Below are 55,155 nucleotides of genomic sequence, written 5' to 3' on the forward strand. Positions count from 1 at the left end.
CGTGGCGATCGGCAAGCCGAGCCGGACCATCTCACGCATCAACTGCCGTGACAGGGCAAGGCCCTCGGCCATGTCGTCACTGCCGTCCAGCGCGGGATCGTACGCCAGGCCTTTCCAGCCGACGGTAGTGCGCGGCTTCTCGACGTAGGCGCGCATCACCAGCAGCATCTGGTCGCTGACCTCGGCGGCGAGATGCGCCAGGCGTTCGGCGTACTCCACAGCGGCGTGGGGATCGTGGATCGAGCACGGGCCGACAACGACCAGCAGGCGCGAATCTTCACCGTTGAGAATGGCGCGAATCGACTGGCGGTGGGCGGCGACCTGGGCGGTCAGGGCAGCGTCCAGCGGCAGCTGATGTTTCAGCTGGAGGGGCGTGGGCAAGCGTGCCGGGGCAGGGCGGCTGTCATTCAGAGTGACGACGCCGGAGGGCAAGTCGATGAGGGTGTTGCTGACGACGGGCGAATTCATGTGCTGGCTTCCTGGTCGGCGGGTTTGCCCGCGCGGACCTACTGGGGTGTTCGACAATTGGCCGGGTTGGCTGTGAGCAGGGCGATGCCACCTGTCAGTGACCGATCGGAGGCGGCAGGCTGTCCCGAACGGAGGTTGCTAAATCGCCAGGCGAAGTCGGTGTCGTGGCGGTAATAGTGGTGGTGGTTCATGTGCAGCTCCTTGAATCAATCAGTCAGAAATGTGTGGCCCAGAAAAACAAAACCCCCGGTCGGGAAGCCGACCGGGGGTGAGAGTTATCTCTGGTGGGCGTCCCGAAGTTCAGGGCGCCGTTTGGGTATCAGGCGCGCCAGTGGCTAAACCAATACCCATAAAAATAAGAAACAGGAGCGGTAGACGCCGTCGCATTCCAGGCAGCCGCACGCTCAGCCTGACGTGAACCGTCGGCGGCGCTGAACGACTGTAAGGAAAGGGAAGGCAACATGGTCTGACTCCGTGGAATGCCGCCGAGCTTACTTCAGACCGATCGGGTTCTTCAATTGGAAATTACAATCGGGCTGATTGGGGACAACTTGCTTTTAAGCAACCCACAACACGGCAAAAAAAATGAATCAGTCCTCGGGTGCTTCCGACGATACGGCGGTCGGTATCACGCCGATCTTCATCCCCAGTAACACCGCGACTCTGTGGGACTCGCCCCGGCGTCCCTTCTTTCGCCCGGACAACACTTGATAGGTCGTCGCCGGGTCCACGTTGTGCTCCCTGGCAAACTCTTGAACCGATTTGCCTTGCTGTTCCAGCCAAGCCTTGGCTTGTGCGGCGGTACGGATTCCGGGCATAGTTCAAAACCGTTCAAGTTCGTTCAAATTATTTCGATTCTATCACTCAAAAGAGTGATGTCAACAAGGCTATGCATCCAAATGAGTGGAATAGGTGCCCGAATTAGGGAAGAGCGCGAGCGCTTGGGGCTTTCACAACGCGCATTCGGTGAGATCGGTGGCGTGGAAGCCAACGCGCAGGGCAAGTACGAAAACGGTGAACGCACCCCCAAGGCCGATTATCTCGCCCGCGTCGCCCCTCGCGGTGTCGACGTGTTGTACGTGCTGACAGGTTCCCGCACTCCGGTGCCCATTGTCGGCCTGAGCGAAAACGAAGAATGGATGGTGGGGAGTTACCGCAGCCTGGGAAAGGAGGAACAGGATGCCATCTGCCGGTTAACCACGACCCTGGCGGAATATCAGAGTAGTTACGCCCCGGACAGGAAGTTATAAGGCAATCCGGGCGATGCAACGGTCGGGCGTTTGAAGATTTTTATCAAGTTTTGCGGTCGATGATGATAGCGTGTGAACCTCTTTGTAGATCATCTGGTACACATGCACTCGCAGTGCTCCAGAGCAGGTCGCTTACTTTCTTTTCGCTAACGTGGCGGGTCGTCGCCACGCATTGTTCGGTGAGGTGTCTGCTTGATTAGGGTGCTGGTTGTCGATGACCATGATCTGGTTCGGACAGGTATCACGCGCATGTTGGCCGACATCGAAGGCTTGCAGGTGGTGGGACAGGCCGAGTCCGGCGAAGAGTCGTTGCAGAAGGCCCGCGAGCTGAAACCCGACGTCGTGCTGATGGACGTCAAGATGCCTGGCATCGGCGGGCTGGAAGCCACGCGCAAACTCATCCGCAGCCATCCCGACATGAAGGTGGTGGCGGTCACGGTGTGCGAAGAAGACCCGTTCCCGACGCGCCTGCTGCAAGCGGGCGCGGCGGGATACATGACCAAAGGCGCCGGGCTGACCGAGATGGTTCAGGCCATTCGCCTGGTGTTCGCCGGGCAGCGCTACATCAGCCCGCAGATCGCCCAGCAACTGGCGCTCAAATCTTTCCAGCCCCAGACCAGCAATTCGCCGTTCGACCTGTTGTCCGAGCGGGAAATCCAGATTGCCCTTATGATTGTCGGCTGCCAGAAAGTGCAGACGATTTCCGACAAGCTTTGCCTGTCCCCCAAAACCGTGAATACCTACCGGTACCGCATATTCGAGAAGCTGTCGATTAGCAGTGACGTGGAGCTGGCCCTGCTGGCCGTCCGTCATGGCATGGTCGACGCCAGCGCATAAATGACCCAACCGTTTGATCCCAGTGCTTTTCTGTCCACCTGCAGTGGCCGCCCCGGCGTCTATCGGATGTTCGATATCGACGGCAAGCTGCTGTACGTCGGCAAGGCCAAGAATTTAAAGAAGCGCCTCTCCAGCTATTTCCGCAAGACCGGCCATGCACCGAAAACCGGTGCGCTGGTCGCGCGGATCGCTCAGGTTGAAACCACCATCACCGCCAATGAAACCGAGGCGCTGCTGCTGGAACAAACCCTGATCAAGGAGTCGCGTCCGCCGTACAACATCCTGTTGCGCGACGACAAGTCCTACCCGTATGTGCACCTGTCCGACGGCGAATTTCCCCGACTGAGCATTCATCGCGGCGCCAAGAAGGCCAAGGGCCGCTATTTCGGGCCTTACCCTAGCGCCGGCGCGATCCGCGAAAGCCTGAGCATTCTGCAGAAGACCTTCCACGTTCGTCAGTGCGAAGACAGCTTCTACAAAAACCGCACTCGGCCTTGCCTGCAGTATCAGATCAAGCGCTGCAAGGCGCCCTGTGTGAACCTGGTCGAGCCGCAGATCTACAACGAGGATGTGCGTCACTCGGTGATGTTCCTCGAGGGGCGCAGCAATGCCCTCACTGATGAGCTCAACGCGCTGATGGAAAAGTCGGCGATGAACCTCGATTTCGAGCACGCCGCCGAGCTGCGTGATCAGATCGGCCTGCTGCGCCGCGTGCAGGACCAGCAGAGCATGGACGGCGGCACTGGTGACGTCGACGTCGTGGCGGCGTTCGTCAATCCGGGCGGCGCGTGCGTGCACTTGATCAGCGTGCGTGGCGGGCGGGTATTGGGCAGCAAGAATTTCTTCCCCCAGGTCGGGATCGAGGAGGAGGTGGGCGAAGTCATGTCGGCCTTCCTGGCCCAATACTTTTTGGGCGGGGGCGAGCGCGAACTGCCGGGCGAGGTCATCGTCAACGTGGTCAGCGAGGATTTCCCCGCGTTGATCGACGCCATCGATGCTTCACGCGGCCGCGAAATCATCATCAGCCATCGGGTGCGTGGCACCCGCGCGCGCTGGCAGCAACTGGCCGTGACCAACGCCGAGCAGGCACTGATGGCGCGGCTTGCCAATCGTCAGCACGTCACAGCGCGCTTTGAAGCGTTGGCTCAGGTGCTCAACCTCGAGGAGTCGCCGCAGCGTCTGGAATGCTATGACATCAGCCATTCCAGTGGCGAAGCGACGGTGGCGTCGTGCGTGGTGTTCGGTCCCGAGGGCCCTATCAAGTCCGATTACCGCCGCTACAACATTGAAGGCATCACGGCGGGGGACGACTACGCCGCGATGCACCAGGCACTGACGCGTCGCTTCAGCCGCATCAAGGACGGCGAGGGCAAATTGCCGGACATCTTGCTGGTGGACGGGGGCAAGGGCCAGTTGAGCATGGCCCGCGACGTCATGAACGAACTGGCCATCCCCGACCTGATTCTGTTGGGTGTCGCCAAGGGCGCTACGCGCAAGGCCGGTTTCGAGACGTTGTACTTGAACGACGCGGCCCATGAGTTCACCCTCAAGGGCGACTCTCCGGCGCTGCACTTGATCCAGCAGATCCGCGACGAAGCCCACCGGTTCGCCATCACCGGGCACCGTGCACGACGCGGTAAAACCCGTCGAACGTCAACCCTGGAAGGGGTGGCAGGCGTGGGCCCGACCCGGCGCCGCGACCTGCTCAAGCACTTCGGCGGCCTTCAGGAATTGTCCCGTGCCAGCATCGAAGAAATCGCCAAGGCGCCGGGAATCAGCAAAAAGCTCGCAGAGTCGATTTATGCAAACCTGCACAGCGAGTAGAATGCTCGCTCACCTCGTAGCCAGTTGTGCCGATGAATATCCCTAATCTGATCACCGTATTACGTGTCCTGCTGATTCCGATCTTCATTCTGTTGTTCTATCTGCCGTACCACTGGAGCTACATGGCCGCCAGTTCGGTGTTCGCCCTGGCAGCCGCGACCGACTGGCTGGACGGATATCTGGCAAGACGCCTGGAGCAAAGCACACCGTTCGGGGCCTTTCTCGACCCGGTGGCTGACAAACTGATGGTGGCCGTTGCGCTGGTGTTGCTGGTGCAGGCCCACGCCAACCTCTGGCTGACCTTGCCGGCCGCCGTGATCATCGGTCGAGAGATCGTTATCTCGGCGCTGCGCGAGTGGATGGCGGAGCTGGGGGCACGAGCCCAAGTCGCCGTCTCGAACCTGGGCAAATGGAAAACCGCTGCGCAGATGCTCGCGCTGGTCATCCTGTTGGCCAACCCCCCTGCGTTTACCTTCTGGGTGGTGTTGGGTTACGTGCTGCTGATGATCGCGGCGGGCCTTACGCTGTGGTCGATGGTGCAATACCTTCGCGCCGCATGGCCGCATCTGCGCACGACCACCGATGAAAAATAAGTTTTTTTAAATCAAGGGGTTGACGGGGTCATTTGAGTGTATAGAATGGCGCCCACACAAAGCGGGAATAGCTCAGTTGGTAGAGCACGACCTTGCCAAGGTCGGGGTCGCGAGTTCGAGTCTCGTTTCCCGCTCCAGTTTGTATGCGTTTAGCGGTAGTGGTTGGATCGTTGAGCGTTTGAGGCCGAGTAGCAAAATGGTTATGCCGCGGATTGCAAATCCGCTTACGCCGGTTCGATTCCGACCTCGGCCTCCACTATTAAAGCCCGTAAGATCAACGTCTTACGGGCTTTTTTGTGGGCCGTGAAAAAGTAAACGTTCCGCAACTTTGGGCAGGCGTTCCGCAATTCCCTGCCTGCCGGGCGACCATTGGACAGTCGTGGAGCTCCTCGACGTCATCTCAATTTCCCCTAGATTGATCATTTTCATTCCAGCAATTCCGCCTTGCAAAGGACTGCGCCCTCGAAATTTAGAGCGTTTCGAGGTACATTCGTGCGCTTAAGCGGTATCGCGCCAAGTACCGCGATTGGATCTGAACGCACCAAGACGGACCTTTGATGAAAGCTATCCCAGATATACTGCCCGTACACGTCGACACGTCCCAACCACTGGGGCAGGCGGTCGTTGCTATGTTCAAAGGAGTCCAAGAGGAGCTAGAGGTAGAGGGCGCTGCTCCGGGCTCAGTCAAGCTCATTATCTTTGGCGGGGTAGCGGTTAACCTTTACACGAGTCATCGGGTCTCTGTAGATGTTGATGCTGAGGTGTATTATTTTGATAATGCTCTCCCCCTCAGCAAGGATGAGCTAATCGCAAGCTTGGGTGCGACTCCCGAGGAGTTTATAGACCCTTCGACAGGTCGCACGCTGGCTCTAAACTACGATCTAACATTCAATACCACTCTGGGGCCTCTACACGAGGACTATCTGGAGCGGGCGATACGACTTGGGGATTTTGGTGAGTCTTCGCCGATTCATGTGATGATCGCTTCACCGGTGGATTTGGCTATCTCTAAGCTAGCAAGAGCCACTGAACAGGACATCGAGGATATTGAAAAGCTTTTGCGAAGAGGCCTAATGTCCGCCGCGGATCTCAATCGACTAGCTTTACAGGCTATTGACGTGTACGTTGGCAACAAGGAACCCCCAAGCTCGATCCTTCGTAATATTATTGCGGACTACCTGGAGACGAACGATGACGACGAAGCGCGCTAATGCCACCGTCCTCTCGGATGATTTGGACCTGCTGACAAAGCAACCTCTTGATCAAGCTGATGATGCAGTCCTCGTTCGCGCTGCACGCGCTTTTTGGTACTCCTCGGATAATTTAGACTCAGCACTTGACTCATTTTTGCGTGTGAGGCGGAGCGCTGTCGAGGTGCGGAGAGCAGGGTATTTGTTGGAGCGCTTGACTCAATTTACGTGTGCTACGGAGGCCCGCGTCTTTGAAGCGAATCGGGCCCTCAAGCGTGTTGTGGCCCATAAGGCTGATCAGGTGACTGTGAAGGGGCGCGCAGATCGATTGGCTCTTTCATGGGGCTTGGATAAAGGTCTGGGTTTGAAGGTTCAGGCGCTAATGCAATTCCAAACTAGGCACTTCGAAGCTACTCAGCAACAATTGCACACTGCATAAAACTTAGTGCCAAAATCTGACCGTATCCAGCCAAACGTGAACGTGAAACCTAGCTTGAAATAGCTTCTAAGGTTAGAAATGTCTTGACAGACAATGCGCTACAGGGGAACAAAGTTTCTTTTTTGAGTTTAGTTTTACTCAGATGTAATCTTTGCATTAGGCATAATCAGTATTCACCAGAGGATTGGATTGCAAATCCGCTTAGGCCGATTCGATTCCGACCTCTGCCTCCACATTTAAAGCCCGTAAGATCAACGTCTTACGGGCTTTTTTGTGGGTGGTGTTTAGTGAAGCAGGGTAAGCGTCCGGCGAAGTCACCTACCCGATCCCCGCAATAAGGGCGATGTTCTCCACTTAAAAATACGTGGACACCATCGCCCTTACCGTCAGGATTGCCATGCGCCAACGAACCTCTTATCCCAAACCTTTTAAAGCCCAGATCGTCCAGGAATGCCTGCAACCCGGCGTGTCGATGGCCAGCGTAGCCCTGCGCCATGGCATCAACGCCAACCTGGTTCGAAAGTGGATACCTGCTTATCGTGATCGTCAGGCGCCGGCATTGCCCGCTTTCGTTCCGATGAAACTAGAGCCCGCAACTCGGCCCGGTCAGCAAATTCCTGTCTGCATCGAGATCCCTTTCGGGCATCAAAAACTTACCGTGAACTGGCCATCCTCAGACCCTGAAGGGTGCGCCCGTTTTATCCGTGAGTTTGTCCAGTGATCCGCGTCGACGCCATCTGGCTCGCCACAGAGCCCATGGATATGCGCGCCGGTAGGGGCCCAGGTGCTTGCCGGTGCGCGCCGGGTCAAAGTGGCCGCCTGCTGCAAGTGCCGCGACCTTTTTGCCGTCTTTCATGCCTGGGTCGCAACTGGCATTTTCGTGAGCATGAAAGCCATGAATGCCGGCGGGTAGAGATTTTAGCTCGGGGGTGAACACCAGCCCGTAAGCGGTCTCGCTGATGGTGACCTCGCCAACAGGCTGCGGGCTGCCATCAGCGCTCACCATGTTCATCGGAACATTGAGCGATGCCGCCTGAGCGCCCACCGTAAATGCTCCAATCAGGCCCAGCCATAAAGCGGATTTCATAGACACCTCATTTGGTTCGTCAAAAGAAAGGAGCAGCACAGCTGCGACAACGAGTCACCCTAAGCTGCGAGAAAGCATAGACAGGTATCGAGCCTGCGACGGTAAACAAACGTAACCAATTGAATCCGAAAGCTTTGAACTTGCCTCCAGGGCTGCGGGTGTATATATTCCCCACTCTTGTCAGCTGGCCTCGCGATACGACGCGCGAAGGTCGAGGTTGATATGTGCTACCGCCCTGATGGTGAAATTGGTAGACACACCGGACTTAAAATCCGTCGTCCGAAAGGATGTGCCGGTTCGACTCCGGCTCGGGGCACCATTTAAAATCAGGCGCTTACGGGGCATTCCGAAGCGCCTTTTTTCTCTCCAAATTTCCGCAATCGAGAATTCTTTCCGCAATTCACTTTGTGGAGGTGATTTTCTTGCCCCTCCGCTTCCTGATGTAGTGCTCCGTCATGGCGACGGTGGTGTGTCCCAGCTGGTCTTTGGCCTGCAGAATATCCCCGCTGCTTTCCGCCTTGTCGGTGCCTGCCTTGGCGCGCAGATCCCTCATCTGGAAGTCCGCTTTCGGCACGCCCGCGGCTTCCCTGGCATCGTCGAAACGTTTGCGGAGAATGGCGGTGGTCATCGCCGCACCTTCAACGGTGACGATCAATTTTGTCGACCCGATCTTTAGCGCAGTTTTGCGAGCAGATATGCGCGTCAACACCTCCTCCAGTTGTCCTGCCACCTCCATGCGCTGCATCGCCGCCGTTTTATTCTGTCGGATCGACAGGTAGCCACCGACGATGTCTCGCTCGTCCATCTTGAGCACGTCAGCCATCCGCTGCCCAGTTAGATAGGCCAGGTCCATCGTGTCGCGCAGCGGCGCGCAACCCTTCTCGTAGACGCTGGCAAAAACGTCGTCCTCGATGTAGACCCCCCGGCCAGTTTCCTTGTGACCCTTCACGCCGGCGCATGGGTTCGCCAAACTCGTGTAGCCGTACTCCCTTGCGAAGTTCCAGATGGCACTCATCAGGGCTTTCTCGCGATTCGCCCTGATCGGCGCCTTCTTACCTCGTTCGCGCAGGTACTGCTTTATGTGCTGAGGCTCGATTTCGTCGAGGGGGGCGGGCGGATCGTTAAAGAATGCTAGCAGCTGCTTCAGCTCAGCGAGATTGTCCTTCTGCGTCCGCGCCGCCTTCGTTGGGAGAATTTCGACAAGGTATCGGCTCGCCACGTAGGCGAAGGTCACAACTGACTTTACGTGCGCAGTCGCGGTCCGGTCTTTCTCAAGTTTTGCGTATTCCAAAATGGCTAGGCCGTAGTCTTTGCCCAGCGATATCTCCCTGCGTGGCGACCCGCCGAGATCGTAGTAGTAATAAGTCAACTTCCCGCGCTTTCTCTTCCTGAGCTTGGTGATGGCTCCCGGTTCGGTTGGACGTCTTCCCATCACCCAGCCTTACGCGGCTGCCAGCCGCTGTGTTGCTTCAGTTGCTCTTTGGCTCCAATAAGGGCCAAGGTTGTGACGCATGGCCACCCATTACGTTTAACGGTATGGCGGATGCCGTTACGTGCCAGCACCGCGATTTGCCCGGCCTTGGTGCGAGCGCCGGTCAGCTCACACACCTGCGCATGGGTCAGGAACTCGATTGTGCTCATGTGCTACCTCCTTCGGGGGGGCGATGCGGTGTTTGGTGGAAGGATCATTCGGTTCTGAATACTTCATTCTTCACGGCCTTCCAGTCGTCGATATTTGCTACTGGGTCTCTTCCGAACCAGCGCTCTGCTTCTGTCGCCAAGTTCTCGCGGGCCTCGGCCCATGCGCCGCCCAGGCGAAGCGCTTTCACACGGACTTGATCACCGAGGGATTTGCATTTACTCAGGCTGGTTGATGCACTTATGAACATGCAGGTGTCTCCCGCCCGCCGAACACCGGCGGGCATGTGGTAGGGGTATTAGGGCTGTTTGGAAGTTCGAGATTGTTGAGGGCCGGTGCTGTGCGCAGAGCCTGAAGAGCCGCCTCCATAGCGACACTAGCGCCGGAGTGTTGGCGAAAACGCTCCTTTATCGAGCGGAGTGGCTGAATCTGGATCGAGTCAGATATGGTTTGTCGTTTATACTCACTTTTTATCCGTCATCAGGCAATGCCATGGACAGCTTTGAGTTAAATGTTGGGACCGTAAAATACGAAGGTAAAGGAGTTTTGATCAACCAAGGCGGCGCTAACTTCCTTGGTACTGCAGAAAAGCCTATCGTCGTGCATGTGGACACTGATACTGATTGGCCAACTATCATCCCAGCCGGCGCGGGGGTCGTGGTAGCCATTTTGGTGGCCTGGATGACCGTCCGTGTCCAGAAAAATCAGATCCAAGGCAATATAAGCAACTTACGTCATCATTGGATGGCTGAATTAAGGGAGGCTGCTGCAGAGCTTATTCAGTGCACGACTTACATGGTGAACATGTCATCCGTGGATCGAAAGTTTAAATATAGCCCTGAGTATTATCAGTGTTGTGCCAGATCATCACAGCTAAGGGCCAAGGTGGAGTTGTTACTCAGTCGAGACGATGCCCGAGCCAAACAGGTGCGAGACGCCGGTAGTACAGCGCTTCGCGGAGCGATTTCTTGCAAGCATAAGCAGAATACCGGTCCACTTCTTGAAAAAATCAGCATTTACAAAAATCTTCTACGGCGCGAGCTAGAGATGGCCTGGACAGACACGAAAAGAGATCTTGGTATCGATCAAAAATTATTTTTTATACGTTTGTTTAAGAATAAAAAATCCGATGAGATACTGTGACAGGCTCAAAATGGCCACATCGCTTCAATGTGAGTGGCTGCAGCTAAGCAGCGCAAGCCTGCTCCCCAGCAAGGCGCCATGGATCGTTTGCACGCGCGAGGGCGGCCATCGGCGGCGGGCTGACCCTGTTGCCGCACATGTGGACCTGTTCCGTCTTCGTGAACGCCTCCCCGTCGGCACCATGCGTAATGATGTAATCCTGCGGAAAGCCCTGAGCCCGGTACAACTCGGCCGGTCGCAACATCCGCAGCCTGATGTCGACGATCACGTACGGCGTGCCCGTCACCATCACGGTGACCAGGCCGAGGCGATCCTTCGTGGTGTTCGTCGGCGCGGGCTGGTCGCAGCCGCTCATGTTCTCGGTGCCGTAGTAGCTGATCAGGAAAGCCGCGACGCGCAGTGCCCCTTCTGCATGCTCGGGCGATAGATCGAAGCTGACCAAGGAGCTCTTGCCTCCGCCGCCCGCCGTGATGGTCGGCGCCGGCTCGGCCAGGTGCTGGCCAACGCTTGCGCCGTACTGCCGCTCCATGAAGGCGGTAACGAGTCCGTGATGAGTCCCGCCGGCGCTGACCGTGTGAAGCGGATCGGCGGAATCCCGGGCGTCGCAGTTACCGCGCATGTGCAGGAGATGCGCCGTGGCGAGCATCTGGTATCGCCCGGTCGTAAGCGTCGGTACCGGTCCCTCGATGTCTGATGGGGCGTGGCCGGTCGTGTTGGTGACCAGCATCGCCGTCACCAGCTGTTGCTGGCTGCCAGTGTTCGTCACTGTGGTCACCGGGTCTTTGAGGCTTTTCGCGGCGGTGGTGTTGAAGCCGCCGTTCATCTGCGCCATGAACGCGGTGGCGATGCCCATGGCGTGCGCCGCGCCGGCAGGGCGCTGATAGTTGCCGCCGCTGGTGATGGTCGGCAGCGGCTCGTCCAACGCTTTGCCTTCGTCGTTAAACCTGAACTTCACCAGGTGCGCAGAGGCGAGCGCGTGCTTTACGCCTCCAGCGACGACGGTCCCCAGCGGTTGATCTAGTCCCGGCACGCGCGGTTGCTGGCCCTCGCGCTCCCCATAACCGGTTTGAACCAGCGTAGGACTGATCAATGTCAGTTCGCCGCGGTTGGCGCAGGTCACTGTCGGCAGCGGCTCAAGTGGATCGTTAATACGGTCACTGCCCTGATGCGTGGCTGGCGCGATGATGGGGGTCACCACCGAAAACGCGCCGCCTTTCGGGTAGGAAGTCACAGTGCGCAGCGGCTCGTTCAGTGACTGCACCGTCTAAGTCGACCAGTTCGCGATCGGCACAATAAACGGGGCAGGGTGGTCGATGACGAACTTCTTCATGCCCTTGGCGATTCGGCGTTTGGTGGCGTCGGCCAGCTCATCCTTGCGGCCGAAAATGCTCTTGCCCAAATCGCTGAAGTCGATGCACTCGGCGGCGGTGCGGTACTTCAACTGGCCCTTGCCGGGCTTCTTCGCGTGAGTCGGCTCCGGCCAGACGATCGGCAGTCCGTCGCACCGAGCAATCATGAACAGGCGTTCGCGGCTGGTAGGCGCGCCGAAGTCGCACGCCTTGATCACTCGCCACTCGACCACGTAACCGTGCTGCTCCAGCAGCTCCACGAAACGTTTCCAGGTGCTTCCTTTGCGCTTGGGGTCTGGAACGAGGAACTGCTGGCCCACCGGAACGATCTCGCCGGGAGCGGCAACCACCTTCACCAGTACTTGTTTGCCCTTTTTGTTCACGCCGGGCACCAGCTTGATGATGCGGCCGGTCGTTTTGTCGCGCTTCGCGATCAGCGCGCCCCATTGCAGGATCTGCTTCACGTTTTCCAGGCTGATGACTCAAGGCTTCTTCTTGCCTGCCCACTTCAAGCCGATCCACGACAAGTTGCGGATCTCGCGCTTGCGGGGCTGTCCGCCGGCGGCCTGGCTGTGGTGCGTACAGTCCGGCGACATGTGGAACCATCCGACCGCCTTTCCGCCGCACTCGTCGTCCGGATCACCGTCGAACACGTCGGTGGGGAAGTGCTTGGCGCCCGGGTGGTTGATGGTGTGCATGCTGATCGCTTTGGCGCTGTGGTTCTTCGCCACGCTGACCTTGCGACCAAGGCCCATTTCCAGCCCGGTACCGGCGCCGCCACCGCCGCAGAAGAAGTCCACGACGATCTCGTCGTCTTGTGGGTCGAAGCCAAGGCCGTACTGAGTTTTGAAATCGAAGGGGTGTTTCTTCTTATGTTCTGACATAGGGGGGATCTCGCCGGTATAGTTCATGGACGATTAGGGAGTTGGTATGAGTTGGGATTGTATTTCTGCGTGGATCGAGCATCACCCAGGGCTGGCGTCTTGGGTTCAGGCACTCGGATCAATTGCCGCGCTTGGCTTGGCCGTCTGGATACCGGCAAGCCAGCGAAGGTACGAGTTCCGGCGCAATGCCGCTCAGGAGCGCGATCGCTCTGTTGGATATGCAACGAGATTGTTTCTGATGATCAAGGAGTTAGAAACGGCCATCCTTGCGATCAATGATCGTTACCAACTTGGCACAAGTTCTGTAGACCTGCAGATCGCAGTGGTCTTGGAAAGGTTGCTGGACAGATTTCACGACGGTTTTAGAGACGACTTAGACGCTGAGCGGATCATCCTGACCATGGATTTCCGATCACTACTTACAGACTTGATAACTGTGCTCAGAGCAGACCTAGGATTTCCAGGTAAAGATCACCGGGATGGTCAAGTCTCGGAGTTCAAGCAACTCTTTGAGCCGATGCTCGACAACGCAGCTGCTCTTCTTGTAGCTGCAAAGGAAGCGCAGCAGACTACTCATTAAGGTCGAACTCGCCAACGCTTACCGCTCCACAGGAGGGAATAGGGTCATGAGCGAAGACAGGGAAACGGTTTTGCGGATGGCGCTGAATGCGGTGCTGGTTGCGGCGCAGGAATGCTGCGTTGATATCGACGATCTGACCGAACTGGCGATTCAGTCGATGTACGGTGAGCAGTTCTACAATCCGGAGGATGTGGCTGAGGCCTCAACCGCGATAGAGGTGGCGGCTGATGCGCTGCCAGTGATTCATTGATCAGGCTGGCGAATCAATTGGTCCTGGGCTATAAACGTCTGCCGGCAAGGAGCCGGGTGGAGATCCAATGAATCAGCTCGCAGTCACTTTGGTCGTCCTGCTGCTACCTGGGATAATCGCAGCAATAGTTTTCGACAAAATAACCTCCCACTCCAAATGGGATGCGTTCAAATTCGGGCTGTACTCGCTTGTTTTGGGGATCATCTGTTATTCGCTGGAGCAGATAATTTGCTGGGGGGCCGACATTGTCAGGATGATTTCCAAGCCATTGGAGTGGAGCATCCTAACGATTTGGAACAGCGCTCTAAAAACTGAAAGCAGTCTCAGTGCAATAGAGGTGTGCGTAGCGGTTCTGTTATCCCTACCTGTCGCGTTCTTTGCTTCCTATTTGATGAACCACAAGGTATTCAACAAGCTTGCGGGGCGCCTGGGGGTCTCTCAAAAATTCGGCGACGAAAACCTTTTCTCATACTTTATGAATGGAAAAGACGTCGCTTGGGTATACATACGAGACAAAGAGTCAGGACTGACCTACTCAGGCGATGTAGTATCGTTTGCGGAAAACGGCACATGTCATGAAGTCGTTCTGGCTGACGTTCGTGTCTACAGCTACGAAGAATCTGAGTTTCTTTATAGCGTTGAAAGCTTGTATTTGTGCAGACCCTTTGGCTCTATAGTGATCGAAGCGATAGCAAATGAGGATCTTGTAGATGAGTGAAAAATTCAGAGAAGGCCCTGTTCGCGGGGAAAATGGCGGGAAATCTGATCTTTTCAGAGATGGATCCTCTAAGGGTCCAAGCGTCACCGCTGGAAAGCGTCCCGCGCCGCCACCCCCACCAAAGCCCAAGCGCTGATAGATTTCTTGCTGATTCGAGCCTTAAGATTCACTCGGCTTATGGCTCCAGCTCGGAGGTCCCCGCTGCTTCAAGCTCACACGTCATGGCCTCTGTGATTTCGAAGCCTGACGTGTGAGGTTTAAGAATCCTCGCCGCTTCGTCATCCGTAGCGCGCAGCACTTACAACACCAACGTCTGATATAGCTCCTACTCATTGTCGAAGCCGTGCATCTTCAGGAGGTCAGGCAGCTTGGAGGCGACGCCTTGGGCTACCTCAATCGTTACTGTTGCGATTCCCAGCCGATCCTTCTTTTCCTTCTGTCTCAGCCGATACGCAGCAGCGTGCTTTGCGGCTGCTGCCTCTTCCATCTGGTGAATCTCCGACTTGGTGCGCTGGCAAGTGGCGCCAGGTTTGCCGCCTGCGGTGGATGGCGCACCTAAACAACTAGCATTGTCTCTGGCGAGGCAAATCCGGTTGTCTTCGATCATGCTTCGCGCTCACGCAAGGAAACCAAGATGCTCAGCAAGGAAAAGTTCATCGCCAAGTCATTTGCGGTCACTGCAGACGTGTCAGTCGAGACGAAATGGGCAGCCCATATTCCTTCGGTCGACGACCAATTTATCAGGTTCAAGAACGGTAAAAATGTCGACGCTAAGCGCCTTGAAAAAATGTGGCCAGGCCTACCGCAGAGTGAGCTTGACGCAAGTTCAGCGAATCCAACCATTATGGCTGCGACGAAGGGGCAGGGTTGCGTCAACGTCCCAATGCGGGAGATTGCAAGGAGACTTCGCGGCTAGAGCTGGCGTCGGTCTTCTCACCGGGCAGTTTCGCCAGGGAGCCGGTTCGAGACGCGGCGGGCGTCACCTATTCTCTCCCAAATCCAAGCCGATCTGACTCACTCGCTCCGCGCATGCCGGGTTCAGCCAGATGCGCTCGGTCCGGCTTGCCGTGCCGCGCCCTGCGGATATCCGCGCCGACGTGCTGTGGCAGCTCCAGTCAGGGAGCAGTTCGCTGTACAGCTCGCTTGGGTAACCGGACAGCACGACCATTCCTTCTAGCTCGAGCAAAACGCCAAGCAGCTCCCGGTGTTCTTTGTCGTCGATCTCATGCCGGTAATAACGTCCAGTAGATGCGCCCTTATACCTGGTGTCGTGCACATACGGCGGGTCGACGTAATGCAGTGTCGTCGCTGCGTCGTGTGCGGTGATGACCTCAATGGCAGGCCGGTTCTCGATCAAGACGCCGGACAGCCTCTGACCAACCGCCGCGAGCGAGTCGGGGTATTCGGCCCAGAGTGACTGGGCGGTACCGTACTGACGCTTCGTGTCTATTCGGAAGCCGGTGACGCCCTTCGTCGCGCCGGCTGAGCCAAAGCCCATCTGTGCGCGAATGATCGTGCGCCGCGCTCGTTCAATCGGATCAGTTGCCGGTTCCCACGAAAGCTCGAACTCGGCTCGCGAGTAGGGCGTCAGCACCAGTCGCTCGACAAGCGCCTTCCGCGTCGCCGGATCCTGAAGCATCCGGAACAGGTTCACGATGTCCCCATCCAGGTCGTTGTAAACCTCGGCGTAGGCTCGGGGTTTCTGCATGAGCACGCCGGCAGCGCCGCCGAATGATTCGACGTAGCAGGTGTGGGGCGGGAAGTGCTGCAGCACCCACGGTGCGAGTCTGAACTTGGCGCCGTGGTACCGGATGACTGGAGCGGAAATGGTCATGACAATCCTTGAAGCTGCTCCACGGTTACCTTTCTACACTGGCGCGCTTGAGTTGATCGGTCAGTAGAGTCGGCACGCCGTTAATGACCAGCGTGTCATTGTTCTTGTCGTACTTCACCTTCGTGCCCAGCAGGTGCGCTTCAAAGCTGATCGACAGGCCTTCCACGCGCCCGGTGAAGCGTTGGAATCGGTTGAGCGTTCGCTTATCGGCAGGGATCGCCGGGGACAACCCATAGTCCTTGTTGCGGATATGGTCGTAAAAAGACCTGGGTTGATCTTCATCCACCAGTCCGGACAGTTCCTCAAGGATGATTGGCTCGCCCAATTTGGTCTGACTCATCGCATAGTCCACTAGGGTGCGTGTCTTCTCGCGTGCCGCCTCCTCAGGCAGATCCTCGTTTTCCACAAAGTCGCTGAACGCCCTGAGCAAGGTACGGGTTTCGCCAGGAGCGTCGATGGCTTCCTGACAGCCAATGAAGTCACGGAAGCACTCCGTCGCTTTCCTGCCGTTTTTGCCTTTTATGAACGAGATGTACTGCCGAGACGCCGGATTGTTCTGCCATTCGGACAGGTTGATCCGCCCAGCCAAGTGGAGATGATCGACGTCGAGATATTTAGCTGTGATGGTCCGGAGATCTTCGCCAACTGCGATGCCTTCCGATTGCTGAATAACCGCAATGGAAAGGTACTCGGTCATGCCCTGCTGGTAGTGCACGAACAGGACGTGCCCTCCGATGGCGAGTTTTGATTCTTCCATCAAGTGCTGCAAATGCTCGACAGCGGTAAGGCTGAACTCATGGAAGCTGAGCTCGCCGGCAATGTACTTGCTCAGCCAGCCCCGCAGCGGGTGTGCGCCGGACTCTGCGTGGAACAAGCCCCAGGCCTTACCTTGCTTGGCGTTGTAGCTCTCGTTCAGACGCCATAACAGGTCTTCGTTTGCTTGAGAGTCGGGCAGCAGTTCGCTCGCGGTATGAAGCACGGCCGGGCTTCCGTCAGGATTTTTGTCGATCCTGTGTATGATGATTTTGCGGATTGGCATTTCAATTACCTCAGGCGTGTTGATGCCTCCGAGAATTCGATGGCGATTAGGTTGGAGGTGGGCTATATGTGTTGGCCGGCGTGTGGCCGTATCAAGGAGCGTTTAATGAACGTGAACGACTGTTGTGAGAATTCGATGGAGGCCTATGATCTTGATGGTGAGCTTGGGGCTTTCGAGCAGGGTTTTCCTCAGCCAAAATCCAGCGATTTACAGATATCAACATTTAAGTGCACTTCGTGCCGAACGGCATGGCGTCGCTCGGAGAGTGGCGCGACTGGAGGAGTTGTGTGGGAAAACTGCGGAGCTGCTTGAGCGTCCAAGCCGATCTGGGACGGTCGATGCTGCGCTTATCGAACGGAATCACTTGATAACTGGAAGTGAATGTTTATAAAGATGCGGCCAATGAATCGTGTGATTTTGTTTGTGGGTATAGGATTTATTTTTGCTGGGGGGCTAGCTAGCTATCTTGGTTCGGGAGTAACAGCGCAGGACGACCTAAAGCTAGTTGACATATTTTCGATAATCTCAGCCGTGGCCACTGCCGCAGCAGCATTTGCTGCATGGAAGGCAGCTAGTGCAGCGCAAAAACAGTCTTCCAGTACAGAAATTTCTGGAAGAAGACAACAGTATCGCATGCATTTTGAATCTTTCAACGAATGGCTTAACGCTCTAGAAACTGATTTGAAGATTAGTTTCTATCGTCGTCATGAACTATACGAGTCGATGTTTCCGAGCAATCGGAATCCTCGCCTTTCTTTCAGTGAAATAGGTCACGATGAAGTCAAATCCTGGTGGAACTCTTTCGCCCGATTAGCTGATAAAACTTGCGCGCCATCTGAGCAAAGCCGCCGAGACATAGTTGACTGGGTTGGCGGGTACACCGTTCTAAGAGAACGCTTAAGATACACGCAGCTTAACCCCGCTGCGGATCAAATACGCCTATCGGGCGACCGTCCGACAGGCGTCTGCCTGGAAAATTATCAAAAAATAATTCTAACAATGGGCAAGGTTATGGCATCTCTGTCCGACTTCGCATTTTTAGATGGGTGTCCCGGATACCGGGGAATGACCGACGAGTTCAGGTGTAGCTTCAGCGATTTTGTCACCCTGCTGCTGGAGCACCAGTGGCATGAACATCGATATTGCTAGACGCAGAGATACCAAATGCGAGCTCTAGATACCGGTGCCATTAGTGCATGAAGCAGGTCTAGCACTGACTCATACCACCCGCGTCCTCCGCTGAAGCCGGCCACGCTCCGCCGCCGACAACGCACGAGTCCTGCGCTTGAGCACTGTGTCAGGATCAATCCAGTCCCGCCGCTTCGGCGGGATCGGATTTCCGGTAAAGCATTCACCCTGCAAAATCTGACCACCCCGGCTTTCAAACTCCGCCACGGCCTCCGCCAGTTCCGCGGACCTGATACGATTCTGCGCATCAGGATTAAGGCTGAAGCTGATCATGCCGCCACCTGCTGCAGCTCGACGCCGTCCATGCTGAAATCATCGCCGTCAATGAGGACCAAGTCGTCCAGCGCCCCCCAGTTCACGGTCTGCACCGACAGCGGGGCGCGGCCTTCGTAGACCGCCTTCACCAGCGCTTCCAAGTCGGTGACCTTCGCCTCGAGTTTGGTCTGCTTCGGCGGCACTTTCGCCGATGGCGCGGCGTTGGTGACGCGCCGCGCGGGTGGCTCAACCGGGTTGGCAGCAGGAGTAGCCACTGGCGCTTTGCCGACAGCCTCCGCAGCTGCCGCGCGCTCGTTCGCTTCCCGCTCCAATCGCTGGACCTCTTGCTGACGAATCTGCTCGCGCTGCGCCTCAAGGCGAATTTCTTCGGCGCGCTGGTGCTCGCTGATCCGCACCTTGATCAGCGGCACCAGGTCCTCGTTCTCCTTCAGCACCAGTTGCTGCAGATCGTTGAACAAAAACACGTAGTCAGCAGCGAGCTCAGCGAAGCTGTTCAGGTTGGTGCGCATTTTGTCGCCGGTTTGGCTGGCTTCGATTTTCGCCCGGGCCAGTTCGCTGTCCGCAGCATCGCGAAGGCTGGCGATGGTCTTTTTGCCTTTGATGGCGCCGGCGAAGTCAGCAACGATCTTCGGCATCCGCGCCTTGCCGCCGAGGGTGCTGTTGATCTGGTCGATGTGGATCTGCAGCGACTTCGCGGCGGTCGTCACGATGTCTTCCCTGATCGCGACTTTGCGTGCCTTGACCAGTTTGTCGAGCTCCAGTCGCTTAGCGCGCGCCTCGCTGCTGATCTCGTCGATCGCGCGGAAGAGGGCGTCGATGCTCTCGGTCTGGCTCAGCGCGTGGTGGTTCGCCGCTGCCAGGCGACTTTCGACTTCGCCGCACCATTTCACTACACGTATGATTTGATCACATAAAAAACCCGGCCTCCAAGCCGGGTTTTTTGTTACTTAGTTTTGACCCCGTACTGCCCATCGAGCCACGTGTTCAGTTCATCTCTTTTGTGAGGCGCATGACCCGGGGCATCTTCGAGCTTCGCAGCTAGGAGGTCACGATTGGAGTCGCTTATGTCCTTACCCCTTGTTTTCAAGTAATGGTCGATAAAATACTCGACTTCCCAACTTTCAGTCAGCGATACGAAAATCCTGTCGATCTTTCCCCTGTACTTCTTGTTATCGCTACGGTTCCAAGCCATTTTTGGACTCCATTTGTATGTGGCGTGCATGCCACATGCAGTTCATAGCACAAGGTTTTTTTTGGATCCACTAAATTAAGCTTCCGGTAACAAGCAACAACTCTTCGGAGTAAATATGGACCCAGCCGACCTCGGCCCAGGCACGCTCACCTGGCTTGACGGCACCGGAACTGTCTTGCTTTGCGGATTCTCGTGGCTTCGCAAATCCCTATCTTGGGACGTCTTAGACGGAACGATGGATAACGCCGACATCGGCACTGTCCGACGCCTAGCTGAGATGCTCGATTCAGAACGCTCCGCCGCCTGGGCATGTTCGGTGCGCCAGCACACGCTCAGCTTGCCACCGAACTAAAAGGCTGCCAGGTCGAGAAACGCGCCCTGCTGGACGAGAAGCTGCATGGCGGGTTGAGCGACGTTCATAATAGTCCTTGTCTGCCCGTCTGCAGATGCGTTGTTCTCCCATGGCGACAGCGCTAAGCCCAAGCGGGTCGTTCATCGGCGGTCTAACGCCGCTGCTTTCCGCCTTGTCCGCACCTGCCTTCGCACGCGTGTCCCTTATCGGGAGCTCCGCTTTTCACAATACCGATCCTCCCTTCAGTTGAAACTCCCATCTCGCGGACCGATTAAAGACTGTTGGAATAAGTACAGAACGCTTCGCGTTTAGAATCGCATATCTAAAGTTGGTATGCGACGAAAGTCTAAATATTCGTTTAGATTAAAATACCTTACGCAAACAACTCGATTGAATCCGTTGTAAGTTGGATCCTATATATCTTTAAAAGTGGTGATTTATTGCTTGTAGTATTGTCGTTGCTCGCCGCATAGTGTCAATGCGCCACATTCTTGGACGTGCTGCACAATACTGAAAGTCAAAGGGGTTTCTGTATGTTAGCTTCCTTGTCGGTAAAGGCAAAGTTAGTACTGGGTTTTGGCGTGATGGTGCTAATTATTTTTCTGATTTCTGCGTTATCCGTTATTAGTTTAAATGAGTCGAACCTGCGCTTCTCAAACTATGTCGAAGGGTTGAATAAGCGCATGGGGCTGATGAATGATTTGCTGCTTTCCGCGCAGCAGCGCGCTATTTCAGCCCGCAACCTTGTGCTGGTCATTTCCGACACTGATCGACAGTCTGAAGCGGACATCTTGAATGCCGAACATCAGAAGGTGAAAAGTCTGCTCTCAGCATTGGTCGCTGGCGTCAGCGCGTTGCCAGCCTCCGCCGATAACGATAACGCCCGTAAGTTGGTTGCCGAGATTGAGGGGGTCGAGAAAGTCTATGGTCCTGTTGCCCTGGAGATTACCCGGCTGGCCATGAGTGGTGATCGCAGTACCGCAATTACTATGATGAACAATGAATGCCTGCCGCTTTTGAAAAAGCTGGTGGCCAGCGTCACTGATTACAAACGCTTTAATACAAAGATTGCACTGGCCAGCGTTGATGAATCGCAAGTCGAATATAGAAGCAATCAACGTTTCTTGATGTTTATATGCGCATTGGCCATTGCCGTAGGGGTCGCGCTAACCGTTCTTATCGTTCGGGGACTGTCACGCGCCCTGGGTGCAGAGCCCATCCTCTTGTCAACCATCGCTCAGCGCGTTGCAAGTGGTGACCTGCGCCCGATTCCCGGAGCAGAAACCTCAGTGGCCGGTAGCGTGCTCTCTTCCCTGAGTGAGATGCAGTCCCGTCTGAGCCTGCTTATAAGCCAGGTCAACACGTCATCGGCGGTGATCTCTGCTGCTGCAGTGGACCTTTCCGCTGCGACAGAGCAGACCCGCATCGGGGTAGGCAATCAGAGAGTCGAAATCGACCAGGTCGCCACCGCCATCCACGAAATGGTAGCCACGACCCTTGAAGTTGCGCGCAACTCGGAAGAAGCAGCCCATGCGGCACTCAGCGCTAATGCTCAGGCGCAAACCGGCGGCACTATGGCAAAAGACGCAATAGCCCAAATGAAACGTCTGGCTACGGAGGTGTCAAAGTCTTCCGCCGCCATGGCACAACTAAAAAAAGAGAGCTTAAATATAGGTGGGGTGTTGCAAGTCATAACGTCCGTTGCAGATCAAACTAACTTGTTGGCGCTGAATGCTGCTATCGAAGCGGCAAGGGCGGGCGATGCGGGTCGAGGATTTGCGGTGGTGGCGGATGAAGTGAGAACACTTGCCAAACGGACGCAGGGCGCAACCCTGGAAATTGGCGCGCTGACCACCAATCTGCAAAAGATAGCCGAAGAGGCTGCCGGGATGATGGAAGTCTGCCGTGGTTTGACGGAGGAAACTGTCATACAGGTTTCAAACACGGGGCATTCAGTTGAAACCATTGTGGAGATGATTGATAACATCCAGCAGATGGTCAGGCAGATCGCAACCGCCGGTGAGGAGCAAAGCTGTGTCGCTGAGGAGATTAACCGCAGTGTGACGTCGGTTCGTAATATTGCAGATGATTCAGCTTTATCTTGCGAGAGAACGGCCAGTTCGAGTAATAACCTGGCAGAGCTGGGGGTCGTACTCCAGCGGCAAGTAGGCCACTTTAAGGTCTGACAAGATACTTAATACGGTGTCTGTCGGGTTGAAGGATGCACGAACTCAATGGCGCTACTACGTGGCACTGGAACAAATAGCCCGGAGTGTATGAGCGCCAGCGAGAGGCACTTGGGGCAGCCCCAAGTGCCTGTTTCGTTTCAGCGCTGTAACCGAACTTCCTCAGCCCCGCAACACCTTGCGCAAAAACGGCGCCGTCCGGCTCTCTTCCACGTCGGCAACCGCCTCAGGCGTCCCACACGCCACAACATTGCCACCCTTGTCCCCAGCGCCCGGGCCGATGTCGATCACCCAGTCACTCTGCGCCACCACTCGCATTTCATGCTCAACCACCACCACGCTGTGCCCCGCATCCACCAACGCATTCAACTGCGTCAGCAGGCGATCCACATCGGTGGGGTGCAGGCCTGTGGTCGGTTCGTCGAGCACGTACAAAGTGGCGCCGCGCTGGCTGCGCTGCAGCTCCGTCGCCAGTTTGATGCGCTGAGCCTCACCGCCGGACAACTCAGTCGCAGGCTGACCCAGACGCAAATAGCCCAGACCAATATCACGCAGCACCGTCAGCGAGCGGAGAACCCCTGGCTGATCGACGAATACATCCACCGCCTGTTCAACCGTCAGCTGCAACACGTCGGCGATACTCAACCCATTCCACTTGATCGCCAAGGTGTCCGGGTTGTAGCGCGCACCATGGCAGGTCGGGCAGGGCGCGTAGACGCTGGGCATGAACAGCAATTCAACGCTGACGAACCCTTCGCCTTCGCACACCGGGCAACGGCCCTTGGCGACGTTGAACGAGAACTGTCCGGCGTCGTAGCCGGCCTTCTGCGCGTCGTGCGTCGCGGCGAACAATTTGCGCACGTTGTCGAACAGCCCGGTGTAGGTCGCAAGATTGGAACGCGGGGTGCGGCCGATGGGTTTCTGGTCAACCTGAACCAGCCGCTTGACCGCGCTCATTCCGCCCGCAATGTGCCCGCCGGTGGGTTGCGGCGCATCGTCTTCCAGGCTGGATTCTTCCGCCTCGGCCTCCGCAACCGGGCGTCCCAATTCGGCGCCCACCAGTTCCAGCAATGCCTGGCTGACCAGGCTGGATTTGCCCGAACCGGAGATGCCGGTCACCGAGGTGAAGCAGCCCAGCGGAAATTCAGCGCTCAGTGAATTGAGGTTGTTGCGGGTAATGCCTTCCAGGCGCAGCCAGTCGGTCGGCTGCCTTCTTGCCGAACTCAGTGCGGAATGCTCGGCGAACAGATGACGGCCCGTTTGCGAGGATTCGATCTCGGCCAAACCTGCGGGAGGGCCGCTGTACAGCACGTGCCCGCCATGCTCACCGGCGGCGGGGCCGACGTCGATCAGCCAGTCGGCGCGGCGCATGGTTTCCAGGTCATGCTCGACGACGAACAGCGAGTTGCCGGACGCCTTCAGCTGCTGCAACGCCGTGAACAGCGCTTCGCTGTCGGCCGGGTGCAGGCCCGCCGACGGCTCGTCCAGCACGTAGATCACGCCGAACAGTTGCGAGCCCAATTGCGTCGCCAGGCGCAGGCGCTGCAGTTCACCGGATGACAGCGACGGCGTGCTGCGGTCCAGCGCCAGGTAGCCGAGCCCCAGTTCGGTGAGGGTGCTGACCCGCGCCAGCAAATCCTGAGCGATGCGTTGAGCGGCGAGGCGTTTTTCGACAGACAAGTTCGGCGTCGCGCGTACATCGGGGGCTGCGTCGTGGGCCGAGCCGCCTGCAGTGACCCGCTTCTTTTTCGCCTTGGCGATCTGTTCGCGATTCAGCACAGCGCTGCCGCGATCTTCATCTTCAAAAATGCCCGCAGCCACCGGACGCAACACTTCAGCCAGCCGCAGCAGCGGCATCTGCGCCAATTCGCCGATATCGAGGCCGGCAAACGTCACCGACAGGGCCTCGCGCTTCAGGCGTTTGCCATCGCACAACGGGCAGGGGCTGCCGCGCATGAAACGCGACACGCGTTTTTTCATCAACGCGCTCTGGGTGGTGGCAAAGGTGTGCTGCACGTAGCGGCGGGCACCGGTGAAGGTGCCCTGATAACTGGGTTCGAGTTTGCGCTTGATCGCCAGACGGGTTTCTTCCGGGGTCAGCCCTCCGTAGACCGGCACGTTAGGCTGCTCATCAGTGAACAGAATCCAGTCGCGGTCCTTTTTCGGCAGGTCGCGCCACGGGGTGTCGACGTCGTAACCCAGGGTGACGAGGATGTCGCGCTGGTTCTGGCCGCCCCATGCCAGGGGCCATGCGGCGATCGCGCGTTGGCGGATGGTCAAAGAGTCGTCCGGGACCATCAGCTCTTCAGGAATCTCATAGACCCGGCCCAGGCCGTGACACTCGGGGCAGGCGCCCTGGGGCAGGTTCGGCGAAAAATCTTCGGCGTAGAGCATCGGTTGCCCCGGCGGATAGGTGCCGGCGCGGGAATAGAGCATGCGGATCAGGCTGGAAAGGGTGGTCACGCTGCCGACTGATGAGCGCGTGCTCGGCGTCCCTCGTTGCTGCTGCAGCGCGACGGCAGGCGGTAGGCCATCGATGGAGTCAACGTCGGGCACGCCCACCTGATCGATGAGGCGTCGGGCGTAGGGCGCGACGGATTCGAAATAGCGGCGTTGGGCTTCGGCGTAGAGGGTGGAGAAGGCCAGCGATGATTTGCCCGATCCCGACACGCCGGTGAACACCACCAGTGCGTCGCGGGGGATATCGACGTCCACGTTCTTGAGGTTGTGCTCTCGGGCGCCGCGCACCCGGACAAATCCGGGGCGGTCGGCATCGACGGTGAAGGAAGAAGGGCGGGCGTCGTCTGGCAGGTGCGGCGGTGTGGTCATGGGTGAGGCCTTTGAATCCTGGAAAGCGGGAGCGGTTTACTCGGCGAGGGGCACTTTGGGGGTGTGCCCGGCGTCGTCGTGATCACCGCCGGTCAGCGGCTCGTCTTCACGCACGTCATCGGTGCGCTCGCGGTCATCGGCGACGTCAGCCGGACGTGCGTCCGGGTCGTTGAGTTTTTCGCCGGGGATATGCGCGTTGTGGGTGGTCATGCTGTTTCTCCTGTCAGTTCTTCGGATGCTTCACGAATGACCTCGGCAGCCTGCAGGCCTTGGAGGAAGCCGGCCAGCGCCACTTCCTCCAGACGCAGGCCTTTGCGCTGGCGGATGCGCGGCAGCTTGGACAGTTCGCCCATCGCGAAGGCTTCGAGCACGGCCGGGTGGATGTAGCACTTGCGGCAGACCGCCGGGGTATTGCCCAGCAGCCGCGCGACCTCCTTGACCATGGACACGACGTGTTTCTTCGCGTCCGCCTCCGGCTCCCAGTGCAGCTTGCGCAGGGTCGCCAGTGCCATCGCGCTGCCGGCCCAGGTGCGGTAGTCCTTGGCGGTGAAGTCGGCGCCGGTGAGGGTGTGCAAGTACTGGTTAATGTCGTGGGAGGAAACGGTATGCCGCTGGCCGTCGTCATCCAGGTACTGGAACAGGTTCTGGCCGGGCAATTCCATGCAGCGCTTGATGATGGTCGCCAAGCGTCGGTCAGTGACGCTGAGCCGGTGCTCAACGCCGCTCTTTCCACGAAACTCGAAGTAAATCTTGCTGCCCTTCACGTCGACGTGTTTGTTGCGCAGCGTGGTCAGGCCGTAGGAGCGGTTATCCCGGGCGTACTGGCTGTTGCCGATGCGGATCAGCGTCTGGTCGAGCAACGACAGCACTGCGGCCATAACCTTTTCGCGGCCCATGCCGGGTTTGGCCAGCTGCGCTTCCAGCTGCTTGCGCACTTTGGGCAGCGCCTGGCCGAAGGCGATCATCCGCGAGTATTTGTTCTCGTCGCGGATTTCGCGCCAGCGCGGGTGATAGCGGTACTGCTTGCGTCCGCGAGCGTCGCGGCCGGTCGCTTGCAGGTGGCCCTGGCGGTCAGCGCAAATCCACACGTCGGTGTACGCCGGCGGGATCACCAGCGCGTTGATGCGTTTGATCACGTCCTCGTCGCGGATGCGTTGGCCGTCGGTGTCGAAGTAGGCGAACTTGCCGCGCAGAATCTTGCGGGTAAATCCGGGCTGGCTGTCGTCGACGTAATGCAGATCTTTGGGCAGGTCTTCGCTGTGGATTGTGTCCGGCATGAAAGGCAGTCCTGAATGCGGGTCTTTTTGCATTGACCGTGGCGCTGCGCAGTCGTGCCGACTAATTGCATACCTGATGAATGGGACGGGTGATTGCTCGCCTACGCCAGCAGCGCGACTGATTTGATCTGCGCCCACAGCGTCTGCCCGGGCGCCAGCTGCAGCTGATCCCTGGAGTAGCGGGTGATCCGCGCCAGCAGCGGCGAGCCGTCGGCATCCAGGCGGACCAGCACATGGGCGGTGTTGTCGGCGGCGATCTCTTCGATGACGGTCACCGGCAGGCGATTGAGAATGCTGCTTTGAGCATCGGGTTGCAGGCTCAGGCTCACATCCCGCGCCTGTACTTTAAGGCGCAGGGGTTTGCCGGGCAGCAACGCGGAATGGGCGACGCGGATACTCAGTTCGCTGCGCGGCAAACGGACGGTGATGAGTTGATAGGCCGCATCGTACGCCTGCACGCTTCCCTCGATCACCACGCCCGCGTCGTCGCCCATCGCCAGCGGCAGATCCAGCCGCGCCAGTGTTTCGCCGATGGGGCCGCTGGCCAGCGCTTTACCGTCGCTGAGCAATACCAGATGATCGGCCAGTCGAGCCACCTCGTCCTGGGCGTGACTTACGTAAATCAGCGGAATATCCAGCTCGTCGTGGAGGCGCTCTAGGTACGGCAGGATTTCGCTTTTGCGTTGGGCATCCAGTGCCGCCAGGGGTTCGTCCATCAGCAGCAGGCGCGGGCTGGTCAGCAACGCGCGGGCGATGCCGACCCGCTGACGTTCGCCGCCGGACAGCTTATCGGGCGCGCGTTGGAGCAAATGATCGATGCCCAGCAGCGAAGTCGCCTGCTGCAACGTGATACGCCTGTCGCGCTCGGGAATGCGCTTCAGCCCGAAGCGCAGATTGCCCTCGACGTCGAGGTGCGGAAAAAGGCTGGCTTCCTGAAACACGTAGCCCAATGGACGTTTGTGCGGGGGCAGAAAGATGTTGTTGGCGCTGTCCTGCCAGACCTCGCCGTTGACGCGGATATAGCCGTCGGCCGCCTTTTCCAGCCCGGCGATGCAGCGCAGGCAGGTGGTTTTGCCGGAGCCGGAATGGCCATACAGCGCCGAGACGCCGCGACCGGGCAAGTGGAGGTCGACGTCGAGAACGAACTCGGCGTAATTCACCTGCAGCCGCACTTCAATCTTCGCACTCATGCGCCGCTCCACGCCGACCGGGCCTTGCCGCTGGAATACAGCGCCAGCAATACCACAAAGGAAAACACCAGCATCGCCCCGGCCAGCCAATGGGCCTGGGCGTACTCCATGGCTTCGACGTGGTTGTAGATCTGCGTGGACACGACGCGGGTTCTCTCCGGGATGTTGCCGCCAATCATCAGCACCACGCCAAACTCACCCACGGTGTGGGCGAAACCCAGAATCGCCCCGGTGATAAAGCCGGGGCGTGCCAGCGGCAGGATCACTGAGAAGAACGTGTCCCAAGGACCGGCGCGCAGCGTGGCCGCCACTTCAAGGGGGCGAGGACCGATGGCGACGAAGGCGTTCTGCAAGGGCTGCACCACGAACGGCAGGGAGTACAGCACCGAGCCGATCACCAACCCGCTGAAACTGAAGGTCAGCGTGCCGAGCCCCAGGCTCTGGGTCAGCTCCCCGACCGCGCCGTTCGGCCCGAGCAACAGCAGCAGATAAAAGCCGATCACCGTGGGTGGCAGCACCAGAGGCAAGGCCACGATCGCGCCGATGGGGCCTTTCAACCAGGAGCGGGTGCGCGACAACCACAGCGCGATGGGCGTGCCGACGATCAGCAGAATCACAGTGGTCAGGGACGCCAGTTTCAGCGTCAGCCAGATGGCCGCGAGGTCTGCACTGCCCAGCAGCATTTACAGCTGGTACCCGTAGGATTTGATGATGGCGGCGGCTTTCGGGCCTTTGAGGTAGTCCATCAGCGCCTTGGCGGCGGCGTTGTCTTTGCCCTTGTTGAGGATCACCGCGTCCTGCTTGATCGGCTCATGCAGATTGGCCGGCACGATCCACGCCGAGCCACCGGTCAGCTTGCCGTCCTTGAACACCTGGGAGAGGGCGACGAAACCCAGCTCGGCGTTGCCGGTCTGCACGAACTGATAGGCCTGGGCGATGCTCTGGCCTTCGACGACCTTGCTTTTAGTCGCGTCGGTCAGGCCCAGTTTGTCCAGGGTCTGGGTGGCAGCGAGACCATAGGGCGCGGCTTTCGGGTTGGCAATGGACAGGTGTTCGAATTTGCCGTCCTTGAGCACTTGACCCTTGTCGTCCACATAGCCGTCTTTGGCCGACCACAGCGCCAAAGTGCCCACCGCGTAGGTAAAGCGCGAGCCTTTCACCGTCTCGTTTTCGCTCTCCAGCTTGGCCGGGGTGGTGTCATCGGCGGCGAGAAACACTTCGAACGGCGCGCCATTTTTGATCTGGGTGTAGAACTGGCCGGTCGCGCCGAAAGAAGCGACCAACTTGTGACCGGTGTCTTTTTCGAAGTCCTGGGCGATGGCCTGGATCGGCGCCGTGAAGTTGGCGGCAACGGCCACTTGGACCTCATCGGCAAACGCAGTGCCCGACGACAGCGCGGCACAGGCGATGACCAGCAAGGTGAGGGTGAAGCGGTTTGAAACGGCGCGCATGGAACGGCTCCGGGCTAGCAAACGGAATGAGGAAGAACGCCAACCGGACGCCGGTCAAACGCTATGCAGCGAAATATATAGCGAGTCTCCTCCGCGCGGAAGCCGGATCTTGCCGTGCTCCGTTTTAAATCGACGGCTGCATCATCGGCTCAGCGCCCGGCCAGCCGCTCAAGGGCGCCGATGGCCAGCGTCCGGGTGAGTTCTTCTGCGGACAGCGAGTGCTTGATGCCCACCGCCTGACCCGCCCAAAGATTCATGAAGCCGTCGTCGCCACGGGATTCGGCTTTGCTGCGCAGGGGCATCAGTGCGCCGCCCGCTGTGGGGAAGGCCGGCGCGGCAGCGGCCATGGGTCCGATCTCTTTCATGATGCGGTTGACGATGCCCCGGGCCGGGCGACCGGTGAAAATGTTGGTGATGGCGGTCTGGCTGTCCTGGGCGCGGCTCAATGCCGCCTGATGCAGCGCCGAGGCCTTGGCTTCCGGGGTGAACAGGTAGGCGGTGCCCATTAGCACGGCGGAGGCGCCGAGCATGAACGCGGCGGCGATGCCGCGACTGTCGGCAATGCCGCCGGCCGCGATGACCGGAATCGTCACGGCATCGACGATCTGCGGCACCAGCGCCATCGTGCCGACCTGGGTGTGCAACTGATCGCTGAGGAACATCCCGCGATGGCCGCCGGCCTCGTAGCCCATGGCGATGATCGCGTCGCAGCCCCGTGCCTCAAGCCACACGGCTTCTTCCACGGTGGTCGCCGAGGAGAGCACCTTCGCACCGGTGGCCTTTACCCGCGTCAGCAAGGCGGGATCGGGCAGGCCGAAATGGAAGCTGACCACTTCAGGTTTCAATTCCTCCACCAGCGCGCAAGCGGCCTCGTCGAAGGGTGCCCGGTTGGACATGGGCGTTGGCGCATCGAAGTCGGCGCCCAGTTCCTCGTAGTAGGGCTTGAGCAGGTGTTTCCAGTCTGCATCGGCCTGCGGATCGGTGGGCGGGGTCGAGTGGCAGAAGAAATTCAGGTTGAGCGGCGCATGGGTGCCCGCGCGTATCCGCGCGACTTCCTCTCTAATCTGCGCGCGGGTGAGCATGGCGCAGGGCAGCGAGGGCAGGCCGCCGGCTTTGCCCACAGCGACGGCCATCGCCGAGCCGGATGCACCGGCCATGGGCGCTTGCAGGATGGGCAGTTCGATGTCCAGCAGTTTGAGCAGGCGAGTGTCGGGCCAGGCGATCATCGGCAGAGTCTCCATAGCGAAGGGGGTGTTAAAAAGCAGCACTTGAAAAGTTGCGGTTGATTTAATAGACGCTCGGTCTAATATGCAACCCCATGAAAGACATCATTGCAAAACCCAGACGCCCCGGCCGTCCACCGAAAGTGGCACGCCCCGATGACTTCGACACCCGCGAGGCGCTTATCCGCTGCGGCGTTGAGGTGCTGACCGAGCAGGGCTTCATGGCCACGGGCATCGACGGCATCCTCAAGCGGGTCGGTGTGCCCAAAGGCTCCTTCTATCATTACTTCGCCAGCAAAGAGGTGTTCGGCCTCGCAGTGCTCGACAGCTACGCCGGCTATTTCGCCCGGCGCCTGGACCGCTGGCTGCTGGATGAATCGCTCTCGCCGCTGGAACGGCTGGCCGGCTTCGTTCAGGAATCGAAGGTCAATATCGCCCGCCACGATTTTCGGCGGGGCTGCCTTGTGGGCAACATGGGCCAGGAAGTGAGCGTTCTGCCAGCGGGCTTCCGTGAGGCGCTGGAGAAGGTTTTCCTCGACTGGCAGGCGCGCCTGACAGTGTGCTTCAAAGCGGCGATCGCGGCGGGCGAACTGCCGGCGCGCACCGATTGTTCAGAGCTGGCGGCGTATTTCTGGATCGGCTGGGAGGGCGCCGTGCTGCGGGCTCGACTGGTGCAGAACGAGCAGCCGCTCAACACCTTCATCATCGGATTTCTGCGCGGATTGCCGCGCTGATGTCTTCAGGTCTGGTTATAGACGAGCGGTCTAAATAGGAGTGTGCGGCATGTTCAAAGGCATCCTGATCAATAAAGACGACGACGGCTACCGCGCCGAGCTGACGGACATCGACGACAGTCAGTTGCCCGAAGGCGACGTCACCGTGCGCGTCAGTCACAGCACGCTGAATTACAAAGACGGCCTGGCGATCACCGGCAAGGGTCCGATCGTGCGGCAGTTCCCGATGGTGCCCGGGGTGGACCTGGCCGGCACGGTCGAGGACAGCAGCGACCCGGACTTCAAGCCGGGCGATCAGGTGCTGCTCAATGGCTGGGGCGTCGGCGAAGGGCACTGGGGCGGGCTGGCGCAGAGGGCGCGCTTGCAGGGCAAATGGCTGATCCCGCTGCCGAGCGGCTTCACGCCGGCACAGGCCATGGCCATCGGCACGGCGGGCTATACGGCGATGCTGGCGATCATGGCGCTGGAGAAAAACGGCGTCACGCCGGACAAGGGCGATGTGCTGGTGACTGGCGCCAACGGCGGTGTCGGCAGTTTCGCCATCGCGCTGCTGGCAAAACTCGGTTATCGCGTCGTGGCCTCTACCGGCCGCTTGAGCGAGAGCGATTACCTGACCTCTCTCGGCGCCGCAGAAATCATCGACCGCGCCACCCTTGCCGAGCCCGGCCGCCCGTTGGCGAAGGAGCGCTGGGCCGGGGCGATCGATTCGGTGGGCAGCCACACCCTCGCCAACATCTGCGCCAGCACTCGCTATTGGGGCACGGTGGCGACCTGCGGTCTGGCCCAGGGGATGGACTTTCCGGCGTCGGTGGCGCCCTTCATTCTGCGCGGTGTGACCCTCGCAGGCATCGACAGCGTCATGCGCCCGCGCCAGGACCGCATCGACGCCTGGTCGCGTCTGGCCCGGGATCTTGATGTGTCGCTGCTGCCGCTGATCAGCCGCGAGATCGGCTTGGGTGAGGTGATCGAGACCGCGCACCGGCTCATGGACGGTCAGGTGCGCGGGCGCATCGTGGTCGACACCCAGCGCTGATCAGCCGCAGGTGAAGGGGCGCACCTCGAGCACCCTGACCTGCGCCATGGCGGGGTGCCGAGGATTGAGCAGCAGGTTGCGCGTATGGGTGATGGTCGCGGACGGCACGATCAACCCGAGTTGCTCGCGCCGCTCCAGCCAGGCGCTGCCGAAATCCATGCTGGGGCGGTCCGCCGGCGTGACGTCCCAACCGGGCGGCAGCTGGGCGAGGGCAGGCTGCCAATACAGCCCCGGGTCATCCGGCAACTGCAGGTGAACGAGCTGAAAGCCCGGCTGCGGCAGGCTCGCACATTGAATGAGCGTGTCCAGGGCGCAGCCTGACGCGCTCAGCGCCAGGTAAACGGCCGGCTGGTCGGCGTGATTCCAGCGCCCGCCGAACTGCGCGGCGCCCAGGCCGGACAGATCGTTCGCGGCACTGTCCTTGCTGATCCTCCAGGCCTGCATCAGACGACCCCGCCATGCTGCAGTGCGCTGAGCACGCGACGTGCCTGGCGCGCGCCGATCTCGGTTTCGCAGAGGGCGATGGGTGTCTGGCCGTTGAGTGCGCGGTTGGAGGCAACCATCCAGCGGCGGGCGGTGTTCTGGTCTTCGAAGAGTTCGGCGGCGTGGGTGGCGAGGGCGGCAACCCGATCAAGGCGCTCGGAGCCGACGATGTCCAGCGGTCGTTGCTGACGCTGGCGGCGTTCCAGGGTCGAGACCGAGGTCGCCAGCAAGGCTTCGAGCTGACTGTTGCTGAGGCGGAAGGCATTGCGCAGCACCTTGACCCAGCCGGGCGGGAAGCCCGAGCGGATGTAGTCCAGTCGTTCGGTTTCGTTGCGTGCATTGAGCTGGTCGGCGATCAACCAGAATGAGGGGGCGTTGTCGGTTATCGCTGCTTGAAGAGTCGAAGGCACGTCCATGCTCCTTGTGAGATCCGGTGCAGGGACCTTACGCCGCTGTCAGGGTTTCTCAAGCGAGAAGCTGTTACCGGCGTTTGCATGCCCGGCTTCAGTGGTAGGACCGGCTTTAGCCGGGAAGCTTCTAGCGGATGGCGTACAGCGCATTCCGACACCTGACTCTACTCTTGACGACTTTTAATGACTCACTATGATTAACTTTGAATCACTCTTTAGTCAGGAGCCTCCCATCATGGCAAACCCCGCAAAGACCCGATCAGTGACGGCTCACGTTCCTGAGGCGTTGGCACAGAAAGTCGATTTGATGGCAGAGCGTCTGGAACGCTCCAAAAACTGGATCGTCAAACAGGCTCTTTCCGCCTGGATAGATCAGGAAGAAGAGCGGAGTCGCCTGACTCGCGAGGCATTGGCTGACGTTGATGCTGGCCGCGTAATTGATCACCAAGCCGTTCAGGCCTGGGCTGATAGCCTTGGCACCGACACGCCGTTGCCGGTCCCGCGCTGATGGAATTGAAGTGGACGAGCAAAGCGCTTTCCGACATTGCCCGACTGTATGAGTTTCTTGCAGCGGTCAATCAGCCAGCCGCCGCACGAACCGTGCAGCAACTCACGACAGCACCGACTACGTTACTCGCCAACCCACGCATAGGCGAACGCTTGGAAGAATTTGAGCCGAGGGATGTGCGCAGAATCCAGATCGGCTGTTACGAGATGCGCTACGAGATAGCGAATTCCACAATCTATTTGCTGCGTCTGTGGCACACCCGCGAGGATCGATAGCATTACGAAAGCAGCGAAACTGACGTTTGAGCTGGGCTGAAACCGATCAAAACAGCTCAGCGTGAATACTGTGATTCCTTTTCTTGACCCTCACGAGTGAGCAACGCCTGCTTGCGCTCCACCCCCCAACGATAGCCCGACAACGCGCCATCGCTGCGCACCACGCGGTGACAGGGAATCGCCACGGCAATGCGGTTTGCCCCGCAGGCCAGGGCGACCGCGCGGCTGGCGGTCGGCGCACCGATCCGTTGGGCGATCTGCGCGTAGCTGGCGGTCGTGCCCGGCGGGATCTGCGCCAGGGCCTGCCAGACCCGCTGCTGAAAAGCGGTGCCTTGCAAATCCAGCGGCAGGTTCAGGCCCAGCTTCGGCGCTTCGATAAACCCCACCACCTCCGCCATCAGCCGCTCGAACTCCGCGTCGCCGCCGATCAGCGTGGCGCTGTGGAACTGATCCTGCAGGTCTTGCACCAGTCGATTGGGGTCATCGCCGAGCAGAATGGCGCACACGCCCTTGGCGCTCTGAGCCACCAGAATCGCACCGAGAAAGCACTCGCCGACGGCAAAACGGATCTCCAGCGCCGCGCCGCCCTTGCGGTAGTCGGTGGGGCTCATGCCCAGCAGTCCGGCGCTGGCCTCGTAGAAACGGCTGTTGGAATTGAAACCGGCATCGTACAGGGCGTCGGTGATACGTCCGCTGTCGGTCAGTTTGTGGCGTACCTTGTCGGCGCGGTGGGCGTTGGCGTAGCCCTTGGGCGTCAGGCCGGTGACGGCTTTGAAGACGCGGTGGAAATGCCAGGGGCTCATGGACGCGTGGGCAGCGAGCTCGGCGAGGGTCGGCAGCCATTCGGCCTCGGCAATGATTCGACAGGCGCCAGCGACCACGGCGGCGTGCTGCTCAGCCAGGCCGGTGCGGTCGGCGGCGGCGCGTTTGCTGGGGCGAAACCCGGCGGCTTCGGCCTCGATGGCGGTCGCAAAGAACACCACGTTTTCCGGGCGTGGCAAGCGTGCGCTGCTGCTCGGGCGGCAGTACACCCCCGTCGTGCGCACGCCATAGACGAACTGCCCGTCGGCGCTGACGTCCCGGGACACCACGGCGTTCCAGCGCGGGTCGAGCTCGACGGGTTGGGTGGACGGATTACTCGGCTGGCGGCTCATTTCTGCGGCTCTCTGACGGTTCAGTGGACTGTACGTTAGCCGCAGTGATGGAAGGCGACACTCCGAGTCTTGCGTTCAAACTTTTGCCTTCAGGCCAACCTGTTCAATCAGCCCAGCATCGGCGGCAAGGTGCCGAGCAACGACACCGCCGCCAGCGCACCCGCGCCAAACAGGCCTTCCAGCAATACGCTCAGCCGCAGGCGCGCCATCGGCAAATCAGCGGCCTGGGCCAACTGCCGGTTCAGCGCTGCCAGCACCAGCATCCCCGCAACCATCGTGACTTTAACGGCCAGCACCAGGCCGAACCCGGCAAACGCCGGTTCTGGCCAGAACCCGCCGCTGAGGGCACGAACGTTGATCAGGCCCGTGGCGATGATCACCGCCACCAGCCCGTAGCCGATGCCGCTGAAACGCCGCAACACCAAGGCCATATCGACACCACCATCAGCCCTCAGCAGCAGGGCCAGCATCAACAGACCGCCGAGCCAGGTGCCGACGCCGAGCAGGTGCAGCATTTGATTGAGGATCAGCAGCTGGCCTTTCAGACCGTCGAACATGGCGCCGTGACCCACCGGCGCCAGGGTTAGCAGCAACAGCGTGTTGAGGACCAGCAGCGCGCCCGGGTTCACCCGGCGATTGAGGCTGACAACCAGCACGTTCAGCAGCAGATGAACGACCCACACATGACCGAACCAGGTATTGCCCAGCACCAGCCCGACGGTGGACGGATTGATCGCGCCGCTCCAGTCGCTGCTCAGGTAAGCAGCCGTCAGCATCAACCAGGCCATCGCGCTCACCAGCGCGATGGCCGCGAGCCAGCCGAGCAGTCGACTCAGGCGAGGTTCCGCCTGGCTTACCTCAAAAGGCAGCAAATGCCGGCCAAACAACAGGCTGCGGAACGCGCCGACCCCGAACAGCAACAGCACTGCGCCGAAGTGGATGAACCGGCACAGGATCAGTCCTTCGTGCATGGGGTTATGGCGTCACCTGAAAGCGGTAGGTGCCTTCGCTCTTGTGGGTGTCCACCGACACGGCGTGCCATTCCACCTTGTATTTGCCCGGGACCATCGGCACGGCGGGGGTCACGATCAGAACTTTCTGGTTATTGGGATCGGTTTCGACGTTACGCGTCTGGATGATTTCAGTCGGCGTATCAGGGGCGTCCAGGCTGATGACCACTTTGGTGAATGTGGCTTCGACGCCTTCGGAGAAGACCAGGCGCAGCTCTTTGGGCGCGCTCACTTCGCTGTCGGCAGCGGGCTGCTGGCTTTCAAGATGGGCGTGGGCGAAGGCTGCAGTGGAGGTCAGACAGGCCAGCAGGGACAGGCAGGAGAGGGCGTGTTTGAAACGTTGGGCAGACATCGGCGGGACCTTTGCTTGGTGGCAGTTGCAGCGAATGGATGACGGAATCGACGACGGTCGACTCGGGATGATCGGATCACTACTAGACCAGAAAGTGCAGAAGGACTCCAGCGATTAAGCCGGGTGCGCCGTCAGGATCGAGACGCCGTAGGGGGGCAGGCAGGGGAGCCGAGTGATGCAGTGATCATGCAGCAAATGGCTGCGCCGCCTGCGCGACGCAGCCCTGGGCGGTCAGACCTTGAAGAAGCTCACGCGGTCGGTGAGCACGTCGGCCAGGGTCGACAGCTCGCGGCTGGAGCGGGCCACCTGATTGGAGCCGACGGCGGTTTCCAGCGCCGCATCGTGGATGCGGTTGATGTTGACGCTGACGTCGTCGGCCACCGCCTGTTGCTGCGCGGCGGCGCTGGCGATCTGCGCGTTCATGTCGTTGAGCGCGCCCACTTCGTGGCGGATCCTGACCAGCGCGGTTTGCGCTTCGTGGGTCTGCTCGACCGTGCGCTGGGCCATCTCGCGGCTTTCGCGCATCAGGTCGGCGGTCTTCACCGCCCCGTTTTGCAATTGGCCGACCATGTCGCGGATTTCCTGGGTCGATTCCTGGGTGCGGTTGGCCAGGGAGCGAACCTCGTCGGCGACCACTGCAAACCCGCGGCCTGCCTCACCGGCGCGGGCGGCCTCGATGGCAGCGTTAAGCGCCAGCAGGTTGGTGCGTTCGGCGATGGAGTTGATCACCGCCACCACGTTCTCGATGGCGCGGCTGTCGCTGGACACCTGGCCGACCGAGTCAGCGGCGCTTTCCAGCTTCCGCGCCAGTTGGTCCATCGCCTGGGCGGTGCCTTCGACCACGCGCTTGCCGTTCTCGACTTCGTCGTCGGCGGTCTGGGTGGCACTGGCGGCCTGATTGGCGTAGCTCGCTACTTCTTTTACAGTGGTCGCCATCTGATTGACTGCAGCGGCCATATGCTGGGTTTCGCTGGCCTGGAGGCGCATCTGGTCGCTGTTGCTGTCGGAACTGGACAGCAGCTGTGCGGAAGAGTGGGTCAACGCCGCCGCAGCCGAACGCACTTCGGTGATGGTGGCCGACAGGTGCACATTGGTCGCCTTGAGCGCGCCCATGACGCTGTCGGGATAGGCCGTTTCGATCTTGTCGGTCAGTTCGCCGGCCGCCAGACGACGGATCGAAGCCGCCACTTGATGGGGTTCAGCGCCCAGGGTCGATTTGAGGCTGCGGATGATCAGCAGCGAGGCAATGATGCCCAACACCACGGCGATGCCGGTCGCCAGCAACATCAGCGAAGCGAATTGCGAGGCGGTGGCCCGTACCGAAGTGATGTGTCCACTGATGGCCGCTTCTTCGAGGTCAATCAGTGCGTTGATGCGGGCGAGCCAGTCCTTGTAGGCGCCCGACACTTGCTCCATCAGCAGCGTCTGGGCCTGGTCGATTTCACCTTGCTGGCGCAGCTTCAGCAGTTTTTCGGTGGCGCTCAGGGAGGTGCGTTCGGCCGCTTTGATGTTGGCCAGCAGCTCTTGCTCACGGGGCGACGCGCCTTTGGTCTGGTAGATGCGGTCCATGGGCGCCGCGGAGGCCTGATAAAGGCCGTCGAGGCGCTCGATGTCACGCAAATGCGTGGCCAGCCCGGCGTCGTTGCGCACCAGCACGGCGTCGCGCAGGGCAATGGCGCGGTCATGGACGCTGCCCCGGAAATTGATCGCGTAGCGCTGTTTGATGGTGGCGTCCTCACTGACGTCGGTCAGTGCGGATTCCATTAGCCGGACCCGGTTAACGCCAACCAGCGTGACCAGAATCATCAGCGCGAGAACAAGCCCGAAGCCCAATCCCAGGCGCTTGGCGATCGAAAGATTTTTGAACATAAAAGGCACCTGAAATGGGGGGCGTTAATGATATTGGAACGCCATTACTTGGTGCGCTTTATATCGGACTTTCTACGACGTTGCCTAGAGAATTTACCTATCGAATCAATAGTGTCCGTTGGTACTTTCAGAGGGAATTTTTTGACCGCTTCATGTTCCCGGCGAATTGTTTGAACGCTCGACCCGCCAGGAATAAAAAAAGCCACCGCACTGGCGTGAGGTGGCTAAAAGTCTTACCAAAGGAATGATGAAGCGGAGCATGATTCGATTGCCTGACGCTGCGGAGTCATCCGGCAATCGAGTCGTGTTCTTCATCGCCGACGACGGTAACATCCGTTCAAAGTTTTCGACTATTACGAAGGTTGATAGTGACTATCAAGACGGGTTGGGAACCCCGCCGGTTGGATAGTGCTACAAGATTTTCGGCCTTCAAGAGCGTGTTTTACCGCGTGTAGAATGTGCATCAACAATAATCAATGTGCTCCTTCGGCTGGAACAGCCGTCCAGTCACTGGCATATGTGTTTCGTTTCCATCTGCCGCAACGCCCGCTCCAGCGCTGAACCGTATGAATTTCAAACAGCGACCCGCATCCAGGCGGCGCCCGCGCTGGGCTTTAATCGAGACAGGGGACAACAATGACTTTCGCAAAATGGAATCTGATGACGCTGGCGGTTTCGCTGGGTGTCAGTCAATTGGCAACGGCAGCGGTTGTCAGTGATCAATCGGAGGCCAAGGGCTTCGTCGACGACAGCAGTCTGACTGTTCATCTCAAGAACTACTATTTCAATCGGGACAACAAGAACGGCAAGGACGACAGCAAGGACTGGACCCAGGGCGTGCTGGGTAATTTCAGTTCCGGCTTCACCCAGGGCACCGTTGGTTTTGGCGTTGATGCCTACGGTTATTGGGGCCTGAAGCTCGATGGCGGTGGCGGGACCACCGGCACCGGCAACCTGCCCGTGGACAGCCACGGCAATCCGCAGGATGAATTCGGCACCGCCGGTGGTGCGCTGAAGATGCGCATCTCGAAGACCGAATTGCGCTACGGCAACCTGCAGCCCGAGGCGCCGGTGTTTGCCGCAGGGGGGTCACGCCTGTTCCCGCAGACCGCGACCGGTTTTAACCTGCTGAGCAGTGATATCGCCAATCTGGACCTCGATGCCGGTCATTTCACCAGCAGCAACGGCCCGGTCACGACCAACAATGATCACGGCATCTGGGCGGCGTATGCCAACGTTGAAGCCAGCAGTATTGATTACGCGGGCGGTAAATATGCGCTCAGCGATAATCTTTCGGTCAGCCTTTACGGATCGGACCTCAAGGACGTCTGGCATCAGTACTACGCCAATGCCAACTACACCTTGCCGATCTCTGATCAGCAGTCTTTGAACGTCGATTTCAATATCTACCGCACCAACGACAGCGGTGCCGCCAAGGCGGGGGATATCAACAACACGACCTGGTCGCTGGCGGCTGCTTATTCATTCCTGACCGCTCATACCGTGACGCTGGCGTATCAGAAAGTGCATGGCGACACACCATTCGATTATGTGGCCTTTGGTAATAACGGCGGGGGCGACACTGGCGATTCGATACTGTTGGCCAACTCGGTGCAGTACTCCGACTTCAACGGGCCGGGTGAAAAGTCCTGGCAGGCGCGCTACGACCTGAACATGGCAAGTTACGGTGCGCCGGGTTTGAGCTTCATGGTTCGTTATATCCACGGTGATGACATCGATGGGTCCCACATTCCGTCGAACAGCACGTACACCGGTTATGGCGATGACGGTGACCACCACGAAACCAACCTGGAGGCGAAGTATGTCGTACAGTCCGGCCCGGCCAAGGACTTGTCCTTGCGCATGCGTCAGGCCTGGCACACCGCCAACGGCGACCAGCCCGATGGCGACGTGAAGGAATTTCGTTTGATTGCGGATTATCCGATCAATATTTTCTGATCGCTTTGCAGGATGATTTAGAAGCTCCGCTGTAGAAGAAAGCCAGGCTGTCCGAAAGGAGGCCTGGCTTTTTTTATTGACGTGTTTGCCGCGCCGGATGTGTGAGCAGGGCGGGCCTCTTCCCGGCTAAAGCCGGCCCTACGAGAATCGGCGGCGTGTGCGTCGTAGGACCGGCTTTAGCCGGGAAGGGGCCGGTATGGCCAACACACCTCTCGCTGCCAGTCAGTCAGGCCTGTGATCCCCGCGAATCGAAAAATTCGCCATGTGCTCCAGGCCCTTGATCAGCCCCGAGTGATCCCAGCCACTCCCACCCAGCGCCGCGCAGGTGCTGAACACTTGCTGGGCATTGGCAGTGTTGGGCAGGTTCAGCCCCAATTCCCGCGCGCCTTCCAGGGCCAGGTTCAGATCCTTCTGATGCAGCGCAATCCTGAAACCCGGGTTGAACGTGCCTTTGATCATCCGCTCGCCATGGACCTCCAGAATCTTCGACGAGGCAAAGCCCCCCATCAATGCGTCGCGCACCTTAGCCGGATCAGCGCCGTTTTTCGAGGCAAAGAGCAGGGCTTCAGCCACCGCCTGAATGTTCAGCGCGACGATGATCTGGTTGGCGACCTTGGCGGTCTGACCGTCACCGTTGCCACCGACCAGGGTGATGTTCTTGCCCATGGTCTGAAACAGGGGCAGGGCGCGTTCGAAGGTCGCCTGCTCGCCGCCGACCATGATACTCAGCGTGGCCGCCCTGGCGCCGACTTCGCCGCCGGACACCGGCGCGTCGAGGTACTGCGCGCCGGTGGCGTTGATTTTCTCGGCGAACGCTTTGGTCGCCGAAGGTGAGATCGAGCTCATGTCGATGACCACCTTGCCGGCTCCGGTGCCTTCGCTCAGACCGTTTTCGCCGAACAGCACGTCGTTGACCTGCGGCGTGTCCGGCAGCATGACGATGACGAACTCGGCCTCTTGCGCCAGTTCCCGCGGGTTGGCCAGCACCGTCGCGCCGCCGTCCACCAGTGACGCGGGCGGGTCACTGAAATGCCGGGAAAGGATCAATTGATGACCTGCCTTCTGCAGGTTTCCTGCCATGGGCAGGCCCATGATGCCGGTGCCGATGAATCCGATGTTAGCCATAGAAGGTGCCTCTGGTTGTTGTTGGGGAGAAGGCGGCAAGCGGCAAGCTTCAAGCCGCAAGCTAGAAGCCTGACTGCGTTCGTCCGGCTGGCAATGCGTGAAGCTTGAAGCTTGAAGCTGACTTCAGATCAAATTATGGGTTTTCAGCCACCCAAGCCCCGCTGCGGTGGTAGCCAGGGGCGTGTATTCACAGCCGATCCAGCCGCGATAGCCGAGCCGGTCCAGGTGCTTTAACAGAAAGCCGTAGTTGATTTCGCCGGTGCCCGGTTCATGCCGGCCGGGGTTGTCCGCCAGTTGCACGTGGCGGATCGCCGGCAGGTGGTTTTCGAGGGTGCGGGCCAGGTCGCCCTCCATGATTTGCATGTGGTAGATGTCGTATTGCAGCGACAGATTGCGGCTGCCGACCTTCTCGCGAATCGCCAGGGCCTGGGCGGTGGTGTTCAGGTAGAACCCCGGAATGTCCAGGGTGTTGATCATTTCCATGACCAGATCGATGCCCTGGGCTTGCAGGCGGTCGGCGGCGTACTTGAGGTTGTCGACGAAAGTCTTCTCGATCAGCCCGTCGTCGAACCCCTGGGGCTTGATCCCCGCCAGGCAGTTGATCTGGGTGTTGCCGAGGACCTTGGCGTAGGCGATCGCCAGGTCAACGCCGGCGTAAAACTCCTCGACCCGATCGGGGTGACAGGCGATGCCGCGCTCACCCTTGGCCCAGTCGCCGGCCGGCAGGTTGAACAGCACTTGGGTGAGTCGGTTGCGGTCCAGCTCGGCTTTGATCTGCGCAGAACTGAAGTCATAGGGAAACAGGTACTCGACACCGCTGAAACCGGCGCCGGCGGCGGCTTCGAAGCGGTGCAGAAACTCAAGTTCGGTGAACAGCATCGACAGGTTGGCGCATAAACGTGGCATGACGTACTCCTTCTAGTGCTGGGCTCTGTTTCTTGAATAACCGGGTGCGGTCAATCCAGCAGGCTGATGGCGGTAGGGGCGTCGGCGCGGGTTTCGGCCAGGGACTCGAATTCGTTGATGGCGTTGATCTCGGTGCCCATCGCAATGTTGGTGACGCGCTCGAGAATGATCTCCACCACCACCGGCACGCGGTGCAGCCGCATCAGGCTCGTGGCCTCGGCGAAGGCGGCCTGCAGCTGCGCCGGGTCAAGCACGCGGATCGCCTTGCAGCCCAGGCCTTCGGCAACCGCAACATGATCGACGCCATAGCCTTCCAGCTCAGGCGCGTTGATGTTGTCGAACGCCAGCTGAACGCAGTAATTGATGTCGAAGTTGCGCTGGGCCTGACGGATGAGGCCCAGGTAGGAGTTGTTCACCACCACATGGATGTACGGCAGCTTGAACTGCGCACCGACGGCCAGTTCTTCGATCATGAACTGAAAGTCGTAGTCCCCTGACAGCGCGACAACCCGGCGGCTCGGGTCAGCCTTGACCACGCCCAGCGCCGCCGGAAGGGTCCAGCCCAGGGGGCCGGCTTGTCCGCAATTGATCCAGTGACGCGGCTTGTAGACGTGGAGGAATTGCGCGCCGGCAATCTGCGACAGGCCGATGGTGCTGATGTAGCAGGTGTCCTTGCCGAAGTACTGATTCATCTCCTCGTACACGCGCTGGGGCTTGACCGGGATGTTCTCGTAATGGGTCTTGCGCTGCAGCGTGCGCTTGCGTTGCTGGCAGCTGGCGAGCCAGTGGCTGCGGTCCTTCAGTTTGCCGGCGGTGTGCCACTCGCGCGCCACTTCTATGAACATCGCCAGCGCTGCGCCGGCGTCGGAAACGATGCCCAGATCCGGCGTCAGCACGCGGCCGATCTGCGTCGGCTCGATGTCAACGTGGATGAAGGTACGCCCTTCGCTGTACACCGAGACGGTGCCGGTGTGGCGGTTGGCCCAGCGGTTGCCGATGCCCAGGACCAGATCGGACGCCAGCAGCGTCGCGTTGCCATAGCGGTGGGAGGTCTGCAGCCCGACCATGCCGGCCATCTGCGGGTGATCGTCGGGGATCGTGCCCCAGCCCATCAGCGTCGGGATCACCGGAATGCCGGTCAGCTCGGCGAATTCCACCAGCGCGTCTGACGCATCGGCGTTGATAATGCCGCCACCGGCGACGATCAGCGGACGCTCCGACGCGTTGAGCATCGCCAGGGCTTTTTCGATCTGCTTGCGGCTGGCCTGGGGTTTGACCACCGGCAGCGGTTCGTAAGCGTCGATGTCGAATTCGATCTCGGCCATCTGCACGTCGAAGGGCAGGTCGATCAATACCGGGCCGGGCCGGCCGCTGCGCATCAACTGGAAGGCTTTCTGGAACACATACGGCACCTGACCGGGTTCCATGACGGTGGTTGCCCATTTGGCCACCGGGGCTGCGATGCTGGCGATGTCCACGGCCTGGAAGTCTTCCTTGTGCATCCGTGCACGGGGTGCCTGGCCGGTGATGCAGAGAATCGGAATCGAGTCGGCGGAGGCTGAATAGAGACCGGTGATCATGTCGGTGCCGGCCGGGCCCGACGTACCGATGCACACGCCGATATTGCCGGCGATGGCACGGGTGTAACCCTCGGCCATGTGCGAAGCGCCTTCGACGTGGCGCGCCAGCACGTGGTCAATGCCGCCGAGTTTCTTGAAGGCGGCGTACAGCGGGTTGATCGCGGCGCCGGGAATTCCGAAGGCGGTGTCGACGCCTTCGCGACGCATCACCAGAACGGCGGCTTCGATGGCTCTCATGACGGTCATTTGTTAGTCTCCTGAACTCGATAGTTTTTGTATGTAAGCAGCCTGATTTGAATCCGATGCTTTGTGAATGGCTGTTTTTATCCGCTCTATCGGTATCTGGAGTATCGAATGGATCGCTACACGGAATTGCGCAGCTACGTCATGGTGGCCACCCGTGGCAGTTTCGCCGCCGCTGCGCTGGTGGAGGGCGTGACGCCGGTGATCATGGGCCGGCGGCTGAGTGCGCTGGAGGATCGGCTGGGCGTGAAGCTGATTCATCGCTCGACCCGGGGCCTGACCCTGACCGATGCGGGCGAGTCGTACCTGGAGAACGCCAAGCTGGTGCTCCAATCATTCGAGGAACTGGACGCCAGCATCAGCGAGAACGAAAGCAGCGTGCGCGGGCATCTGGTGGTCTCGGCACCGGCAGGGTTTGGCCGCCAGCACGTCGCGCCCCATGCGCCGGAATTTCAGGCGCGGTTTCCGGATTTGCAGCTGTCCTTCAACCTGACTGACAACGTGGTGGATCTGGTGCGTGAGGGTTATGACATGAGCATCCGCATCGGCGAGGTGCTCGACCCCAACTACGTCGCCATCAAGCTGTACGCCAACAAACGCGTGGTCTGTGGCTCACCGGCCTATTTCGCGGAGCACGGATTCCCCCGGGTGCTTGAGGACCTGGCGCAGCACAATTGCCTGTCGTTCAACCTGCAGGGCGGGCAGCATCGTGGCTGGACCTTCCAGCGCGAGGGCAGGCCGGTGGCGATCAAGGTCGCGGGCAATCTGTACTGCAACGATGGCGAGCTGTTGTATGACTGGGCCAAGCGCGGGCTGGGCCTGAGCTGGCGCTCGACGTGGGAGATTCAGAACGCAGTGGAGAGCGGCGCGCTGGTCACCGTGCTGGATGAATTCGCCTTGCCCAGTTACGACATCCAGGGCGTTTACCCGCAGCAGCATTACCTGCCGGCGAAGGTGCGGTTTTTCATCGCGTTTCTCAAAGAGGTGTACAACCGACCGGGGTATTGGCGGCAGGGGTGAGCCGTGATTCCCTGGGCGCCTCAATCAAACGCTTCCCGGCTGAAGCCGGTCCTACACCTCCGCGCCCGACGCGACGATGTGCCGTAACGCACATTCCTGGTGGGCCCGGCTTCAGCCGGGAAGGGGCCGTAACCGGCGCTAAAGCCAGGTTGAATGCTCAGACGTCTTCCCGGCTGAAGCCGGTCCTGCCATTGGCGACCCAGGAACCTAAATCAACTCCACCGACACCACCGGCAGTCCGCGAATCTCGCCCACCGCCAGACCCGGCCCGCGGGTCTTGTACATCCCGGTATAGGAACCGGTCGTGATCACCATCTCGGGCGTCACGCTCAGCCCGTTCTGGGTGTGGTGATTGACCAGCCACGGCAGCAAGCGCCGAGGGTCACCGGTCGGATTCGCCCCGTCCCCCGGCACGATGTCTTCGTCGCCATAGGTAAAGCTCAGCGCAGGCTCGACGAACGGGAAGCTGGCATCGTAATCAACAAATTCGCCAACAATCAGCGCGCCGTGGTTGAGCAGGTCGCCCAACGCCAGCAGCGGTTCGATCTTCGGCCAGGCGGCAAAGCGGCTCGACACCACTTCAATGGTCGCGCCCATCGTCTGGATGCTGCCCAGCACTTCGTCATCCGAATACGCCTCATCGCGAGGGGCGAATTCGCGACCCAGCCGAAAGGCGATCTCCAGTTCCAGAATCGGCGACGGATAGTCGATGCACTCCACCTGGCTGCCGCTGGCAAAAATACCGTCGTCCGGCAGGAGCGCGCCATTAATAGGCCCGGTCGGCGATTTGGCGCCGACCTTCCAGCCGCCCACTGAGGTCTCGCGCAGGCGCAGAATCTCGCGTTGCAGCGCGTAGGCACTGGCCGCATCGGCGGGCACGTACTCCGGGCGGATGTCGGTGATTTTCTGACCGACGCCCATGGCGTCGACGATCAATTGGGCAATGTTCGCTGGGTGAGACGATGGATTCACGCGGATCTTCCTTCAGACAATTGATGGAAAGCGCCCCGATTCCGTTGCCGGTCAGGCGAGGGACGGCGGAGCCAGCGTGACTACTCTAACCCTATTTCGGCCGGTGGGCCGAGGCTGGGCTGCGGACCCGTGCCCGCACTCAAACTCGCCCGGCGCTGTACGCCAGGTCCGCGCGCAGACGCTGAACGCAGAAATCAACGAACGAGCGCACTTTGGATGAGCCTCTTCGGCCTTCGACGTAGACCACGTAAACCGGCATCGGCGTGACCTCGAAGTCTTCGAGCACGGCGCGCAACGTGCCCGCCTGCAGGTGTCGGCGAATCTGGTAGGACGGCACCTGGGTCAGGCCCCAGCCATCAAGGGCGGCATGAGTGGACGCCGTGAACGAGGTCATTGCCAACCGCGATTGCACCTTCACGTCCTGGTGCTGGCCGTCGATGCGGAAGGTCCACGCGGGGCTGCGGCCGGTAATCATCACGGAAACGGTTTCGCGCTCGATGAGCTCGTGGGGATGCCGGGGAGTGCCATGGGCCTTGAGGTAAGCGGGGGAGGCGCAGACCATGCGCCGGACGCTGCCGACCTGAATGGCGGTCATCGACGAATCGGGCAATTCGCCGATGCGCACCGAGACGTCGATGCCTTCTTCCAGCTGCCCGGCGATTCGGTCCATTAACAGGCCGCGGATCTGCACCTGGGGATGCTGGTTCAGGTACTCGGTCATGACCGGCGTGACGTGCAGGTCGCCGAACACTTGCGGCGCGGTAACGGTCAGCAACCCACGCGGCGTCCCATGGATGCCGGCGGCGGCGCTCTCGGCCTCCTGCAGATCGGCCAGCAAGCGCCGGCAGTCGTCGGCGAAACGCACGCCGGCTTCGGTCAGGCGCAGCTGCCGGGTGGTGCGCACGATCAGCAAGGTGCCGAGCCGTGCTTCCAGCTGCGCGACGGCCCGGGTGACGGTGGCCGTGGACACGTTCAGGTTGCGCGACACCGCCGCGAAGCTGGGGCCTTCGGCAACGGCGGCGAAAAGGGTCATTTCCTGAATGCGGTCCACTGAGCGTCCGTTCCGAGTCAACGAGAGCGGCAGTCTGCGGCAAATCCGGGCAAGCGGAAAGGCCTGATCCAGACGGTCAGAAAAACACCCGGGCGGTCATGTTTGCTTGGTGCTCCGGCGACGCCTTCTATATTCTTGCTGACGCTGGACGCCTCGAACGAAAGCCGGCGCTCGACTCGGCAGGGGACAGACCCGCATTCACGCACGGCCAAAGGAACGCAGATGAGCACCACCAGCACGCCGCTCTCCGGCGTCAATCAGCCATTGAAGGGCATCGCACTGATTCTGTTTGCGACCTTTCTGTTTTCCAGTCATGACACGCTGTCCAAATACCTCTCCGGCATCTACCCGATCATGATGGTGGTCTGGGTGCGCTATGTGGTGCACACCGGGCTGATGGCGTGCATTTTCATGCCCTCGGCGGGCCTGCGTGTGCTGCGCACCAAGCGCCCGGGGCTGCAGGCGTTGCGCGCGGTGTGCCTGCTGGGCACAAGCTTGTTGTTCACCAGTGGGCTGATGTTCATCCCGATCGCCGAAGCGACGGCGGTCAACTTTCTCGCGCCGCTGCTGGTCACGGCCTTGTCGGTGCCGCTGCTCAAAGAGACGGTCAGTCGCGGTCAATGGATCGCGGTGCTGGTGGGTTTCAGCGGGGTACTGGTGATCGTGCACCCCGGCGGCGAGCTGTTTCGGCCGGCGGTGTTACTGCCGCTGGGCTCGGCGTTCTGCTTCGCCTGCTACCAGTTGCTGACCCGTCTGGTCGCGGCCCACGACAGCCCGACCACCAGTAACTTCTTCGCCGGTCTGTTCAACAGCCTGTTGATGAGCGCCATCGTGCCGTTCTTCTGGCAGTCACCGGAGTGGAAGCACATTCCGTTCATGCTGGCGCTGGGCACCTGCGGCATGGTCGCGCACCTGATGCTGACCCAGGCCTTCCGCTTCGCTGCACCGGCCATGCTGGCGCCGTTCGGGTACTGTCAGATCGTCTTCGCCGGCTTGTGGGGCTACATCGTGTTCAACCATTCGCCATCCCTTGTCGCCCAGGCCGGCATCGCGATCATCTGCCTCAGCGGCCTGGCGGCGGCGTGGCAGCAGCGCAAGAAGGGCGGTTGATGACGGCGGGTTCATGACCTGCGCGGCGCCATGAAATACATCCAGATCAACGCAATGAAGTACATCACCGGGATCAGGGTGAACAGCACGCTGTAGTTATTGTGCGTCGCGGTGAGGACCGCGCCGACGATCTGCGTCATGAACATGCCGCCGATGGCCGCGCACATGCCGCCGAAGCCGAACACCGTGCTGATCATGTGCCGGGGCGTGTAATCCATGACCAGGCTCCAGATGTTCGCCGTCCAGGCCTGATGCGCACCCACCGCCAGGGCGATAGCCGTGACGGCCACCCACAGACCGCTGGCGTTGGCGGCGAACACAACGCCAATGATCGTCAGCGCGAACACCAGCATCGACAGAAAGCGTGCGGTCATCGGCCGCATGCCCCGGCCGATCAGCCACGAAGACAGGATCCCGCCCCCGACACTGCCGAAGTCGGCGGTCAGCCAGATCAGCATCAGCGGGATGCCCATCTGCGTCACGCTGATGCCGAGGTTGTATTGCTGATTCAGAAACGGCGGCAGCCAGTACAGGTAAAACCAGAACACCGGCGCGGTGAGGGCGTAGGCGAGGGCAAAGGCCCAGGTGCCGCGCATTTTCAGGATGCGCGAGAGCGGTACCTTTTCCCCTTCAGGCCCCGTTTCAGGGTCGGCATCGCTGTCGATGTAGGCGCGCTCACTGGCACGTACCGTCGGATGGTCGTGGGGATTGAAATACGTCAGCCGCCAGGTGATGACCCAGACCAGCCCCAGCGAGCCCATGCAGATAAACGCCGCCTGCCAGCCCCACACGGTCAGGATCAGCGGCAACAAGGCAGGCGTGACCATCGCGCCGACGTTGGTGCCGGCGTTGAAAATGCCGGTGGCCACGGCGCGTTCTCCGGCCGGGAACCACACCCGGGTGACCTTGACGCAGGCCGGGTAATTGGCGGCTTCGGTCAGACCCAGAATAAACCGGCAGACCATGAAGCCCGCCGCTGATGTCGCCAGACCGTGGGCGCCCGTGGCGAGACTCCACAGCAGCACCGCTAGGAAGAACGCGCGCTTGACGCCGACCCGATCGATGAAACGCCCCTGCAGCAGAAAACCGATGGCGTAACCGACCTGAAACCAGAAGTTGATGTTGGCGTAATCCATCGCCGTCCAGCTCATCTGCTCCGCCAGAATCGGCTGCATGACGCCCAGTGCCGCGCGGTCGATGTAGTTCAGGGTGGTGGCGAAGAACACCAGTGCCAGCATGCCCCAACGGGTTTTGCCGACGGCCAGGGCGCCGCGAATCTTGTCGTTCATGCCGGCATGGGGCGGCGCAGGGCGGGAGGCGACCGGGGCAGGCGAAGCAGAAGGGGAACGCATAAGCATCAAGCCTGTTTTGAAATTGTTATGGTGGTGTCCGCGCGGCCAGGGCAGTGGCCCTGCAAAGCGTCATACAACTAACCGTATGGTTCATTTCATTTGATGCCATGTCCAACGGCGCGAATAATCCCACGAACGCCCGCCAGGTTCGAGCCTCATCGACGCCAGGTGGCCATGTGATTATTCAGGAGATTCCCCCCGCATGCAGCGCTCGATCGCCACTGTTTCCTTGAGCGGCACCCTGCCGGAAAAGCTCGAAGCCATTGCTGCAGCAGGTTTCGATGGCGTAGAAATCTTTGAAAACGACTTGCTCAATCACAACGGCAGCCCGCGTCAGGTGCGGCAGCTGTGCGCGGATCTGGGCATCGCTATCACCCTGTTTCAACCGTTCAGTGACTTCGAAGGCTGTCGCCGCGAGCACCTGCAGCGCAACCTCGACCGCGCCGAACGCAAATTCGACCTGATGCAGGCACTCGGCACTGACCTGATGCTGGTCTGCAGCAACACCGCCAGCGACTCACTGGGCGAGCGAAACGTACTGCTCGATGACCTTGGGTCGATCGCCGAGCGCGCAGGTGCGCGTCAGCTGCGGGTGGGCTATGAGGGCCTGGCATGGGGACGTCACGTAAACACCTGGCAGCAGGTCTGGGATCTGGTCCGGCAGGTCGACCATCCGGCCCTCGGCGTGCTGCTCGACAGTTTCCACACGCTGTCGCTCAAGGGGGATCCGAGCGGGATTGCGCAGATTCCCGGCAACAAGATCTTCTTCGTGCAAATGGCCGACGCGCCGCTGCTGAACATGGGCGTGCTGGAGTGGAGTCGGCATTTCCGGTGTTTCCCGGGGCAGGGCGAATTCGATTGCGCGGGTTTCCTCGCGGCGGTCCTGCGCAGCGGTTACACCGGCCCGCTGTCGCTGGAGATTTTCAATGACGTGTTTCGCGCCGCACCCACTCGGGCCAACGCCGCCGATGGCCTGCGTTCGTTGCTGCACCTGGAGGAGCAAACCCGCGCGCTGCTGGACCAGCAGTCTCAACCCGCTGCACCGTCATTGTTGTTCCATCCGCCGGCGCCCAGCGCCTGCAACGGCGTGGCGCTCATCGAGTTCGCCGTGGACGATGCCCAGGGTGCACGGCTGGGCAGCTGGCTGCATGGCCTGGGGTTCGGCACCTTGGGTCAGCACCGCAGCAAAGCCGTGACCCTGCTGGGGCAGGGCGATATCAAGATACTGTTGAACGCCGAGCGCTTCTCCTCACCTCCGATGCCTTCCGCTGCGGCTTCTTTCGCTGCCCCTTCTTTCATGAACTCCGCCCTCGAAACTCCCGCCCCGTCGCTGCGCGCCATGGCGTTGCGGGTGAACGACAGCGCTGCTGCGCTGGAGCGGGCGAGTCAGCTCAATGCCGAAACCCATCGCGGCCCGGTGGGCCCTGATGCTCGAGCGGTCCCGGCAGTGCGCGCGCCGGACGGCAGCCTGATGTATCTGATCGAGGCCGCCGCACCGGGGCAATCGAGCTGGGACAGCGACTTCACCCTGAGCCCGCCACCCTTCACGCCAAGCGGTTTGCAGCGCATCGATCACGTTGCCATGGCCTTGCCTGCCGACAGGCTCGACAGCGCGGTGCTGTTCTACAAAGCCGTGCTGGATTTCGAGGCCGATGCCGATGCGCTGCTGCCCGACCCTTACGGGCTGGTGAAAACCCGGGCGCTGCGCAGCCGTTGCGGCACCGTGCGCCTGTCGCTGAACACCCCGGATCATGGCGACACGGCCATCGCCCGCGGGTTGGCGAGCCACGGCGGCGCAGGCGTTGATCACGTCGCCTTTGCCTGCGACGACATCTTTGTCCAGGTCGCCCGCGCCGAAGCGGCAGGCGTGCAGTGGCTGGATATTCCCCAGAACTACTACGACGACTTGGGAGCGCGCTTCGGTTTCGACGACGGGTTCCTCGACAAACTGGCGCAGCACCACGTGCTGTATGACCGTGACGCCCACGGTGGCGAGCTGTTTCACGCCTACACCCAAGCGTTCGACGAGCGTTTTTTCTTTGAAATCCTCCAGCGCAGCAACGGCTATGCGGGTAATGGCGAGGCGAACGCCGCGGTACGCCTGGCGGCGATGGCCCGGGCCCGCAGCGGCTCGGGACGGGCGTGATCGCCCATGGCGCCTGGTGACGAGCCGCTTCCGTAACGCACCGGTGCGGCCCATAATCCCGCGATTCCACCGTGGTCGTGAGCCCCGCATGAAAACCGTTGACGACAGACTCGCCGAAGCGCGCCCAGATGAACGCGCTCAGTCGCCGCGCAAGTCCCGCAAGAACAATCCGGAAAAAACCCGTGACGGCATCCTTCAGGCGGCCGTCGCCGAGTTCGTCGCCCAGGGCCTCTCCGGCGCACGCGTCGATGCGATTGCCGAGCGCACGCAAACCTCCAAGCGGATGATCTATTACTACTTCAACAGCAAAGAGCAGCTGTACACCGAGGTGCTGGAGAAACTTTACGGCGACATCCGCACCACGGAAAGCAGCCTTGACCTGGACGTGCTCGCACCGGAAGCAGCGATCAGGCGGCTGGTGGAATTCACCTTCGATCACCACGACCGCAACGTCGATTTCGTGCGCATCGTCTGCATCGAAAACATCCACAACGGCGCCAACGTCAAACAGTCCGCGACCATCCGCGAGCTGAGCCGGAATGTCTTGCAGGCGCTGGACGAAACCTTGCGGCGCGGTGAGCAGGCCGGCGTTTTCCGGCCAGGCGTACAGGCCGTGGACCTGCACATGCTGATGAGCTCGTTCTGTTTCTACCGCGTGTCCAACCGTCACACGTTTGCCGAGATTTTCCAGATCGACCTGGAGGACGAAGGGGTCAAGGCGCGGCAGAAAGCGATGATCTGTGATTCGGTGATGCGCTACTTGCTGCCGTGACGGGCGAGTTCAACGCCACGCCGGCCTGAAGACCCGAACGATGCCGCGACGCCAGTCTGCGCTGATCGCCACTGGCCAAAACCACCACGCGTTCTGCGCGCTTTGACTATTGCCCATCCACGCGGCAGAGCGGAGTATTTCGCCCCTCCAACAATAAAAGTGTAAGGACGACACAATCATGCAGATCGACGGCAAGGTATTCCTGGTCAGTGGCGGCGCGTCCGGGCTGGGTGCGGCCAGCGCACAGATGCTCATCGACGCCGGGGCCAGGGTGATGCTGGTGGACGTCAACGCCGAGGCGCTCGCGGCGCACGTGGAAAAACTGGGCGGCAAGGCCCGGGCCAGCGTCAGCGACATCACCCGGGAGAGCGACGTTCAGGCCGCAGTGGATGCGGCGCTGAGTGCGTTTGGCCAGATCAATGGCGTCATCAACTGCGCCGGCATCGTCGGCGCCGAGAAAATCCTTGGCAAAGAAGGCCCCCACGGCCTCGACAGTTTCAGCCGGGTGATCAACGTCAACCTCATCGGCAGCTTCAACCTGCTGCGCCTCGCTGCCGTGGCCATCGCCGAAAGCACGGCCGACGCCGGCGGCGAGCGTGGCGTCATCATCAACACCGCATCGGTCGCCGCCTATGACGGCCAGATCGGCCAGGCGGCGTATGCGGCCTCCAAGGGCGCCATTGTCAGCCTGACCCTGCCCGCCGCCCGTGAACTGGCGCGTTACGGCATCCGCGTCATGACCATCGCCCCGGGCATTTTCGAAACGCCGATGATGGCCGGCATGACCCCCCAGGTGCGCGAGAGCCTGTCCGCCGGCGTGCCATTCCCGCCACGCCTGGGCAAGCCCGAGGAATACGCCGCGCTGGCACGCCACATCATCGAAAACAGCATGCTCAACGGCGAGGTGATCCGTCTGGACGGCGCCTTGCGCATGGCGGCTCGCTAATCGAGGAAATTCCATCATGTCTTTGAACAAACGTCAGACGTTGAACGACGACCCTGTGGTAATCGTGAGTGCTGCGCGCACGCCCATGGGCGCCTTTCAGGGTGATCTCAAAAGCCTGACTGCGCCGCAATTGGGCGCCGCTGCCATACGCGCCGCGGTTGAGCGCGCGGGCATTGATCCAGCGCAGGTCGATGAAGTGCTGTTCGGTTGTGTGTTGCCGGCCGGGCTGGGCCAGGCGCCTGCGCGTCAGGCGGCATTGGGCGCCGGGCTCAGCGACGCCACCACCTGCACCACCTTGAACAAGATGTGCGGGTCGGGCATGCAGGCGGCCATCCTCGGCCACGACATGCTGCTGGCCGGCAGCGCCGACGTGGTCATCGCCGGTGGCATGGAGAGCATGTCCAACGCGCCGTATTTGCTGGAGAACGCCCGCAGCGGTTACCGCATGGGCCACGGCCAGATCATCGACCACATGTTTCTCGACGGCCTTGAAGATGCCTACGACCGTGGTCGACTGATGGGCACCTTCGCCGAGGAGTGCGCCGGGCTGGAAAATTTCAGCCGGGAAGCCCAGGACGGTTTTGCGGTCGCCTCGCTGACCCGGGCGCAGGAAGCCATGACGCGCGGCTGGTTCGACGCTGAAATCGTCCCGGTGGAGGTCACGGTGGGCAAGGAGCGCAAAACCATTCGCCAGGACGAGCAGCCACCCAAAGCGAAGCTGGACAAGATCCCGCTGCTCAAACCGGCGTTCCGCGAAGGCGGCACCGTGACAGCAGCCAACTCAAGCTCGATCTCCGACGGCGCTGCAGCCCTGACCCTGATGCGCCAGTCCGAAGCACAACGACGTGGGATCACGCCGTTGGCGGTCATCCATGGCCACGCCGCTTATGCCAATGAGCCGGGGTTGTTTCCGACCGCACCGGTAGGCGCCATCGACAAGCTGATGAGCAAGACCGGCTGGTCCCTGGCAGACGTGGACCTGTTCGAGATCAACGAAGCGTTCGCGGTCGTCGCGCTTGTCACCATGGCCCGCTTGGAACTGCCCCATCACAAGGTCAACGTGCATGGCGGCGCCTGCGCATTGGGCCATCCCATTGGCGCATCAGGGGCGAGAATTCTGGTGACGTTGCTGTCGGCGTTGAAGCAGCGGGGTCTTAAGCGAGGGGTCGCAGCCATTTGCATCGGCGGCGGCGAAGCGACTGCGATGGCCGTTGAGCTTATTCTTTAATATCAATGTCTTGTACTGCGTTTCGCATGTTAAATCTACGATAGCAGCTGACTGCATTTCACGATAAGAAAAGGTCGATAAAACAATGAATTACATGACTATCCTCAAAGAGGTTCGAGGTCGGGTTGCCCTCTTGACCCTCAATCGCCCACAGGCGCTGAACGCCTTGAATGCGCAGCTCATCAGCGAACTCAACCACGCCCTCGACGAGCTGGAGGGCGATCACGGCATCGGCTGCATTGTTCTGACCGGCTCGGCAAAAGCGTTCGCCGCCGGGGCTGATATCAAGGAGATGGCCGAGCTGAAATACCCGCAGATCTATCTGGATGACCTGTTTAGCGACAGCGATCGGGTGGCCAATCGCCGCAAACCGATCATCGCCGCCGTCTCGGGGTTTGCCCTCGGTGGCGGCTGCGAACTGGCGCTGATGTGCGACTTCATTCTGGCGGCCGACAACGCGCGCTTCGGTCAGCCGGAAATCAAGCTGGGCGTGCTGCCGGGCATGGGCGGCACCCAGCGTCTGACCCGGGCGGTGGGCAAGGCCAAGGCCATGGAAATGTGCCTGACCGGGCGCCTGATCGACGCCGTCGAAGCGGAGCGGGCCGGGTTGGTGGCGCGCATCGTGCCGC

54 protein-coding genes, 3 tRNA genes and 5 pseudogenes (2 of these 62 cut by a window edge) are annotated in these 55,155 nt (G+C 60.2%); 29 read left to right on the forward strand and 33 right to left on the reverse strand.

The features are described 5' to 3' along the window. Positions 1-468, reverse strand: partial view of a 3-deoxy-7-phosphoheptulonate synthase gene (locus BBI10_RS17265; RefSeq protein ID WP_065990445.1) — the 5' portion only. Its footprint begins 618 nt before the window's first position; the window shows 468 of its 1,086 coding nt (coding positions 1-468); its start codon is at positions 466-468; the stop codon falls past the left edge of the window. Between the two features lie 590 nt (positions 469-1,058). Further along, a complete protein-coding gene (locus tag BBI10_RS17270; protein WP_065990447.1) occupies positions 1,059-1,286 on the reverse strand; it encodes a DNA-binding protein in 228 nt (75 codons plus the stop codon). An 81-nt stretch (positions 1,287-1,367) separates the two neighbouring features. Between BBI10_RS17270 and BBI10_RS17275 the strand changes: the two genes are divergently transcribed. From BBI10_RS17275 to tnpA, 8 genes are all read left to right on the forward strand, one after another. Beyond that, a complete protein-coding gene (locus BBI10_RS17275; protein ID WP_065990449.1) occupies positions 1,368-1,718 on the forward strand; it encodes a helix-turn-helix domain-containing protein in 351 nt (116 codons plus the stop codon). A 192-nt stretch (positions 1,719-1,910) separates the two neighbouring features. Further along, positions 1,911-2,555: a response regulator transcription factor GacA gene (gene gacA, locus BBI10_RS17280; RefSeq protein ID WP_065990451.1), complete on the forward strand. Its 645-nt coding sequence runs from the start codon at positions 1,911-1,913 to the stop codon at positions 2,553-2,555. Next, entirely contained in the window at positions 2,556-4,379 is a 1,824-nt protein-coding gene (uvrC, locus tag BBI10_RS17285; protein ID WP_065990457.1) for an excinuclease ABC subunit UvrC, read from the forward strand. Between the two features lie 32 nt (positions 4,380-4,411). Then, the gene (pgsA, locus tag BBI10_RS17290; RefSeq protein WP_065990459.1) at positions 4,412-4,972 is read left to right on the forward strand and encodes a CDP-diacylglycerol--glycerol-3-phosphate 3-phosphatidyltransferase; all 561 of its coding nucleotides are present in this window, start codon (positions 4,412-4,414) and stop codon (positions 4,970-4,972) included. Between the two features lie 61 nt (positions 4,973-5,033). Then, positions 5,034-5,109: transfer RNA gene (locus BBI10_RS17295), tRNA-Gly, on the forward strand. Positions 5,110-5,154: 45 nt separating this feature from the next. Beyond that, a tRNA-Cys gene (locus BBI10_RS17300) sits at positions 5,155-5,228 on the forward strand. Positions 5,229-5,529: 301 nt separating this feature from the next. After that, on the forward strand, positions 5,530-6,183 hold the full coding sequence (locus BBI10_RS17305) for a DUF6036 family nucleotidyltransferase (protein ID WP_065990461.1): 654 nt from the start codon (positions 5,530-5,532) through the stop codon (positions 6,181-6,183). An 815-nt stretch (positions 6,184-6,998) separates the two neighbouring features. Next, positions 6,999-7,322: an IS66-like element accessory protein TnpA gene (tnpA, locus tag BBI10_RS26690; protein WP_065986015.1), complete on the forward strand. Its 324-nt coding sequence runs from the start codon at positions 6,999-7,001 to the stop codon at positions 7,320-7,322. A 51-nt stretch (positions 7,323-7,373) separates the two neighbouring features. Here the strand turns inward: tnpA and BBI10_RS17315 are convergent. Continuing rightward, positions 7,374-7,688, reverse strand: a pseudogene (locus tag BBI10_RS17315) (superoxide dismutase family protein); the annotation flags it as partial. A 232-nt stretch (positions 7,689-7,920) separates the two neighbouring features. Between BBI10_RS17315 and BBI10_RS17320 the strand changes: the two are divergent. Further along, positions 7,921-8,007 (forward strand) — tRNA-Leu (locus tag BBI10_RS17320). Between the two features lie 81 nt (positions 8,008-8,088). Here BBI10_RS17320 and BBI10_RS17325 read toward each other — a convergent pair. Genes BBI10_RS17325 through BBI10_RS17335 form a run of 3 tightly spaced genes read right to left on the reverse strand, consistent with a single transcriptional unit; the run spans position 8,089 to position 9,577 of the window. Next, positions 8,089-9,120: a tyrosine-type recombinase/integrase gene (locus tag BBI10_RS17325; protein ID WP_065990465.1), complete on the reverse strand. Its 1,032-nt coding sequence runs from the start codon at positions 9,118-9,120 to the stop codon at positions 8,089-8,091. Further along, complete coding sequence (locus BBI10_RS17330) at positions 9,120-9,329, reverse strand: DUF4224 domain-containing protein (protein ID WP_065990467.1); 210 nt, start codon at positions 9,327-9,329, stop codon at positions 9,120-9,122. Before BBI10_RS17330 ends, BBI10_RS17325 begins: the two co-directional genes overlap by 1 nt. Before the next feature lie 44 nt (positions 9,330-9,373). After that, the gene (locus BBI10_RS17335; protein WP_065990469.1) at positions 9,374-9,577 is read right to left on the reverse strand and encodes a hypothetical protein; all 204 of its coding nucleotides are present in this window, start codon (positions 9,575-9,577) and stop codon (positions 9,374-9,376) included. A gap of 242 nt (positions 9,578-9,819) precedes the next feature. On the opposite strand from BBI10_RS17335, the gene BBI10_RS17340 reads away from it, so the two are divergent. Further along, positions 9,820-10,470 (forward strand): hypothetical protein, encoded by a 651-nt coding sequence (locus tag BBI10_RS17340; protein ID WP_065990471.1) that lies wholly within the window; start codon positions 9,820-9,822, stop codon positions 10,468-10,470. 43 nt (positions 10,471-10,513) lie between these two features. Here BBI10_RS17340 and BBI10_RS17345 read toward each other — a convergent pair. After that, a pseudogene (locus tag BBI10_RS17345) lies at positions 10,514-12,703 on the reverse strand (DNA cytosine methyltransferase). Positions 12,704-12,749: 46 nt separating this feature from the next. Between BBI10_RS17345 and BBI10_RS17350 the strand changes: the two are divergent. The 3 genes from BBI10_RS17350 (at position 12,750) to BBI10_RS17360 (ending at position 14,251) form a co-directional block, all read left to right on the forward strand. Continuing rightward, entirely contained in the window at positions 12,750-13,283 is a 534-nt protein-coding gene (locus BBI10_RS17350) for a hypothetical protein (RefSeq protein WP_065990473.1), read from the forward strand. Between the two features lie 46 nt (positions 13,284-13,329). Beyond that, positions 13,330-13,533 carry a hypothetical protein gene (locus tag BBI10_RS17355; RefSeq protein ID WP_065990475.1) on the forward strand — a complete coding sequence of 68 codons (204 nt, stop codon included), beginning with the start codon at positions 13,330-13,332 and terminating at the stop codon, positions 13,531-13,533. A gap of 67 nt (positions 13,534-13,600) precedes the next feature. After that, positions 13,601-14,251, forward strand: coding sequence for a hypothetical protein (locus BBI10_RS17360; RefSeq protein WP_065990477.1), 651 nt, complete (start codon positions 13,601-13,603; stop codon positions 14,249-14,251). A gap of 325 nt (positions 14,252-14,576) precedes the next feature. Here BBI10_RS17360 and BBI10_RS17365 read toward each other — a convergent pair whose 3' ends face one another. Then, on the reverse strand, positions 14,577-14,858 hold the full coding sequence (locus BBI10_RS17365; RefSeq protein ID WP_065990479.1) for a hypothetical protein: 282 nt from the start codon (positions 14,856-14,858) through the stop codon (positions 14,577-14,579). A gap of 27 nt (positions 14,859-14,885) precedes the next feature. Between BBI10_RS17365 and BBI10_RS17370 the strand changes: the two genes are divergently transcribed. After that, positions 14,886-15,167, forward strand: coding sequence for a hypothetical protein (locus BBI10_RS17370; protein ID WP_065990483.1), 282 nt, complete (start codon positions 14,886-14,888; stop codon positions 15,165-15,167). Positions 15,168-15,230: 63 nt separating this feature from the next. Here BBI10_RS17370 and BBI10_RS17375 read toward each other — a convergent pair whose 3' ends face one another. Together BBI10_RS17375 and yejK are read right to left on the reverse strand one after the other, a co-directional pair. Beyond that, on the reverse strand, positions 15,231-16,085 hold the full coding sequence (locus tag BBI10_RS17375) for a DNA adenine methylase (RefSeq protein ID WP_065990485.1): 855 nt from the start codon (positions 16,083-16,085) through the stop codon (positions 15,231-15,233). 25 nt (positions 16,086-16,110) lie between these two features. Beyond that, positions 16,111-17,124 (reverse strand): nucleoid-associated protein YejK, encoded by a 1,014-nt coding sequence (gene yejK / locus BBI10_RS17380; protein ID WP_065990487.1) that lies wholly within the window; start codon positions 17,122-17,124, stop codon positions 16,111-16,113. 402 nt (positions 17,125-17,526) lie between these two features. On the opposite strand from yejK, the gene BBI10_RS27305 reads away from it, so the two are divergent. Further along, entirely contained in the window at positions 17,527-18,273 is a 747-nt protein-coding gene (locus BBI10_RS27305; protein WP_141695208.1) for a hypothetical protein, read from the forward strand. A gap of 69 nt (positions 18,274-18,342) precedes the next feature. Here the strand turns inward: BBI10_RS27305 and BBI10_RS17385 are convergent, their stop codons facing one another. From BBI10_RS17385 to BBI10_RS17395, 3 genes and pseudogenes are all read right to left on the reverse strand, one after another. Then, positions 18,343-18,585 (reverse strand): hypothetical protein, encoded by a 243-nt coding sequence (locus BBI10_RS17385; RefSeq protein WP_065990489.1) that lies wholly within the window; start codon positions 18,583-18,585, stop codon positions 18,343-18,345. Next, a pseudogene (locus BBI10_RS17390) lies at positions 18,582-19,484 on the reverse strand (Heme peroxidase); the annotation flags it as partial. The pseudogene BBI10_RS17390 and the gene BBI10_RS17385, both read right to left, overlap by 4 nt. Positions 19,485-19,531: 47 nt before the next feature. Beyond that, complete coding sequence (locus BBI10_RS17395; protein ID WP_065990493.1) at positions 19,532-19,780, reverse strand: hypothetical protein; 249 nt, start codon at positions 19,778-19,780, stop codon at positions 19,532-19,534. Positions 19,781-19,895: 115 nt separating this feature from the next. On the opposite strand from BBI10_RS17395, the pseudogene BBI10_RS26695 reads away from it, so the two are divergent. Next, positions 19,896-20,081, forward strand: a pseudogene (locus BBI10_RS26695) (chemotaxis protein); the annotation flags it as partial. A 584-nt stretch (positions 20,082-20,665) separates the two neighbouring features. Continuing rightward, complete coding sequence (locus BBI10_RS17400) at positions 20,666-22,318, forward strand: methyl-accepting chemotaxis protein (protein ID WP_065990495.1); 1,653 nt, start codon at positions 20,666-20,668, stop codon at positions 22,316-22,318. Positions 22,319-22,480: 162 nt separating this feature from the next. On the opposite strand, the gene BBI10_RS17405 is transcribed toward BBI10_RS17400, so the two are convergent. The 7 genes from BBI10_RS17405 to BBI10_RS17430 form a co-directional block, all read right to left on the reverse strand. After that, on the reverse strand, positions 22,481-25,147 hold the full coding sequence (locus tag BBI10_RS17405) for an excinuclease ABC subunit UvrA (protein ID WP_141695209.1): 2,667 nt from the start codon (positions 25,145-25,147) through the stop codon (positions 22,481-22,483). Between the two features lie 36 nt (positions 25,148-25,183). After that, positions 25,184-25,357, reverse strand: a complete 174-nt coding sequence (locus BBI10_RS27600; RefSeq protein WP_167355806.1) for a hypothetical protein — start codon at positions 25,355-25,357, stop codon at positions 25,184-25,186. Continuing rightward, positions 25,354-26,424, reverse strand: a complete 1,071-nt coding sequence (locus BBI10_RS17410; RefSeq protein WP_065990497.1) for a DNA topoisomerase IB — start codon at positions 26,422-26,424, stop codon at positions 25,354-25,356. Before BBI10_RS17410 ends, BBI10_RS27600 begins: the two co-directional genes overlap by 4 nt. Before the next feature lie 101 nt (positions 26,425-26,525). Next, the gene (modC, locus tag BBI10_RS17415; RefSeq protein ID WP_065990499.1) at positions 26,526-27,614 is read right to left on the reverse strand and encodes a molybdenum ABC transporter ATP-binding protein; all 1,089 of its coding nucleotides are present in this window, start codon (positions 27,612-27,614) and stop codon (positions 26,526-26,528) included. Then, complete coding sequence (gene modB / locus BBI10_RS17420) at positions 27,611-28,297, reverse strand: molybdate ABC transporter permease subunit (RefSeq protein ID WP_065990502.1); 687 nt, start codon at positions 28,295-28,297, stop codon at positions 27,611-27,613. Before modB ends, modC begins: the two co-directional genes overlap by 4 nt. After that, a complete protein-coding gene (modA, locus tag BBI10_RS17425; RefSeq protein WP_065990503.1) occupies positions 28,298-29,065 on the reverse strand; it encodes a molybdate ABC transporter substrate-binding protein in 768 nt (255 codons plus the stop codon). A gap of 149 nt (positions 29,066-29,214) precedes the next feature. Continuing rightward, positions 29,215-30,291 carry an NAD(P)H-dependent flavin oxidoreductase gene (locus BBI10_RS17430; protein WP_065990504.1) on the reverse strand — a complete coding sequence of 359 codons (1,077 nt, stop codon included), beginning with the start codon at positions 30,289-30,291 and terminating at the stop codon, positions 29,215-29,217. Positions 30,292-30,383: 92 nt separating this feature from the next. On the opposite strand from BBI10_RS17430, the gene BBI10_RS17435 reads away from it, so the two are divergent. After that, complete coding sequence (locus BBI10_RS17435; RefSeq protein ID WP_065990506.1) at positions 30,384-31,022, forward strand: TetR/AcrR family transcriptional regulator; 639 nt, start codon at positions 30,384-30,386, stop codon at positions 31,020-31,022. A 49-nt stretch (positions 31,023-31,071) separates the two neighbouring features. Then, positions 31,072-32,055: an MDR family oxidoreductase gene (locus tag BBI10_RS17440; RefSeq protein ID WP_065990508.1), complete on the forward strand. Its 984-nt coding sequence runs from the start codon at positions 31,072-31,074 to the stop codon at positions 32,053-32,055. Here the strand turns inward: BBI10_RS17440 and BBI10_RS17445 are convergent, their stop codons facing one another. Then, positions 32,056-32,499, reverse strand: a complete 444-nt coding sequence (locus BBI10_RS17445) for an RES family NAD+ phosphorylase (RefSeq protein ID WP_065990510.1) — start codon at positions 32,497-32,499, stop codon at positions 32,056-32,058. It abuts the gene before it with no gap. After that, positions 32,499-32,948 carry a type II RES/Xre toxin-antitoxin system antitoxin gene (gene parS, locus BBI10_RS17450; RefSeq protein WP_244160384.1) on the reverse strand — a complete coding sequence of 150 codons (450 nt, stop codon included), beginning with the start codon at positions 32,946-32,948 and terminating at the stop codon, positions 32,499-32,501. Before parS ends, BBI10_RS17445 begins: the two co-directional genes overlap by 1 nt. Before the next feature lie 235 nt (positions 32,949-33,183). Between parS and BBI10_RS17455 the strand changes: the two genes are divergently transcribed. Together BBI10_RS17455 and BBI10_RS17460 are read left to right on the forward strand one after the other, a co-directional pair. Then, a complete protein-coding gene (locus tag BBI10_RS17455) occupies positions 33,184-33,456 on the forward strand; it encodes a CopG family ribbon-helix-helix protein (protein WP_065990867.1) in 273 nt (90 codons plus the stop codon). Beyond that, complete coding sequence (locus BBI10_RS17460; protein WP_065990514.1) at positions 33,456-33,731, forward strand: type II toxin-antitoxin system RelE/ParE family toxin; 276 nt, start codon at positions 33,456-33,458, stop codon at positions 33,729-33,731. The genes BBI10_RS17455 and BBI10_RS17460 overlap by 1 nt, the downstream gene beginning before the upstream one ends. A 56-nt stretch (positions 33,732-33,787) precedes the next feature. On the opposite strand, the gene ada is transcribed toward BBI10_RS17460, so the two are convergent. The 5 genes and pseudogenes from ada to BBI10_RS28665 all read right to left on the reverse strand — a co-directional run. Next, on the reverse strand, positions 33,788-34,885 hold the full coding sequence (gene ada / locus BBI10_RS17465; RefSeq protein WP_065990519.1) for a bifunctional DNA-binding transcriptional regulator/O6-methylguanine-DNA methyltransferase Ada: 1,098 nt from the start codon (positions 34,883-34,885) through the stop codon (positions 33,788-33,790). Positions 34,886-34,992: 107 nt separating this feature from the next. Then, complete coding sequence (copD, locus tag BBI10_RS17470) at positions 34,993-35,856, reverse strand: copper homeostasis membrane protein CopD (RefSeq protein ID WP_065990525.1); 864 nt, start codon at positions 35,854-35,856, stop codon at positions 34,993-34,995. 4 nt (positions 35,857-35,860) lie between these two features. Next, positions 35,861-36,247 (reverse strand): copper homeostasis periplasmic binding protein CopC, encoded by a 387-nt coding sequence (gene copC / locus BBI10_RS17475; protein WP_065990527.1) that lies wholly within the window; start codon positions 36,245-36,247, stop codon positions 35,861-35,863. A 231-nt stretch (positions 36,248-36,478) separates the two neighbouring features. Continuing rightward, complete coding sequence (locus tag BBI10_RS28660) at positions 36,479-37,534, reverse strand: methyl-accepting chemotaxis protein (protein ID WP_432213759.1); 1,056 nt, start codon at positions 37,532-37,534, stop codon at positions 36,479-36,481. A gap of 72 nt (positions 37,535-37,606) precedes the next feature. Continuing rightward, positions 37,607-38,116, reverse strand: a pseudogene (locus BBI10_RS28665) (MCP four helix bundle domain-containing protein); the annotation flags it as partial. Positions 38,117-38,752: 636 nt separating this feature from the next. Between BBI10_RS28665 and BBI10_RS17485 the strand changes: the two are divergent. Beyond that, complete coding sequence (locus tag BBI10_RS17485; protein WP_065990531.1) at positions 38,753-40,075, forward strand: OprD family porin; 1,323 nt, start codon at positions 38,753-38,755, stop codon at positions 40,073-40,075. A 222-nt stretch (positions 40,076-40,297) separates the two neighbouring features. Here BBI10_RS17485 and BBI10_RS17490 read toward each other — a convergent pair whose 3' ends face one another. From BBI10_RS17490 to gcl, 3 genes are all read right to left on the reverse strand, one after another. Beyond that, positions 40,298-41,200: a 2-hydroxy-3-oxopropionate reductase gene (locus BBI10_RS17490; protein ID WP_065990532.1), complete on the reverse strand. Its 903-nt coding sequence runs from the start codon at positions 41,198-41,200 to the stop codon at positions 40,298-40,300. A gap of 123 nt (positions 41,201-41,323) precedes the next feature. Then, entirely contained in the window at positions 41,324-42,106 is a 783-nt protein-coding gene (gene hyi, locus BBI10_RS17495) for a hydroxypyruvate isomerase (RefSeq protein ID WP_065990533.1), read from the reverse strand. A gap of 50 nt (positions 42,107-42,156) precedes the next feature. Beyond that, entirely contained in the window at positions 42,157-43,932 is a 1,776-nt protein-coding gene (gene gcl, locus BBI10_RS17500; RefSeq protein WP_065990534.1) for a glyoxylate carboligase, read from the reverse strand. A gap of 108 nt (positions 43,933-44,040) precedes the next feature. Between gcl and BBI10_RS17505 the strand changes: the two genes are divergently transcribed. Continuing rightward, positions 44,041-44,949: a LysR family transcriptional regulator gene (locus BBI10_RS17505; RefSeq protein WP_065990535.1), complete on the forward strand. Its 909-nt coding sequence runs from the start codon at positions 44,041-44,043 to the stop codon at positions 44,947-44,949. Positions 44,950-45,156: 207 nt separating this feature from the next. Here BBI10_RS17505 and BBI10_RS17510 read toward each other — a convergent pair whose 3' ends face one another. Continuing rightward, positions 45,157-45,921, reverse strand: coding sequence for a 2-keto-4-pentenoate hydratase (locus BBI10_RS17510; protein WP_065990538.1), 765 nt, complete (start codon positions 45,919-45,921; stop codon positions 45,157-45,159). 139 nt (positions 45,922-46,060) lie between these two features. Then, on the reverse strand, positions 46,061-46,972 hold the full coding sequence (locus BBI10_RS17515; protein WP_065990540.1) for a LysR family transcriptional regulator: 912 nt from the start codon (positions 46,970-46,972) through the stop codon (positions 46,061-46,063). 222 nt (positions 46,973-47,194) lie between these two features. On the opposite strand from BBI10_RS17515, the gene BBI10_RS17520 reads away from it, so the two are divergent. Then, on the forward strand, positions 47,195-48,082 hold the full coding sequence (locus BBI10_RS17520) for a DMT family transporter (protein WP_065990546.1): 888 nt from the start codon (positions 47,195-47,197) through the stop codon (positions 48,080-48,082). Between the two features lie 11 nt (positions 48,083-48,093). Here the strand turns inward: BBI10_RS17520 and BBI10_RS17525 are convergent, their stop codons facing one another. Then, the gene (locus BBI10_RS17525) at positions 48,094-49,371 is read right to left on the reverse strand and encodes an MFS transporter (RefSeq protein WP_167355814.1); all 1,278 of its coding nucleotides are present in this window, start codon (positions 49,369-49,371) and stop codon (positions 48,094-48,096) included. Between the two features lie 265 nt (positions 49,372-49,636). Between BBI10_RS17525 and BBI10_RS17530 the strand changes: the two genes are divergently transcribed. From BBI10_RS17530 to BBI10_RS17550, 5 genes are all read left to right on the forward strand, one after another. Then, a complete protein-coding gene (locus BBI10_RS17530; protein ID WP_065990552.1) occupies positions 49,637-51,580 on the forward strand; it encodes a bifunctional sugar phosphate isomerase/epimerase/4-hydroxyphenylpyruvate dioxygenase family protein in 1,944 nt (647 codons plus the stop codon). Positions 51,581-51,668: 88 nt separating this feature from the next. After that, entirely contained in the window at positions 51,669-52,352 is a 684-nt protein-coding gene (locus BBI10_RS17535; protein WP_065990556.1) for a TetR/AcrR family transcriptional regulator, read from the forward strand. 178 nt (positions 52,353-52,530) lie between these two features. After that, positions 52,531-53,298: a 3-hydroxyacyl-CoA dehydrogenase gene (locus BBI10_RS17540; RefSeq protein ID WP_065990561.1), complete on the forward strand. Its 768-nt coding sequence runs from the start codon at positions 52,531-52,533 to the stop codon at positions 53,296-53,298. Between the two features lie 16 nt (positions 53,299-53,314). Then, positions 53,315-54,526, forward strand: a complete 1,212-nt coding sequence (locus tag BBI10_RS17545; RefSeq protein ID WP_065990563.1) for an acetyl-CoA C-acyltransferase — start codon at positions 53,315-53,317, stop codon at positions 54,524-54,526. Between the two features lie 85 nt (positions 54,527-54,611). Beyond that, positions 54,612-55,155, forward strand: the 5' portion of a protein-coding gene (locus BBI10_RS17550; RefSeq protein WP_065990565.1) for an enoyl-CoA hydratase. It continues 230 nt past the right edge of the window; only the first 544 of its 774 coding nucleotides appear in the window; its start codon is at positions 54,612-54,614; its stop codon lies beyond the right edge, outside the window.

Source organism: Pseudomonas graminis, assembly GCF_001705435.1.
GTDB lineage: Bacteria > Pseudomonadota > Gammaproteobacteria > Pseudomonadales > Pseudomonadaceae > Aquipseudomonas > Aquipseudomonas graminis_B.

Excerpts from the sequence above, each read along its gene's own strand:
- BBI10_RS17445 (WP_065990510.1), bottom strand. The coding sequence starts at position 32,499 with ATGCAGGCCTGGAGGATCAGCAAGGACAGTGCCGCGAACGATCTGTCC.
- BBI10_RS17335 (WP_065990469.1), bottom strand. The coding sequence starts at position 9,577 with ATGTTCATAAGTGCATCAACCAGCCTGAGTAAATGCAAATCCCTCGGT.
- modC (WP_065990499.1), bottom strand. The coding sequence starts at position 27,614 with ATGAGTGCGAAGATTGAAGTGCGGCTGCAGGTGAATTACGCCGAGTTC.
- BBI10_RS17400 (WP_065990495.1), top strand. The coding sequence starts at position 20,666 with ATGTTAGCTTCCTTGTCGGTAAAGGCAAAGTTAGTACTGGGTTTTGGC.
- BBI10_RS17505 (WP_065990535.1), top strand. The coding sequence starts at position 44,041 with ATGGATCGCTACACGGAATTGCGCAGCTACGTCATGGTGGCCACCCGT.
- BBI10_RS17305 (WP_065990461.1), top strand. The coding sequence starts at position 5,530 with ATGAAAGCTATCCCAGATATACTGCCCGTACACGTCGACACGTCCCAA.
- BBI10_RS17370 (WP_065990483.1), top strand. The coding sequence starts at position 14,886 with ATGCTCAGCAAGGAAAAGTTCATCGCCAAGTCATTTGCGGTCACTGCA.
- copD (WP_065990525.1), bottom strand. The coding sequence starts at position 35,856 with ATGCACGAAGGACTGATCCTGTGCCGGTTCATCCACTTCGGCGCAGTG.
- BBI10_RS17520 (WP_065990546.1), top strand. The coding sequence starts at position 47,195 with ATGAGCACCACCAGCACGCCGCTCTCCGGCGTCAATCAGCCATTGAAG.
- uvrC (WP_065990457.1), top strand. The coding sequence starts at position 2,556 with ATGACCCAACCGTTTGATCCCAGTGCTTTTCTGTCCACCTGCAGTGGC.
- BBI10_RS17405 (WP_141695209.1), bottom strand. The coding sequence starts at position 25,147 with ATGACCACACCGCCGCACCTGCCAGACGACGCCCGCCCTTCTTCCTTC.
- BBI10_RS17530 (WP_065990552.1), top strand. The coding sequence starts at position 49,637 with ATGCAGCGCTCGATCGCCACTGTTTCCTTGAGCGGCACCCTGCCGGAA.
- BBI10_RS17455 (WP_065990867.1), top strand. The coding sequence starts at position 33,184 with ATGGCAAACCCCGCAAAGACCCGATCAGTGACGGCTCACGTTCCTGAG.
- modB (WP_065990502.1), bottom strand. The coding sequence starts at position 28,297 with ATGCTGCTGGGCAGTGCAGACCTCGCGGCCATCTGGCTGACGCTGAAA.
- tnpA (WP_065986015.1), top strand. The coding sequence starts at position 6,999 with ATGCGCCAACGAACCTCTTATCCCAAACCTTTTAAAGCCCAGATCGTC.
- BBI10_RS17270 (WP_065990447.1), bottom strand. The coding sequence starts at position 1,286 with ATGCCCGGAATCCGTACCGCCGCACAAGCCAAGGCTTGGCTGGAACAG.
- BBI10_RS17540 (WP_065990561.1), top strand. The coding sequence starts at position 52,531 with ATGCAGATCGACGGCAAGGTATTCCTGGTCAGTGGCGGCGCGTCCGGG.
- BBI10_RS27600 (WP_167355806.1), bottom strand. The coding sequence starts at position 25,357 with ATGACCACCCACAACGCGCATATCCCCGGCGAAAAACTCAACGACCCG.
- BBI10_RS17440 (WP_065990508.1), top strand. The coding sequence starts at position 31,072 with ATGTTCAAAGGCATCCTGATCAATAAAGACGACGACGGCTACCGCGCC.
- modA (WP_065990503.1), bottom strand. The coding sequence starts at position 29,065 with ATGCGCGCCGTTTCAAACCGCTTCACCCTCACCTTGCTGGTCATCGCC.
- BBI10_RS17330 (WP_065990467.1), bottom strand. The coding sequence starts at position 9,329 with ATGAGCACAATCGAGTTCCTGACCCATGCGCAGGTGTGTGAGCTGACC.
- BBI10_RS17535 (WP_065990556.1), top strand. The coding sequence starts at position 51,669 with ATGAAAACCGTTGACGACAGACTCGCCGAAGCGCGCCCAGATGAACGC.
- BBI10_RS17325 (WP_065990465.1), bottom strand. The coding sequence starts at position 9,120 with ATGGGAAGACGTCCAACCGAACCGGGAGCCATCACCAAGCTCAGGAAG.
- BBI10_RS28660 (WP_432213759.1), bottom strand. The coding sequence starts at position 37,534 with ATGTTGCTGGCGACCGGCATCGCCGTGGTGTTGGGCATCATTGCCTCG.
- BBI10_RS17340 (WP_065990471.1), top strand. The coding sequence starts at position 9,820 with ATGGACAGCTTTGAGTTAAATGTTGGGACCGTAAAATACGAAGGTAAA.
- BBI10_RS17460 (WP_065990514.1), top strand. The coding sequence starts at position 33,456 with ATGGAATTGAAGTGGACGAGCAAAGCGCTTTCCGACATTGCCCGACTG.
- BBI10_RS17275 (WP_065990449.1), top strand. The coding sequence starts at position 1,368 with ATGAGTGGAATAGGTGCCCGAATTAGGGAAGAGCGCGAGCGCTTGGGG.
- BBI10_RS17410 (WP_065990497.1), bottom strand. The coding sequence starts at position 26,424 with ATGCCGGACACAATCCACAGCGAAGACCTGCCCAAAGATCTGCATTAC.
- BBI10_RS27305 (WP_141695208.1), top strand. The coding sequence starts at position 17,527 with ATGAATCGTGTGATTTTGTTTGTGGGTATAGGATTTATTTTTGCTGGG.
- BBI10_RS17375 (WP_065990485.1), bottom strand. The coding sequence starts at position 16,085 with ATGACCATTTCCGCTCCAGTCATCCGGTACCACGGCGCCAAGTTCAGA.
- BBI10_RS17365 (WP_065990479.1), bottom strand. The coding sequence starts at position 14,858 with ATGATCGAAGACAACCGGATTTGCCTCGCCAGAGACAATGCTAGTTGT.
- BBI10_RS17545 (WP_065990563.1), top strand. The coding sequence starts at position 53,315 with ATGTCTTTGAACAAACGTCAGACGTTGAACGACGACCCTGTGGTAATC.
- BBI10_RS17355 (WP_065990475.1), top strand. The coding sequence starts at position 13,330 with ATGAGCGAAGACAGGGAAACGGTTTTGCGGATGGCGCTGAATGCGGTG.
- BBI10_RS17490 (WP_065990532.1), bottom strand. The coding sequence starts at position 41,200 with ATGGCTAACATCGGATTCATCGGCACCGGCATCATGGGCCTGCCCATG.
- BBI10_RS17350 (WP_065990473.1), top strand. The coding sequence starts at position 12,750 with ATGAGTTGGGATTGTATTTCTGCGTGGATCGAGCATCACCCAGGGCTG.
- BBI10_RS17435 (WP_065990506.1), top strand. The coding sequence starts at position 30,384 with ATGAAAGACATCATTGCAAAACCCAGACGCCCCGGCCGTCCACCGAAA.
- BBI10_RS17525 (WP_167355814.1), bottom strand. The coding sequence starts at position 49,371 with ATGAACGACAAGATTCGCGGCGCCCTGGCCGTCGGCAAAACCCGTTGG.
- BBI10_RS17430 (WP_065990504.1), bottom strand. The coding sequence starts at position 30,291 with ATGATCGCCTGGCCCGACACTCGCCTGCTCAAACTGCTGGACATCGAA.
- yejK (WP_065990487.1), bottom strand. The coding sequence starts at position 17,124 with ATGCCAATCCGCAAAATCATCATACACAGGATCGACAAAAATCCTGAC.
- BBI10_RS17395 (WP_065990493.1), bottom strand. The coding sequence starts at position 19,780 with ATGGCTTGGAACCGTAGCGATAACAAGAAGTACAGGGGAAAGATCGAC.
- BBI10_RS17360 (WP_065990477.1), top strand. The coding sequence starts at position 13,601 with ATGAATCAGCTCGCAGTCACTTTGGTCGTCCTGCTGCTACCTGGGATA.
- pgsA (WP_065990459.1), top strand. The coding sequence starts at position 4,412 with ATGAATATCCCTAATCTGATCACCGTATTACGTGTCCTGCTGATTCCG.
- copC (WP_065990527.1), bottom strand. The coding sequence starts at position 36,247 with ATGTCTGCCCAACGTTTCAAACACGCCCTCTCCTGCCTGTCCCTGCTG.
- gcl (WP_065990534.1), bottom strand. The coding sequence starts at position 43,932 with ATGACCGTCATGAGAGCCATCGAAGCCGCCGTTCTGGTGATGCGTCGC.
- hyi (WP_065990533.1), bottom strand. The coding sequence starts at position 42,106 with ATGCCACGTTTATGCGCCAACCTGTCGATGCTGTTCACCGAACTTGAG.
- BBI10_RS17485 (WP_065990531.1), top strand. The coding sequence starts at position 38,753 with ATGACTTTCGCAAAATGGAATCTGATGACGCTGGCGGTTTCGCTGGGT.
- BBI10_RS17385 (WP_065990489.1), bottom strand. The coding sequence starts at position 18,585 with ATGATCAGCTTCAGCCTTAATCCTGATGCGCAGAATCGTATCAGGTCC.
- ada (WP_065990519.1), bottom strand. The coding sequence starts at position 34,885 with ATGAGCCGCCAGCCGAGTAATCCGTCCACCCAACCCGTCGAGCTCGAC.